Origin of the sequence: Aquimarina sp. EL_43 (genome assembly GCF_943422735.1) — a bacterium.
In the GTDB taxonomy this organism is placed as follows: domain Bacteria; phylum Bacteroidota; class Bacteroidia; order Flavobacteriales; family Flavobacteriaceae; genus Aquimarina; species Aquimarina megaterium.
On the sequence record NZ_CALSBR010000001.1, the window covers coordinates 6,055,503 to 6,113,173 of the forward strand.

The 57,671-nt window shown below is 34.0% G+C and carries 45 protein-coding genes and 1 pseudogene (2 of these 46 cut by a window edge); 32 read left to right on the forward strand and 14 right to left on the reverse strand.

Annotation, left to right across the window (positions count from 1 at the left end):
• On the reverse strand, positions 1-449 hold the 5' portion of the coding sequence (locus NNL09_RS25840) for a SusC/RagA family TonB-linked outer membrane protein (RefSeq protein WP_196911973.1). The gene continues 2,761 nt to the left of window position 1, outside the view; 449 of the gene's 3,210 nt are visible here — the first part of the coding sequence; the start codon lies at positions 447-449; its stop codon lies off the left edge, out of view.
• 974 nt (positions 450-1,423) lie between these two features.
• On the opposite strand from NNL09_RS25840, the gene NNL09_RS25845 reads away from it, so the two are divergent.
• The 3 genes from NNL09_RS25845 to NNL09_RS25855 are packed head-to-tail and all read left to right on the forward strand — an operon-like array spanning position 1,424 to position 4,500.
• Complete coding sequence (locus tag NNL09_RS25845) at positions 1,424-2,776, forward strand: basic secretory protein-like protein (RefSeq protein WP_254514282.1); 1,353 nt, start codon at positions 1,424-1,426, stop codon at positions 2,774-2,776.
• Positions 2,730-4,157 carry a basic secretory protein-like protein gene (locus NNL09_RS25850; RefSeq protein ID WP_254514284.1) on the forward strand — a complete coding sequence of 476 codons (1,428 nt, stop codon included), beginning with the start codon at positions 2,730-2,732 and terminating at the stop codon, positions 4,155-4,157. The genes NNL09_RS25845 and NNL09_RS25850 overlap by 47 nt, the downstream gene beginning before the upstream one ends.
• Positions 4,132-4,500, forward strand: a complete 369-nt coding sequence (locus tag NNL09_RS25855) for a T9SS type A sorting domain-containing protein (RefSeq protein WP_254514285.1) — start codon at positions 4,132-4,134, stop codon at positions 4,498-4,500. The genes NNL09_RS25850 and NNL09_RS25855 overlap by 26 nt, the downstream gene beginning before the upstream one ends.
• Before the next feature lie 71 nt (positions 4,501-4,571).
• Here NNL09_RS25855 and NNL09_RS25860 read toward each other — a convergent pair whose 3' ends face one another.
• Positions 4,572-5,027 carry an Lrp/AsnC family transcriptional regulator gene (locus tag NNL09_RS25860; protein ID WP_231389287.1) on the reverse strand — a complete coding sequence of 152 codons (456 nt, stop codon included), beginning with the start codon at positions 5,025-5,027 and terminating at the stop codon, positions 4,572-4,574.
• Between the two features lie 489 nt (positions 5,028-5,516).
• Between NNL09_RS25860 and NNL09_RS25865 the strand changes: the two genes are divergently transcribed.
• The 7 genes from NNL09_RS25865 (at position 5,517) to NNL09_RS25895 (ending at position 19,593) form a co-directional block, all read left to right on the forward strand.
• Entirely contained in the window at positions 5,517-8,672 is a 3,156-nt protein-coding gene (locus tag NNL09_RS25865; RefSeq protein ID WP_196911975.1) for a TonB-dependent receptor, read from the forward strand.
• Between the two features lie 108 nt (positions 8,673-8,780).
• Positions 8,781-10,457 (forward strand): RagB/SusD family nutrient uptake outer membrane protein, encoded by a 1,677-nt coding sequence (locus tag NNL09_RS25870; RefSeq protein ID WP_196911976.1) that lies wholly within the window; start codon positions 8,781-8,783, stop codon positions 10,455-10,457.
• 162 nt (positions 10,458-10,619) lie between these two features.
• On the forward strand, positions 10,620-13,619 hold the full coding sequence (locus tag NNL09_RS25875; protein WP_196911977.1) for a GH92 family glycosyl hydrolase: 3,000 nt from the start codon (positions 10,620-10,622) through the stop codon (positions 13,617-13,619).
• A 77-nt stretch (positions 13,620-13,696) separates the two neighbouring features.
• Positions 13,697-14,605: an ROK family protein gene (locus tag NNL09_RS25880; protein WP_196911978.1), complete on the forward strand. Its 909-nt coding sequence runs from the start codon at positions 13,697-13,699 to the stop codon at positions 14,603-14,605.
• Between the two features lie 94 nt (positions 14,606-14,699).
• The gene (locus NNL09_RS25885; protein ID WP_196911979.1) at positions 14,700-15,998 is read left to right on the forward strand and encodes a sugar MFS transporter; all 1,299 of its coding nucleotides are present in this window, start codon (positions 14,700-14,702) and stop codon (positions 15,996-15,998) included.
• A gap of 70 nt (positions 15,999-16,068) precedes the next feature.
• Positions 16,069-18,411, forward strand: coding sequence for a GH92 family glycosyl hydrolase (locus tag NNL09_RS25890; protein WP_196911980.1), 2,343 nt, complete (start codon positions 16,069-16,071; stop codon positions 18,409-18,411).
• A gap of 270 nt (positions 18,412-18,681) precedes the next feature.
• Complete coding sequence (locus NNL09_RS25895) at positions 18,682-19,593, forward strand: ROK family protein (RefSeq protein ID WP_025667897.1); 912 nt, start codon at positions 18,682-18,684, stop codon at positions 19,591-19,593.
• A gap of 49 nt (positions 19,594-19,642) precedes the next feature.
• On the opposite strand, the gene NNL09_RS25900 is transcribed toward NNL09_RS25895, so the two are convergent.
• The 4 genes from NNL09_RS25900 to NNL09_RS25915 form a co-directional block, all read right to left on the reverse strand.
• The gene (locus NNL09_RS25900; RefSeq protein ID WP_196911981.1) at positions 19,643-20,038 is read right to left on the reverse strand and encodes a rhodanese-like domain-containing protein; all 396 of its coding nucleotides are present in this window, start codon (positions 20,036-20,038) and stop codon (positions 19,643-19,645) included.
• 11 nt (positions 20,039-20,049) lie between these two features.
• On the reverse strand, positions 20,050-20,367 hold the full coding sequence (locus NNL09_RS25905; RefSeq protein ID WP_025667895.1) for a rhodanese-like domain-containing protein: 318 nt from the start codon (positions 20,365-20,367) through the stop codon (positions 20,050-20,052).
• A 118-nt stretch (positions 20,368-20,485) separates the two neighbouring features.
• Positions 20,486-21,112: a thioredoxin family protein gene (locus NNL09_RS25910; protein WP_196911982.1), complete on the reverse strand. Its 627-nt coding sequence runs from the start codon at positions 21,110-21,112 to the stop codon at positions 20,486-20,488.
• Positions 21,113-21,151: 39 nt separating this feature from the next.
• On the reverse strand, positions 21,152-21,676 hold the full coding sequence (locus NNL09_RS25915; RefSeq protein WP_196911983.1) for a TlpA disulfide reductase family protein: 525 nt from the start codon (positions 21,674-21,676) through the stop codon (positions 21,152-21,154).
• 330 nt (positions 21,677-22,006) lie between these two features.
• Here NNL09_RS25915 and NNL09_RS25920 point away from each other — a divergent pair, with 330 nt between their 5' ends.
• The 11 genes from NNL09_RS25920 (at position 22,007) to NNL09_RS25970 (ending at position 31,365) form a co-directional block, all read left to right on the forward strand.
• Positions 22,007-22,378: a MarR family transcriptional regulator gene (locus tag NNL09_RS25920; protein WP_316930215.1), complete on the forward strand. Its 372-nt coding sequence runs from the start codon at positions 22,007-22,009 to the stop codon at positions 22,376-22,378.
• Positions 22,379-22,402: 24 nt separating this feature from the next.
• Positions 22,403-22,969 carry a YceI family protein gene (locus NNL09_RS25925; RefSeq protein WP_025667891.1) on the forward strand — a complete coding sequence of 189 codons (567 nt, stop codon included), beginning with the start codon at positions 22,403-22,405 and terminating at the stop codon, positions 22,967-22,969.
• Positions 22,970-23,192: 223 nt separating this feature from the next.
• Positions 23,193-24,590, forward strand: a complete 1,398-nt coding sequence (locus tag NNL09_RS25930; protein ID WP_025667890.1) for an anthranilate synthase component I family protein — start codon at positions 23,193-23,195, stop codon at positions 24,588-24,590.
• Positions 24,591-24,706: 116 nt separating this feature from the next.
• On the forward strand, positions 24,707-25,279 hold the full coding sequence (locus tag NNL09_RS25935; protein ID WP_025667889.1) for an aminodeoxychorismate/anthranilate synthase component II: 573 nt from the start codon (positions 24,707-24,709) through the stop codon (positions 25,277-25,279).
• A gap of 88 nt (positions 25,280-25,367) precedes the next feature.
• Positions 25,368-26,363, forward strand: a complete 996-nt coding sequence (gene trpD, locus NNL09_RS25940) for an anthranilate phosphoribosyltransferase (protein ID WP_025667888.1) — start codon at positions 25,368-25,370, stop codon at positions 26,361-26,363.
• A gap of 84 nt (positions 26,364-26,447) precedes the next feature.
• A complete protein-coding gene (gene trpC / locus NNL09_RS25945; RefSeq protein WP_196911984.1) occupies positions 26,448-27,248 on the forward strand; it encodes an indole-3-glycerol phosphate synthase TrpC in 801 nt (266 codons plus the stop codon).
• Positions 27,249-27,293: 45 nt separating this feature from the next.
• A complete protein-coding gene (locus NNL09_RS25950; RefSeq protein WP_231389288.1) occupies positions 27,294-27,959 on the forward strand; it encodes a phosphoribosylanthranilate isomerase in 666 nt (221 codons plus the stop codon).
• Between the two features lie 28 nt (positions 27,960-27,987).
• Positions 27,988-29,169, forward strand: a complete 1,182-nt coding sequence (trpB, locus tag NNL09_RS25955; protein WP_025667885.1) for a tryptophan synthase subunit beta — start codon at positions 27,988-27,990, stop codon at positions 29,167-29,169.
• An 80-nt stretch (positions 29,170-29,249) separates the two neighbouring features.
• Positions 29,250-30,011: a tryptophan synthase subunit alpha gene (trpA, locus tag NNL09_RS25960; RefSeq protein WP_196911985.1), complete on the forward strand. Its 762-nt coding sequence runs from the start codon at positions 29,250-29,252 to the stop codon at positions 30,009-30,011.
• Between the two features lie 105 nt (positions 30,012-30,116).
• Complete coding sequence (locus NNL09_RS25965) at positions 30,117-30,722, forward strand: hypothetical protein (RefSeq protein WP_196911986.1); 606 nt, start codon at positions 30,117-30,119, stop codon at positions 30,720-30,722.
• Positions 30,723-30,774: 52 nt separating this feature from the next.
• Positions 30,775-31,365 (forward strand): DUF1287 domain-containing protein, encoded by a 591-nt coding sequence (locus tag NNL09_RS25970; RefSeq protein WP_196911987.1) that lies wholly within the window; start codon positions 30,775-30,777, stop codon positions 31,363-31,365.
• Positions 31,366-31,372: 7 nt separating this feature from the next.
• On the opposite strand, the gene NNL09_RS25975 is transcribed toward NNL09_RS25970, so the two are convergent.
• From NNL09_RS25975 to NNL09_RS25990, 4 genes are all read right to left on the reverse strand, one after another.
• On the reverse strand, positions 31,373-32,797 hold the full coding sequence (locus tag NNL09_RS25975) for a flotillin family protein (protein WP_025667881.1): 1,425 nt from the start codon (positions 32,795-32,797) through the stop codon (positions 31,373-31,375).
• Between the two features lie 20 nt (positions 32,798-32,817).
• Positions 32,818-33,396 carry a hypothetical protein gene (locus NNL09_RS25980; protein WP_196911988.1) on the reverse strand — a complete coding sequence of 193 codons (579 nt, stop codon included), beginning with the start codon at positions 33,394-33,396 and terminating at the stop codon, positions 32,818-32,820.
• Positions 33,397-33,615: 219 nt separating this feature from the next.
• Positions 33,616-34,275 carry an endonuclease/exonuclease/phosphatase family protein gene (locus tag NNL09_RS25985; protein ID WP_196911989.1) on the reverse strand — a complete coding sequence of 220 codons (660 nt, stop codon included), beginning with the start codon at positions 34,273-34,275 and terminating at the stop codon, positions 33,616-33,618.
• 445 nt (positions 34,276-34,720) lie between these two features.
• Complete coding sequence (locus tag NNL09_RS25990) at positions 34,721-35,707, reverse strand: IS110 family transposase (protein ID WP_196912087.1); 987 nt, start codon at positions 35,705-35,707, stop codon at positions 34,721-34,723.
• Positions 35,708-36,118: 411 nt separating this feature from the next.
• Here NNL09_RS25990 and NNL09_RS26245 point away from each other — a divergent pair, with 411 nt between their 5' ends.
• Positions 36,119-36,382, forward strand: a complete 264-nt coding sequence (locus tag NNL09_RS26245; protein ID WP_025667878.1) for a 30S ribosomal protein THX — start codon at positions 36,119-36,121, stop codon at positions 36,380-36,382.
• A 14-nt stretch (positions 36,383-36,396) separates the two neighbouring features.
• Here the strand turns inward: NNL09_RS26245 and NNL09_RS26000 are convergent.
• A pseudogene (locus tag NNL09_RS26000) lies at positions 36,397-37,051 on the reverse strand (uracil-DNA glycosylase family protein).
• 1,118 nt (positions 37,052-38,169) lie between these two features.
• On the opposite strand from NNL09_RS26000, the gene NNL09_RS26005 reads away from it, so the two are divergent.
• Positions 38,170-39,156 (forward strand): IS110 family transposase, encoded by a 987-nt coding sequence (locus tag NNL09_RS26005; RefSeq protein ID WP_196912087.1) that lies wholly within the window; start codon positions 38,170-38,172, stop codon positions 39,154-39,156.
• Positions 39,157-39,266: 110 nt separating this feature from the next.
• On the opposite strand, the gene NNL09_RS26010 is transcribed toward NNL09_RS26005, so the two are convergent.
• Positions 39,267-39,737, reverse strand: a complete 471-nt coding sequence (locus NNL09_RS26010) for a hypothetical protein (RefSeq protein WP_196912055.1) — start codon at positions 39,735-39,737, stop codon at positions 39,267-39,269.
• 420 nt (positions 39,738-40,157) lie between these two features.
• Here NNL09_RS26010 and NNL09_RS26015 point away from each other — a divergent pair, with 420 nt between their 5' ends.
• Genes NNL09_RS26015 through NNL09_RS26025 form a run of 3 tightly spaced genes read left to right on the forward strand, consistent with a single transcriptional unit; the run spans position 40,158 to position 48,904 of the window.
• A complete protein-coding gene (locus NNL09_RS26015; protein WP_196912054.1) occupies positions 40,158-44,519 on the forward strand; it encodes a PKD domain-containing protein in 4,362 nt (1,453 codons plus the stop codon).
• 21 nt (positions 44,520-44,540) lie between these two features.
• Complete coding sequence (locus tag NNL09_RS26020; protein ID WP_254514286.1) at positions 44,541-48,254, forward strand: DUF6443 domain-containing protein; 3,714 nt, start codon at positions 44,541-44,543, stop codon at positions 48,252-48,254.
• Positions 48,254-48,904 carry a hypothetical protein gene (locus tag NNL09_RS26025; RefSeq protein WP_196912057.1) on the forward strand — a complete coding sequence of 217 codons (651 nt, stop codon included), beginning with the start codon at positions 48,254-48,256 and terminating at the stop codon, positions 48,902-48,904. Before NNL09_RS26020 ends, NNL09_RS26025 begins: the two co-directional genes overlap by 1 nt.
• Before the next feature lie 92 nt (positions 48,905-48,996).
• Here NNL09_RS26025 and NNL09_RS26030 read toward each other — a convergent pair whose 3' ends face one another.
• On the reverse strand, positions 48,997-49,326 hold the full coding sequence (locus NNL09_RS26030) for a helix-turn-helix domain-containing protein (RefSeq protein ID WP_196912058.1): 330 nt from the start codon (positions 49,324-49,326) through the stop codon (positions 48,997-48,999).
• A gap of 141 nt (positions 49,327-49,467) precedes the next feature.
• On the opposite strand from NNL09_RS26030, the gene NNL09_RS26035 reads away from it, so the two are divergent.
• The 5 genes from NNL09_RS26035 to NNL09_RS26055 all read left to right on the forward strand — a co-directional run bounded on the left by NNL09_RS26035 (position 49,468) and on the right by NNL09_RS26055 (position 55,183).
• Positions 49,468-51,066 carry a hypothetical protein gene (locus tag NNL09_RS26035; protein ID WP_196912059.1) on the forward strand — a complete coding sequence of 533 codons (1,599 nt, stop codon included), beginning with the start codon at positions 49,468-49,470 and terminating at the stop codon, positions 51,064-51,066.
• A gap of 48 nt (positions 51,067-51,114) precedes the next feature.
• Positions 51,115-52,035, forward strand: coding sequence for a tyrosine-type recombinase/integrase (locus NNL09_RS26040; RefSeq protein ID WP_196912060.1), 921 nt, complete (start codon positions 51,115-51,117; stop codon positions 52,033-52,035).
• Complete coding sequence (locus tag NNL09_RS26045) at positions 52,035-52,928, forward strand: site-specific integrase (RefSeq protein WP_196912061.1); 894 nt, start codon at positions 52,035-52,037, stop codon at positions 52,926-52,928. The genes NNL09_RS26040 and NNL09_RS26045 overlap by 1 nt, the downstream gene beginning before the upstream one ends.
• 19 nt (positions 52,929-52,947) lie before the next feature.
• Positions 52,948-53,100, forward strand: a complete 153-nt coding sequence (locus NNL09_RS26050) for a hypothetical protein (RefSeq protein WP_196912062.1) — start codon at positions 52,948-52,950, stop codon at positions 53,098-53,100.
• Between the two features lie 1,102 nt (positions 53,101-54,202).
• Positions 54,203-55,183, forward strand: a complete 981-nt coding sequence (locus tag NNL09_RS26055; protein ID WP_256525639.1) for an RHS repeat domain-containing protein — start codon at positions 54,203-54,205, stop codon at positions 55,181-55,183.
• 752 nt (positions 55,184-55,935) lie between these two features.
• On the opposite strand, the gene NNL09_RS26060 is transcribed toward NNL09_RS26055, so the two are convergent.
• On the reverse strand, positions 55,936-56,265 hold the full coding sequence (locus tag NNL09_RS26060) for a helix-turn-helix domain-containing protein (protein WP_196912058.1): 330 nt from the start codon (positions 56,263-56,265) through the stop codon (positions 55,936-55,938).
• A gap of 281 nt (positions 56,266-56,546) precedes the next feature.
• Between NNL09_RS26060 and NNL09_RS26065 the strand changes: the two genes are divergently transcribed.
• A protein-coding gene (locus tag NNL09_RS26065) for a hypothetical protein (RefSeq protein ID WP_254514287.1) crosses the window boundary here: on the forward strand, positions 56,547-57,671 show its 5' portion. Its footprint extends 333 nt past the window's final position; 1,125 of the gene's 1,458 nt are visible here — the first part of the coding sequence; its start codon is at positions 56,547-56,549; its stop codon lies beyond the right edge, outside the window.

Below are 57,671 nucleotides of genomic sequence, written 5' to 3' on the forward strand. Positions count from 1 at the left end.
GTAACCCCAGCAAGTTTACCAGACAATGAATTCACAAAGTTTACACCTTTAGCTTTGCTAATATCTTCTGATTCTATCTGTTGAGTTGCATATCCCAAAGATTTTTTAGACCTACTTATACCAAGAGCTGTTACTACAATTTCATCTAGTGAAGTAGCATCTTGATACATAATCATATTGATTGTAGCCTCATTTCCTACCAGTTTTTCTTCTGTTTTAAAACCCAGATAAGAAAAAATAAGTGTTTGACCTGCTTCTACCTGTAAAGAGTAATTACCATCAAAATCAGACAATGCGCCAATTGATGTTCCCTTGACTAGAATATTTACTCCAGGAAGAGGAATCCCAGAATCCTCTGTTATTTTACCGGATACTGTTTTTTCTTGTGCAAAACTTATTGTACAAAAAATCAGCATGAGTATAACCGAAAGATTAATTTTTGTGTTCATTAGTTTGTTTTATTAAATTTTAAAATTACTTGACGGATCTTCTGGCGTTTTCCCAAGTGCCTGATCCATAATTTTGTAGAAAGGTTTAAGGCTTAGAAATACTGTTATAATTAACTTTTAAAATGTTATTTCTACCTGCCTTTTCTTAGTAACCTCCTTTATAATGTCTTAGAAAGAAGGGTATGGGATTTTAGTTTTGTTTACGATTTTTGTAAAGTTTAGCTTCCAAGCTCTTATCGAAAAAAGCCTTGAGAACTGATTTGTGTCTACTTTTTTTTCCATATTATTTTAAGATTGATTATTTCGAAGCGAAATATATCTTAGAGTTATGGTATTACCATCATTTGGATTAATAAAGTATTATATATGGATATTTTAGTACTAATCTTTACATATTTTTCTTTGATTTTAACAAACTAATGAAGATTATACAATCACTAAAAACCCTAAAATTAGATGCAGATTCTTATGGATAGTACAAGAAGAAAATACTGTTCTAAATAAAATAAACGAATACGTTTCTGAAGAATGTTCTGCCATATTTAGGAGATAACAGATACTATATCATAACATATTATACGCATAGTATAATCAAGTGTTTATCTTCTATTTTGTTAAAAAACAACCCCGATTTACTTCTTGCATAAAGTAGCATGATGCAATTTTTAGATTGGCCAAAATTGTCTAAAAAAAACACCAATCCAAAAGCTATATGTATCGATAATCCTAAGAAAGTACTTTTATATTCTATACTTATCCTATAGAGATGTTATTTTTTTGGCATAAAAAACACTTCACAAAATGAACATATCTTCTTTTAAAAAGAAAAAAGACTAAAAAAAACTAAAAAAGAATAAAAATCACTGAAATTAAGCGTGAAAAATGAAAACATACCTCAATACTGTAATTTTATTGCAACTAACATTTATTAGTTTTTACAAAAAAAATACTAATAAAAAAACACAAACTTCACAATGAAAAATTACAAAAAACACATGCTTTGGATAGGCATGTTATCAACAATGGTATTTGTATTCAAAATGAGTGCACAACCTCTACATCAAACTGCAAATAATGAAAATAATACCTTTTCTTCTCAAAGTAAGCAAACCTGTATTTGGGGGAATGATTTTCTTACTCCAAGAGTAGAATTTAGAGATTTTGATGGATCAACTGTTGGATCACAAGTATTTAACCAGGTGATCCCTAATGCAGAGAATTACATGAAACAACGTTGCCTGGATGTAGCTAAAATCTTGTATCGTAATTCTGCTGATGCTCCCAAATTTAGGTTGTTAAAATTCAACTTGAAAAATGAAGATTTTGTAGCTCATAAATTTGGAGATGGTGATCAAATGACCATAGAAGTGAGCACACAACATCTGGCAAAAATCTATAGAGATTCGGGTAACAATTCACAGGTTATAAAAGATGAAATCGATGGAATTCTATTTCACGAAGTAACTCATGGCTACAATTACTCCCCTTCTACAGGAGGAACATATGATGGGTCTTCTCCTTTTTGGGCTTATACAGAAGGGATAGCAGATGGGGTAAGGATATATGCAGGGTTTCATCAAACCAGAACTCCAGATGTAAATAATTCCAGAAAATGGCTAGGTGGATATACTACAACAGGCTTTTTCCTACAGTATGTTACTCAAAAATATGACAAGAATTTTATCTATAAATTTAATAAAGCTGCAAAAGACTTAGGAAACTCATGGTCTTTTGATAATGCTTTTAAAGATATCCTTGGAAAAGGTGTAGAAACGGTATGGGATGAATACAAAAACTATATCAATAATGGTAATACTCTTGATTACGACGGTGATTACCCATGGAACCTGGATTGCGGTGGCAGTAATGGAGATCTAATCGACATTACTAATGATGGCGGAACAGTTTCTAGTCAATACAATGATTCCCCATCTAACGAAGGTATATCAAAACTAATCGACAATACTATCAATTCGAAATACCTAACCTTTAATGCATCTGCATGGGTACAGTATAAAGCCAGTACATCTTATATTTTGTCTTCTTACACTTTATCTTCTGCAAATGATGCTCCAGAGAGAGATCCAAAAAACTGGACTTTACAAGGATCTACAAATGGAAATTCCTGGCAAAATATCGATCAAAGATCTAATCAAGATTTTCCGAACAGACATCAAAAAAGAAGTTTTACAGTTAACACTTCTACCGCTTACAAATATTACCGATTATCGATGGCCAATAATAGCGGTACCATTTTACAGGTTGCAGAAGTCGAATTATTTGGAAAAGAAAAAAAACACACAACAACTTCCTATAGCCGATTTTAAGGCTAATAAAACCAACATAAAAGAAGAAGAAAGTATATCCTATACCAATTCTTCTACAGATGCTACTTCATATAATTGGACATTTGATGGAGGTAGCCCTTCTAGTAGTACACAAACTAATCCTGTAGTGACGTATAATAGAGCTGGAACCTATTCGGTAACCCTAAAAGTAATAAATAGAGATGGTTCGGATACTAAAATTAAATCTGAGTACATCACTGTATCTTCAAAAAATGATGGTGGAGAAATTATTGACATCACTAATGATGGGGGAACTATTTCTGATCAACATAATAATTCACCATCTTATGAGGATATATCTAAATTGATTGATAACAATCCTAATTCTAAGTTTTTAACTTTTAATGCTTCTGCATGGGTACAATATATAGCAACCAAAAATTATACATTATCTTCATACACAATAACTTCTGGAAACGATGCGCCAGAAAGAGATCCTAAGAGTTGGACTTTGCAAGGATCTACAAACGGAAGTTCCTGGCAAAATATTGATCAAAGATCTAATCAAAATTTCCCGAATAGAAATCAGAAAAGAACTTTTCAGGTAAGCACTACCTCTTCTTACAACTATTATCGATTATCTATGAGAAACAATAGCGGAACCATCCTACAAGCATCTGAAATCGAATTGTTTGGAAAAGGAGGTTCTACTGATGGAGGTTCTTGCTCATGGGGGAATGATTTTCTTACTCCAAGAGTAGAATTTAGAGATTTTGATGGATCAACTGTCGGATCACAAATATTTAACCAGGTGATCCCTAATGCAGAAAACTACATGAAACAACGTTGCCTGGATGTAGCTAAAATCTTGTATCGTAATTCTGCTGATGCTCCCAAATTTAGGTTGTTAAAATTCAACTTGAAAAATGAAGATTTTGTAGCTCATAAATTTGGAGATGGTGATCAAATGACCATAGAAGTGAGCACACAACATCTGGCAAAAATCTATAGAGATTCGGGTAACAATTCACAGGTTATAAAAGATGAAATCGATGGAATTCTATTTCACGAAGTAACTCATGGCTATAATTACTCCCCTACTACAGGAGGAACATATGATGGGTCTTCTCCTTTTTGGGCTTATACAGAAGGTATAGCAGATGGGGTAAGGATATATGCGGGGTTTCATCAAACCAGAAACCCAGATGTAAATAATTCCAGAAAATGGCTGGGTGGCTATACTACAACAGGCTTTTTCCTACAGTATGTTACTCAAAAATATGACAAGAATTTTATCTATAAATTTAATAAAGCTGCAAAAGACTTAGGAAACTCATGGTCTTTTGATAATGCTTTTAAAGATATCCTTGGAAAAGGTGTAGAAACGGTATGGAATGAATACAAAAAACTATATCAATAATGGTAACACTCTTGATTACGACGGTGATTACCCATGGAATCTGGATTGCGGTAGTAACAATCGAAGCAATCTTCAAACAGTAGAAAACAAAAATCCTGAAAGCGCATTCAATTTAAAGTCATATCCTAATCCAGTAAAAGATAAATTGCTTTTTGTAAAACCACAAAACTTAAAAAACACCTCTTTACTTTTTGAAATTTATGATACCCAAGGCGCTCTAATTTTTACAGAAAAAACTTCAGGCAACGAACTAAGCCTTGATCATTTAGAAAGCAAAATGTATTTTATAATTGTAAAACAATATGGAAAAACCATATATAGAAATAGATTTATAAAGCGCTAACACCGGTTTATACTATACCATAGTTAATTAGAATTGTAAAAACACCTGTACTTTACTGTGCAGGTGTTTTTTTATAAATAATATTCTGAAGTATGCTTAATCACCTTTAAAGAAAAAGTGGTATTCAGGACTCCGATATTATCAATTTTTGATAATTTAGAACGCATAAACTCATGATATTCTTCTAAGCTTGGCATATTTATTTTTAGCAAAAAGTCTACCTGTCCTGCCATATGAAAGCACTCTTGAACTTCTTTCAAATTTTTTATTTGATTTTCAAACTTATCAATAAATGATTCTCCATGAGATTGTAGAGACACCTGGCAAAATGCTGTAATGGGCAAACCAACCATATTTTTATTCACAATTGCAACATATTTTTCTATATACCCTTTACTTTCTAAACGTTTTATCCTCTCATATATAGGAGAAACAGTTAAGTTTAAAAGATTCGCTATTTCCTTCGCAGTTTTTTTAGAATCTCTTTGAAGGATACGCAAAATAGTTTTGTCTGTGTTATCTAACATTTCCATATTATTTATACAATTACACTATTCAGATAAAAATACTTTTATTTTATAATAATAAAGCTTTTTTTATTACAATAATACATTTATCCAATCTATTTAACCAAATATACTCATATTTAAGAAACAAATCATAAAATCTAATTATAAGTGAATTTTCTATCAAATTAACATTTTAAATACATTAAATCAACTTAAAAACACACATACACTTACTTTTATCAAAAAATGAGTAGAATTTTAACACGAAAAAAAACTTAATAGCGTAGTAATATATATTATAAAAAGATAAAAAAACTTCATAAATTAATTTTTACCATAAAAATCACTAATATTTATATCAAAATACAAATATTAGTCTTCATATTATAAATTTGAAAACAATAATCCTCTTAAACATAACGCATTGTTAATCTTTTAGAAACGCCAATTGATTAAGAGTTTATTAGAGAAATCAGCAGTCAAATTATTAACTAAACCAATTTTAATATGAAGAATAAATTAGGATATCTATTTTTTGTGCTTACCTTCATGTCATTTGCCAATATGGTTACCGCCCAGGAAATTACAATTACTGGAAAAGTAGCAGATAATACGGGAATGTTATTACCAGGGGTAAACATTATTATAAAAGACTCTTCTACAGGAACACAAACCGATTTTGACGGAAACTATTCATTAACAGCCTCATCAGGAGATACATTGTTATTTAGTTATCTGGGAATGGAAACTCAAAGTATTACGGTGTCAGATTCGGGAGTACACAACATCACTATGCAAGAGAGTTCTAATCAACTAGAAGAAATTGTAGTTACCGGGTATTCAAAACAATCGGTAAGAAATATAACTGGATCTGTTACCGTAATCAAAGCAGAAGATCTAGCCGCTACTACTCCTGTCGATATTGAGCAATCTTTGCAAGGATTAGCCTCAGGAGTTACTGTAGGTTCTGAAGGAGGCCCCGGAGGATCTGCAATGGTAAGAATACGAGGGTTTGGAACAATCAATAACAATGACCCTCTTTATGTAATTGATGGTACACCAACAACTACCGGAATTAACCAGCTAAATCCAGCAGATATTGAATCTATGCAAATACTAAAAGATGCATCCTCTTCTGCTATTTATGGATTTAGAGCTGCTAATGGGGTAATCCTTATCACCACCAAAGGAGGTAAGTATAATAGCAAGACTAAGTTTACATTTAATACAAGTCTAGGAGTTGACAACATTGCAAAATCTGCTTTTCCGGATTTATTATCTCCTCAGGAGACTGCAAATGTTATTTGGACCCGTTTTAATAACGATGGCTTTGCTCCTTCTCACCCTCAATATGGTAACGGAAGTACCCCTGTATTACCAAATTATCTAACCCCTGCTGGAGCAGATTCAGCAGATCTATCTACATATGATGCCCAAACTAATAAGATTACCAGAGCAAATAAACAAGGTACAGATTGGTTTGATGAATATTTTAATGATGCTTTTGTTCAAAATTATAATCTGGGATTATCCGGAGGGTCTGAAAATGCAAAATTTCATGTCGGAATGGGTGCACTAAAACAAGAAGGTGTAGCCTTACATACTTTCTACAACAGATATGTATTAAGAGCAAATTCAGAATTTAAAATAACTGATAATTTCAGAATAGGAGAATCGTTTAACCTTTCTTATTCTGACCGAGTTGGTTCTGTTGGAAATCAATCTACCGGAGGGGATATTTCTTTCTTATATAGAGCACAACCTATCATTCCTGTATACGATATTGCAGGTAATTATGCCGGCCCTCAAAGTCCGGGATTAGGTAATGGCATTAACCCTGTAGCCAGTGCAACCCGAAACAAAAACAACCTGCAAAGAAGCTACAGAACAATTGGTAATGCATATGCAGAGCTAGACTTTTTAAACGATTTTACTTTTAAAACTAACATAGGACTGGATTACAACAATAACAACAGCTCGTTTTATGTTTTTCTTAATCCAGAAGTTGCAGAGCCAAATTCTGTTAATCGATTAATAGAAAGTAACGATTATACCATCTCTTCTACATGGTATAACACACTTAGTTATTCTAAAAATATAGGAAACCATTCTATTAATGCAATGTTAGGAACAGAATCTAATAAAACACAAAGAAAATTCCTGAGTGCTTCAAGAACTGATTTCTTTACCGACGAACTAGATTATAGATATTTGGATAGAGGAACCGGTTCTAGAGATAATAATGGTAGCGGGATTAAAAGTGGATACTTCTCTAGCTTCGGAAAAGTAGATTACAGCTACAACGATAAGTATTTATTATCATTTTCTCTACGAAGAGATGCTACTTCAAAATTTGCTCAAAACAAAAGATCAGATTATTTCCCTTCATATAGTGCCGCATGGAGAATATCTAGCGAAAATTTCATGAAGAGTCTATCATTTATCAATGATCTTAAAATAAAAGCTGGATACGGAGAACTAGGAAACGAAAGCATTCCTCAAGGTAGAATATTTAGTCAATATATTAATAATGATAACAGTAATTATGATATAGGAGGAAACAATTCTAATGTCACACCCGGATATAGTTTATTCATATTTGGAAACCCAGATTTGGAGTGGGAAACAACAACAACAAAGAATATCGGAATTGATGGCGCTTTATTTGATCGAAAATTAACATTCAGCTTTGAATACTACAATGCATTAACAAAAAAATTATTAGTTCAGGATCAAGCCAATGTAACTCTCATAGGTCTTGCCCAGGCTAAATACATCAATGCAGGATCTGTAGAAAACAAAGGATTTGATTTTTCACTGGGATATAGTGATCAGATTAATGAAAATCTAAAGTACTACGCTTCAATAAATGTTTCTACTTATAAAAACACAGTAAAAGAATTAGGAAACAATCCAAATTATTTCTTAGAAGGAAATTTAGCACGAGAAACCAGACCTTCTAGAACACAAGCTGACCATCCAATTGCTTCATTTCATGGTTTTATTATTGATGGTATTATCCAAAACGACGCAGAACTTGCAGCTACTGGTGATTACCTGGGAAAAGAGATAGGAACATTTAAGTATAGAGATGTTAATAATGACGGAGTGATTAATGATGATGATAGAGATTTTATAGGAAATCCTCATCCTGATTTTACCTATAGTTTTAATTTGGGGGCAGAATACAAAAATATTGACTTTGGAATATTCTTTCAGGGAAGCCAAGGAAACGATATTTATAATTTCACTAAATTCTTTACAGATTACAACAGTTTTCCTGGAGCAAAAAGTAGAAATTATCTAAATTCCTGGAGCCCCTCTAATACAGGTGCTACTTTACCTAGACTTTCTAATAACCCTGCAGAACACTATTCTAGTGCTAGTAATTATTATATAGAGGATGGATCATACCTTCGTCTTAAAAATATTCAATTAGGATACAGCTTACCAGAACGATTAACATCTAAACTAAAGATTTCGAAATTAAGGTTTTTTGTACAAGCCAAAAACCTATACACCTGGACAAAATACTCTGGATTAGATCCTGAAATCAACTTACAACAATATGGCGGCGATTCTGTAAATCTGGATATCGGTATTGATAGAGGTGCATACCCTGTAGCGAGAACCTTTATACTAGGTGTTAATCTTGCTTTATAAATAAAAAACGAGGTAAAATTGAGCATAGGCAAACAAATGAAGATGAAACCAATGATGATCTCTTATTGCTCATTCTACACAATAATCAAAAAAATCAAATATAAACAGATGAAAAAAATAATCTTATTTGTATTCGTTACGTTACTAGTGATTTCTTGCGAGAAAGAACTAGACATTGAACCACAAGGATCTCTCGTTGAAGGAGTAATAGAATTTAATAAAGAATGGGTCGACCAACAACTTATCAGCGCCTACGCTATTTTGGATGGGAATCCTGGTTATTTCTGGGCACCAGCATCTAACTGGGCTCTTGGAGATGTAGCCTCTGATGATTTTCATAAAGGTTCGTCTATAGATGATCAGCCTCAATTGAATGATGTTGAGCGTTTCTCTTCGGGAACAACAAACATTTATCTATCCAGAAAATGGGAATCTTTATTTGAAGGTATTTCCAGAACAAATCAAACGATAGAATCAATTACCAAAGCTATAGAAAAAGGCACTCTAGAAGAAGATTTAACAGTTCTGGGTGCAGAAGCACGTTTCCTAAGAGCACATTATCATATGGATGCAAAAAAAATATGGAACAATATACCTTTTATGAAAGAAGGACTAACCACTACTCCATCTAATGATACCGATATCTGGCCACAAATAGAAGAAGATTTAACATATGCAATAAATAATCTTCCCGAAAGCCAGGATGATGCTGGTAGAGCCACCTCATGGATAGCTAAAGCATATCTGGCAAAAGCACATATGTTTCAAAATGATTATGCCGCAGCAAGGCCAATTTTAGATAATATTATTAATGAAGGACCGTTTCAATTGGTTCCTAATTATCATGATAATTTTAATGCTGAAAAAGACAATAATTCAGAATCTGTATTTGCTGTTCAAAACTCTGTAAATGACGGAGGAGATGGGTTTATTAATGGTAATAGGGGTAATAGATTAAACCACCCATATGCTCCTGATGCTCCTGGCGGAGGATGTTGCGGTTTTTTTCAACCTAGCCAAAATTTAGTGAATGCATTTAAAACCGATGCTAATGGATTACCATTATTAGATGCTTTTAATGACTCTGATATCACCAATGATCAAGGAATCACATCTGATCAACCTTTTACACCATATACTGGTAACCTAGATCCAAGATTAGACTGGACAGTAGGTAGAAGAGGTATAGAATATTTAGGTTGGGGGATTATGCCCGGATCGAGATGGACACGTGATCAATCTAACGGAGGGCCGTATGTTGGTAAGAAACATGAAATATTAAAATCTCAAGAAGGCTCAATGTCTGCTGCTGGATTGCCGCAATACAATGCGATTAACACACCATTAATAAGATATTCTGATGTATTATTATGGAGAGCAGAAGTATATGCTCAGGATGGTCAATTAACAGATGCCATGAATCTTGTAAACAGAATAAGAGCTAGAGCTGCAAATCCCGATGGATTTGTTAAAAACCCCGACGGAACACCAGCTGCAAACTATGTAATTAATGAATACACATCGTTTCCTGATCAGGAATATGCCATTAAAGCGGTTCGTTTTGAAAGAAGATTAGAATTAGCCTCAGAAGGACATCGATTTTTTGACCTGGTACGTTGGGGGGTAGCTCCGCAGGTATTAAACAAATATATTAGTGAAGAATCTTCAAAACGTGTTTACCTTAACGGAGCAAGTTTTACCCAGGGAAAAAGCGAATACTATCCCATTCCTCTCGATGCAATAAACTCTTCTGGAGGAGCTTTAAAACAAAATTCCGGATATTAATTATAAACCAAGTTCTACTAATAGATTTGTTTCATTAGTTATTTTTTGTTTTAGATTGTAAAGACAGAATCATTCATACAGATTCTGTCTTTCACATGTTAATTCATCATACATTTTTAACACCCAATGTAATTCAACCACGAAGTTCAAAATAAATGAATTATGAAATTGTTTATGCTTAGAAGAATACTCCTAACCCTTATGATTGCAGGATTAGGGATCCATTGTACAAATAAAGAAGAAGTAAGAAATCCGGCAGATTATGTAGATGTTTTTATCGGAACAAAATCACCCGGACATACATTTCCTGGCCCTATGCTTCCTTTCGGGATGGTACAATTAAGCCCTGATACCAGAAATGATCACACCAGCTGGCCGGCCTGTGCAGGATATGATTATACAGACACTTCTATTATAGGGTTTACCCATACGCACTTATCAGGAACAGGAGTTCCCGATTTAGGTGATATTTTACTCATGCCTACAACCGGAGAAGTACAATTTCAAGCAGGTACTCCAGAAAATCCTGATACCGGATATCGTTCTAGATATACTCACCAAAATGAGTTTGCCGAACCTGGATATTACTCTGTTATTCTGGATGATTATAATATAAAGACAGAATTAACAACCACAAAACGGGTCGGAGTACATCGATACACATATCCAGAAGCAGAAAAAACAAGTATCATTGTCGACCTAGAACATCGTGATCCGGTAATAGAAGCAACATTCGAGATCATAAGCAAAACAGAAATTGCTGGATATCGAAGATCAAAGGCATGGGCCGGTAACCAACGCCAGTATTTTGTGGCACAATTTTCTAAACCTATCGCGTCCTATCAAATTCTTACTGGAGAAAAAACAGCAACTACAGGTACCAAATTTAACAACAAGAAAATAATAGCAGCTCTTAATTTTGACAGTGCAGGAGATCAGGTTATCGCGAAAGTAGCATTATCTGCGGTAAGTATTGATGGTGCCAGGAAAAACCTAAAAAAAGAATTACCACATTGGAACTTTGATAAGATTAGAAAAGAAGCAAAAAAAACCTGGAATACTTCGCTAAGTAAAATAGCAATATCCGATAGTAACGAAGATAAAAAAGAAATATTCTACACCGCTTTATACCATAGTCTTTTGACCCCTAATTTGTATAATGATATTGATGGTCAATACCGAGGAATGGATGACAACATACATACCGCAAAAGGGTTTAATAATTATACGGTTTTCTCTCTTTGGGACACATTTAGAGGTCTGCACCCATTATTAACAATTATAGAGCCAGATGTAACCCGAGATATCGTTGTTACTCTACAAAAAAAACACGAACAATACGGTGAAATCCCCATGTGGGAATTGGCAGCAAATGATACAAGGTGTATGATAGGATATCACGGAGTTTCGGTTATGGCAGATGCATACTTAAAAGGAATAACAGATGTGAATGCCGAAAAAGTATTAACTGCCATGATAGAAAGTTCTAATGTAAAAAAAAGAGGCATTAACTACTATACCGAATTAGGTTTTGTACCCTCAAACAAAAGCAGTCAATCCGTTTCTAAAACGTTAGAATATGCATATGATGATTGGTGTATTGCACAAATGGCCAAAGCGTTAAACAAAACAGATATCTATAATGAATACTCTCGAAGAGCTCAATTTTTTGTTAATCTATATGATCAGCAAACGGGATTCATGAGACCTCGATATTCTAATAGAAAGTGGTATGAAGATTTTAATCCTACATCTGTCGAAAAAACGTATAATTTTAATTTCACCGAAGGAAATTCATATCAATACAGCCTGTTTGTTCCTCATGATATAGCAAGCGTAATTGATTTAGTTGGAGGTGACACTAATTTTAATCAATGGCTAGACAACCTTTTCTCTAAAAATTTTGATGAAGAAATTAGCGAAGATTCTGATGTTTCTGGATTGCTAGGTCAATATTCTCATGGAAACGAACCCAGCCATCACCTCGCTTACTTATATAACTATGCCGGTAAGCCCTGGAAATCACAGCAAACTATTCACAAAATATTAAACGAAATGTATACTTCTGAACCTGATGGGCTCTGCGGAAATGATGATTGCGGACAAATGTCTGCATGGTATGTATTAAGCAGTTTAGGGTTTTACTCTGTTACACCGGGGGCTTCAGAATATGTTATTGGAAGCCCATCTTTTGAAAAGGCCGAAATTCACCTCGATAACGGAAAAACTTTTACAATAAGAGCTCATAATGCCAGTGAAAAAAACATCCATTTTTCATCCTTGAAACTTAATGGCAAAGAATATCCTAACACATATCTAAAACACGAAGATATTCTAAAAGGAGGGGAATTAGTTTTTGAAATGACAGATATTCCCAATAAAGATTGGGGTATTGATCCATCAAACAGACCACTATCAGATACAAAAAAAACAGTGCATATACCCTATCTAAAATCTGATCATACCACATTTTTAGACACCAAAACAATCGTTTTAGGTTGTGATACAGAAAATGCTAATATATATTATACAGTTGACGGTAGTGAACCCACAGAAAATAGTATACCCTACAACTCTCCTTTCGAGGTGAAAAAATCTACAGAACTAAAAATCAAAGCTTTCAAAAATGATTTAATATCTAGTTATACAACAACATTATTTTTAGAGAAACTAGAGAGTATAGATCCAAAGAAATTAAAGACCAAACTTAAAAACGGGCTTTCATATAAATATTATGAAGGTATTTTTCGATCTGTTTACGATTTTCTACAAGAAGATCCCATACAAAAAGGAGAAGTATCAACTATCAATATAGAACCCCGTTTACGAGATGAATGGATAGGTTTTGAATTTGATGGATTTATCAATATTCCTAAAAATGGCGTATATAATTTTGAAATTGCTGCAAATGATGGTGCCCAACTATTAATTGACGGCAAAGAATTGTTTGAAAGTGATGGAAGAAAATCATTTAGTTTTATTCAAAAAAACGATATAATTTTATCTAAGGGACTGCATAAATTTACTATACGATATTTTCAATGTTCAGATAATATCGGTCTAAAAACATTATGGAGTGGTCCTGATTTTGAGAAAATAGAAATTAACACTTCTCATCTTTATCATATCGTTGATCAAAATAAAAACAAATCTAATCCATAACTTTCGAAAAGATACTAAAAGTAGACTAACCATCGACAGCATACGTAACAACTAACAAACAAAACATAGAATAAAAAATGATATTAGGAGTAGATATAGGAGGTAGCCATATTACTGTAGCCCGCATTGACACCAAAAACCACAAAATACCAGATTCTAATTTAATTTCAATAAAAGTAGACAGCACCGCTCAAGCAAGTGAAATTATTGATCAATGGATTTATGCTTTACAAAAAAGCATAGATGCTCTTAACAACGAACCTCTTGAGGGAATATGCATTGCAATACCAGGTCCTTTTGATTATCATCAAGGAGTTTTTGCCTATAAAATGAAGAATAAATTCACCTCTCTCTTTGGTATAGATATTAAAGAAATAATTAGTAAACGATTAACATTATCAGACACTACGCCATTACGATTTTATAATGACGCTGCCTGTTTTGGTATAGGAGAATTCTGGAAAGGAAAACTTAAGTCTACAGAAAAAGCACTAGCCATAACTTTAGGTACCGGTTTTGGAGCTACCTTTTTATTGCAAGGACTCCCTATACTTTCTGGAGATGGTGTTCCCGAAAATGGTGAACTATACAATATTCCTTTTAAAAATGGAATAGCAGATGAGTATTTCTCTACCCGTTGGTTTATTAAAAAATATAAGGAAGCAACAGGGATTACCATACGTGGAGTAAAAGATCTAATTACCGATTCTAACTCCAATCCGTATACAGATCAAATATTTACTGAATTTTCTAGAAATTTAGCCACCTTCCTGTCTCCCTGGTTAAAAGAATATAATGCAGATGCTGTTGTAATTGGAGGAAATATATCTAAAGCATGGAATTCTTTTGCAGAGCACCTGAATACAGAACTAAAAAATCAGGGATGTACTACCAAAATATATCAAAGTGAATTAAAAGAAAAGGCTATTTTACTAGGTGGGGCGCGTCTGGTTAACAACATATTTTATGAGAGTCTCTGTTTTTAGAGTTATATAAACCGAGCATATTAGCAAAAGATTAAATTATAGTAACCAACAATATTAAAAGATAAAACAAATTATAATCTAAAAAAACACTATTTTGAAAAACAGTACAACATATAAAAGTGCTTTTATATTTTTAACTTCCTTATTCTTTTTATGGGGGTTTATAACAGTACTCGTCGATTCTCTAATCCCGAGACTTCGGGAAGTTTTTACTTTAAATTACTTTCAAGCTGGATTAGTTCAATTTGCGTTTTTTGGAGCCTATTTTTTATTATCAATCCCTTCTGGCTTTATTCTATCTAAGATTGGATATAAAAAAGGGATTATATTAGGCTTGTTAACTCTGGCAACAGGATGTTTATTATTTTATCCTGCTGCATCGTATCGCGAATTTAGTATTTTTATGTTAGCGTATTTTGTTGTGGCAAGTGGAATTACCATTCTACAAGTTGCTGCTAATCCATATGTAGCTGTATTAGGTTCTGAAGAAGGTGCTTCGAGCAGACTTAATCTGTCTCAGGCCTTTAATTCTTTAGGTACTACTATTGCTCCGGCTATTGGAGCTATGTTTATTTTAAGTGATAAAGTTAAAAACCCTCAGGAAATTGCTGCTTTAAATACCATAGACAAAGAGAGCTATTATATTTCTGAGGCCGCTGCAGTTCAATCTCCTTTCATAGGAATCGCCATATTTGTCGCCATCCTAGCCTTTATATTTATATTTATCAAACTTCCTAAGCTAATAAAAAGCAGCCCAAAAGGTGGGTATATAAAAGTTTTACAAAGTAGATCTTTGATGATGGGAGCTATTGGAATATTTGTATATGTTGGTGCCGAAGTTGCTATAGGTAGTTATCTAATCAATTATTTTTTGGATATGAATCTTGCTTCTCGAATCAAGGAGAGCACATTTATGAGGAGTATCTCTGAAGGGATTTTGGGATCAGATAGCCAAACACTAGACAATAAAGCAATAGTAGGTGCTTTTGTTACTTTTTATTGGAGTGGTGCTATGATTGGTCGGTTTATAGGAGCACATCTAACCAAAATTATAAAACCTGCAAAGGTTTTAAGTTTCTTTGCCATTGGAGCCATTTTACTGATTCTAATATCTATGTCAACATCTGGTTTTATAGCAATGTGGAGTATCCTGGCAGTAGGACTATTTAACTCTATTATGTTCCCAACTATATTTTCTTTATCTATAGAAGGATTAGATGACCTAAAACCACAAGCATCTGGTGTTTTATGCACTATGATCGTTGGTGGCGCAATAATCCCTCCCCTATTTGGATTACTTTCTGATCAAACAGGGTTTAAGACCGCGCTGACCCTTGTGTTAATCTGCTATATTTATATAGTCTTCTACGGTAGAAGAAAAGCTAATATTTAACATGTAAAAAATAAACCCTCATCACTCTATATACTAAAAACTTAAAAGTGAAAATAAAAATCATATCGTAATGAAATATCTATCAATTATAATAGCAGCGATACTTTGCTTTTCTTCATGCAAGAAAGATTCTACAAGTCCTGTAGTCGAGGATTCTGTACCAAAAACTATCAAAAAGACAGGTTTTACAAAATATGTCAATCCATTTATTGGTACCAGCAAAATGGGGCATACATATCCAGGAGCAACAGCACCATTCGGGATGGTACAGCTAAGTCCTCAAACGAATTTTGAAGTAATGTTTAATGAAGATGGTAGTTATAACAGAGAAACTTATGAATATTGTGCCGGATATCAACATAGAGACTCTACCATACTAGGTTTTTCTCACACCAATTTAAGTGGTACGGGGCACTCTGATCTAGGAGATTTTTTGGTAATGCCAACAACAGGGAATTTAGTACTCGATCCCATAAAAACAACCGATGGCTCTAAAGGATTTTATTCTACGTTCTCTCATGATCAAGAATATGCTTCGCCAGGGTATTATAGAGTAGAACTAAAGGATTATAATATTATGGCAGAACTTACCGCTACAGAACGTGTAGGGTTTCATCAATATACGTTCCCAGAAACAAAAGACGCACATATTATTTTGGATTTAGTTTATAATGTTTATCATCATGATGATAAAAACGTATGGACATTCTTACGAGTAGAAAATGATTCTTTAGTAACCGGGTATCGTCAAACCAAAGGTTGGGCAAGAACCAAAAAAGTATTTTTTGCTATGCAGTTCTCTAAGCCTTTTAGTAGTTATGGGCACAAAAAATACGATACTGTAAAATACGATGGATTCTATCGTCGTTTTGAACAGCAGGAAAATTTTCCTGAAATGGCAGGGAAAGACATTCGAGCATATTTTAATTTTGACACCAAAACCAACGAAAAAATCAATATCAAATTTGCATTATCCTCTGTTAGCACTAACGGAGCATTAAAAAATCTACAGTCTGAATTGCCTGGTTGGGATTTTGAGAAAACAAAACAGAAAACCGAGAATAAATGGAATAATGAATTATCAAAAATAGAAGTAAAAACAATTACCGAAGCAGACAAAACTACTTTTTATAGTGCCTTATACCACACTATGCTTAGTCCTATTATTTATGAAGATGTAGATGGTAGTTATCTTGGATTGGATCAAAACATACATACTTCCGAAAATTTTACAAACTACTCGATTTTCTCGTTATGGGATACGTATAGAGCCTTGCATCCATTGTTTAATATTACGCAACCCAGTCGTAATAATGACATGATCAAATCAATGCTTGCTCATCAAGAACAAAGTGTGCATCATATGTTACCAATCTGGAGTCATTATGCTAATGAAAACTGGTGCATGATAGGCTATCACGCAACTTCGGTAATAGCTGATGCTATCGCCAAAAATGTTGGAGATTTTGACAAAAACAAAGCTCTTTCTGCATCAGTGAGCACTGCCAACGTACCATATTTTGATGGTTTAGGAGATTATATCAAATATAAATATGTCCCCGATGACAAAAGCCACTCTTCGGTTTCTAAAACATTAGAATTAGCTTATAATGATTGGTGTATTGCACAGATTGCAAATAGTACTGGAGATAAGAAAACTACAGATCAATTTCTAAATAGATCAGAGTATTATAACAATGTATATGATCCCAAAATTGGATACATGCGTCCTAAATTATCTAATGGTGAATTTAGGAAAGAATTTGATCCTTTAGATACACACGGGCAAGGGTTTATTGAAGGAAACGCATGGAATTATGGTTTATATGTACCTCATCAACTGGAAAAAATGGTAAAAATGATGGGAGGAAACGAACGATTTAGTCAACATCTGGATTCTTTGTTTACTATGAAATTAGAAGACAAGTATATAGAAAAACACGAAGACATAACTCGAGACGGAATTATAGGTAATTATGTACATGGTAATGAACCAGGTCATCATATCCCTTATTTATATAACTGGACAGGGAAACCATATAAAACCCAAGAGCGCGTTCGTATGATTATGGATACTATGTATGGTCCTACGGTAGATGGATTGTGTGGTAATGATGATGCTGGGCAAATGAGTGCATGGTACATATTTAGTAGTTTAGGATTTTACCCGGTTACACCAGGATCCCCCAATTACGCAATAGGGAGTCCTCTGGTTAAAGAAGCGGTATTACATCTAGAAAATGGAAAAGATCTAACAATCATAGTAAAAAATCAAAGTAAAGATAATATCTACGTAAATCAGGTTACGGTAAATGGTAGAGTAATCAATAACACTACTCTTTCGCATAATGATATTATAAATGGTGGAGAAATTATTTTTGAAATGCAAAGCACTCCAAAGACTATACAATAATATTTATCATTATTTTTTTCATAGTATTAAATTTACATAATGTATAAGGTATTTTGTCAAATTTTATATAAGAATTAAGAAGGCAAGGTGGATACTATACTTTAGTAAAAAAATAAAAGAGACCCCAAGGCTTTGACTTGGGGTTTGCTATACAATACAATTTACAGAAAGAATAATTAATAATAATCAAAGCAAAAACTATTTTAAATTGTAATTTTAACGACTAGCTATTTTTTAGTTAGTATTACTTAAATAGACTATATATAACAAATGATATTAGGAGTAGATATTGGAGGTAATTATATTACTGTAGCCGGAATAGACACCAAAACAAACAAATTATCAGAAGCTAATCTAGTTTCTATTACTGTAGATAATACCGCTGAAGCTAATGAAATATTAGAACGATGGTTATTTGCAATACAGAAAGTTATAGATACTCTTGCAGATGACCCTCTAGAAGGAATTGGTATTGCTATACCCGGGCCATTTGATTATTATAATGGAATTTTTGCTTTTAAAATGAAACAAAAATACGCGTCTCTTTTTTGCACAAATATTAAAGAAATACTGAAGAAAAAATTGCAACTATCTGATGATATCCCTATACGATTTTATAATGATGCTGCTTGTTTTGGTATTGGTGAGGTATGGAAAGGAAAGCTTAAATCAATTCGAAGAGGATTAGGGATAATATTGGGGGCTGGTTTTGGAGCTTCTTTTCTGTTTCATGGACTTCCGATTCTTTCTGGCGATGGAATTCCTAAAGATGGAGAGCTGTACCACATCCCATATAAAGACGGGATTGCAGATGATTATTTTTCTACTCGATGGTTTATCAAAAGATATAAAGAGATTACAGACACAACAATTGATAATGTTAAAGAACTTACAGAAGCTTCCTTAGAAAATGATGTTGCTGTACAACAAGTTTTTAATGAGTTTTCAGAAAATCTAGCTGAATTTTTAAGTCCCTGGTTAAAATCTTACAATGCAGAAGCTATAGTTATCGGTGGCAACATTGCTAAAGCATGGCCCTTTTTTGCTAATGAGTTAGAGAAAAAAATAAATGCTCAAGATTGTCTTGTGAAAATACATAAAAGCGAACTTCAGGAAAAAGCTATATTATTAGGTAGTGCAAGATTGGTTAATGACACTTTCTATAAAGGGCTCGCTTTTTAATACAACACCTCGAATGTATAACTTTTAGATCAGTATAAAAGAATGGATTTTATTTGATTACTTTTTTCTTTTTAAACTTCCATTCGGTAATACCACCATCGAGATCATAGATTTTAGTAAATCCAGCTTTTTTCATATAGTTAGAGCATTTATTACTCCTTCCTCCACGGGCACAATATACAATTACAGGTTTTGTTTTATCGACTTTAGAAATTAGATCTTCAAAATTTTCATCTCTAAAATCAATATTTACAGCTCCTTCAATATACCCCTGGGCATACTCACCCGGCGTTCTTACATCGATAAGTTGTACTTTACCCATTTCTAATAGTTCATCCATTTCTTCAACAGTGATTACTTCTACTACAGCATCATCTTCGACCTGTTTACAATTAAGCAATACAGAAGCAATACAAATGACTATTAAAAATGATTTGATTTTCATAAAGTTGTATACTAATCTTCTACGATTTCGCCTTCCCAATTCATAAAACCACCTACCAAATTATATGTAGTCTCGAATCCCATTTGATTCATTAACATACATGCCTGGGCGCTACGTGCTCCAGAACGGCAGTATACATAGTAATTTTTAGTCTTATCCAGTTTTCCTAATTCATCAAGAAAACCTTGCCCCTGACGAATATCTACATTAAGCATATTAGGTATGTAACCGTCCTCTACTTCTTCTTCTGTTCGTACATCTAAAATTACTGCATTATTGTCATTAGCAATTTGCTCTTGCCATTCTTCTTGAGTGATATCTTCTGCCATTATAAAATGTGTTCTACTAAAATTGGACTTTTGTTTTTTTACTCCTTACAAATATAAAAAGTAGTTCATTAATTGTAGTAAAACTACACCTTCAATTTATTAAAAAATTAGAAAAATATTATGCTTTAATGCTACAACCTATAGCTTTTGTAACTTCTACAGGAACCTTTTCTCCTTTTAACAGGGCATTTACAGCATCTTCGACATATTTTTGATCGGCTGCCGATGCATCTTTATAATTATTATCAATAGCCCCTATATATCGAACAATATTACCCTGAGGTGTTTTCTCCAGAACATAGACATGAGGAGTCTTTGTAGCTCCATACTGAGGATATATTTTTTGTCCATCATCACACAAATACGGGAAAGTAAACCCTTTATCTTTTGCTCTTATTTGCATATTATCAAAACTATCATCTGGATAAGCCTTTGGGTTATTAGGGTTTATAGCCACAACGGGATATCCCTTTGTTTTAAAAGTAGCATCCAGCGCTATAATTCTATCTTCGTAAGCCACCGAGTACGGACAATGATTACATGTAAAAACCACAATAAATCCTTTGGCATCTTTATAGTCTTCTAAGGACACTAATGAATTGTCTACATTTTTAAGTTTAAAATCTGTAGCAACATCTCCAATCGAATATCCTTTATCAATTTTAGCACCAGATACTTTATCTAATGCAAATGCACTTATTGCTATTACAAAAGCTACTCCAACCAGAATCTTTAAAGTTTTCATTGGTTTATTTTTTTATTACTCTTTGATTTATATAGATGCTTACAGCATTTTTTTAAGCTCTTTTTCTAATTCATTATAGGTAAAAGATCTTTCATAAAAATTACTATTTCCATCTTTATATATTACTGTTGCCGGAATAGAACCCGACCATTCAGTATTAACTTCTGGAATCCAACTATTTGCATCTGGATCATCTAGTAAGATAACTTTACTTCCTATTTTTTGTTTTTTAACAAATGGAATTAACTTAGCTTCTACTTGACTGGGTAAATCCAGACTCACCAAAATAACCTCTACTTTATCCTTAGGATACCTACTGTTGATTAACTCAAAATAAGGTAACTCGGCCACACATGGTTTACACCAGGTAGCCCAGAAATTAATCACTCTTACTTTTCCGTCATTAATATTTAATAATGGCTTAAAACTTTCAAAATCATATACAGGTATTTCTATACCTTTACTTTCGAAAACATCTGTTGCATCAAGAGCCACAGTCTGTTGCTCCCCTTTGCAGTTAGCAAAAAGCACAATAAATACGGTATATAAAATTAATCTCGACATCATACTAATGTATCAAAACCATTAATTCTGTAAAAGAAAATTAACAAGGTTTCTATATTTTATCTAAATATTTTCAGAATTTTTCACAATTGTTTAACTCAATAATGATACTTTTCTAAATCACAATAATACTATTAAACCTGATCTCAAAACTTGAATTTAACAAAGAATTAATAACATTTTACAATTTTTGAAATAAAAATTAACATACATTTGTATAGACAAATATTGTAGATACAATTGAACATAGAAAAGATTATAAAAACAGAAATTGAACTTCCGCTACCTAAAAAAGTCGTAATAAATTTATTATATACGGAAAACTGGATAATGGACAAAATCAATATCGAATTAAAAGCGTTTGATATTTCTCTTCAACAATTTAATGTACTACGAATCTTAAAAGGACAAAAAGAAAAACCTGCTAACCTTTCTACCATACAAGAAAGAATGGTTACCAAAATGAGTAATACAACTCGATTGGTAGATAAGCTCATTAACAAAGGTTATGTACAACGTGTAATCTGCGAATCTAATCGAAGAAAAGTTGAAATTACCATTACAGAGCAAGGAAAAAAATTTTTGGATAAAGTAAGTCCCATAATGGATGAATTTGAAAATAGAGTTACTTCAAATTTCTCTACAGGAGATTTGATCCAATTAAATGAATTATTAAATAAACTTCGAAATTCTAACTCATAAATAACTATTAATTTTTTAACAATCATGAAAACTAGACTTAAATCATTATTCTTAGCAATTGCAGTAGTTGCAACAACATCTACTTTTGCTCAAAAAAAAGAAATCAAAACTTCAGAAAGTACAATTAACTGGACAGGTAAAAAAGTTACAGGATCGCATACAGGAACACTAAAATTATCAAAAGGGTTTTTGGTATTTGATGGCGATAACATTACAGGAGGTGAATTTGTAGTAGATATGACCTCACTTGCTGTTACTGATCTTGAAGCTGGAAAAGGAAAAGAAAAACTCGAAGGACACTTAAGTTCTGATGACTTCTTTGGAATAGCAAATCATAAAAATGCAAAATTAGTGGTTACAAAAACCAAAAAAACAGATAAAGGTCATATAGTAGCCGGAGATCTTACCATTAAAGGAAAAACAAATCCAATCAAATTTATTCTAGCCTTAAATGACGGTACTGCATCAACCACACTTAAAATTGACAGAACAAAGTATGACATCAAATATGGATCAGGAAGTTTCTTTGATAATTTAGGTGATAAAGCGATCAGCGATGAATTCGAATTAGCTGTAAGTTTAAAAATGTAATTTTTTATTGTTCTGAATTATAATTAATTTATATATTTGACCCAATAAATAAAAAATGAAAACAATCTTAACAAATAATTGGTGGTGGTCATCTCAAAACGAAAACGTCGTGAGATAGCTCCTATCATTGTGTTAAGTAAACATATCAAAGGCTTGTCGAATCACGACAAGCCTTTTTTTTGTTCCCTAAACAGAGATTGTATTTAAAAATTAAAAACGCAAAATGACTTATAAATTAACCACACATTTCAAACAAATTCTGGCAGACACCTTTACTCCAGTAAGTGTTTATCTAAAAATTAGAGATCGTTTTCCTAATAGCTTATTATTAGAAAACAATGATTACAGAGGTAGTGAAAATAGCTTTTCTTACATCTGCTGTAATCCAATCGCCAATATCAAGGTAGAAAACGAAACTATTTATCAGTCTTTTCCCGATAAGAGTATCGAGGAAACACCTATTACTGATTCTACTAATATTGCTGAAGTTGTTGAGCAATTCGGTAAAAAATTTATAACCTCAAAAAGCAAATTCAAATTTATTAACAATGGCCTTTTTGGTTATATCTCTTATGATGCGGTTCGATATTTTGAGGATATCTCTATTTCTAAAAAAGAAGATGGTTTACATATACCCGACATACAATACACAGTATATCAAAACATTATTGCTATTAGTAATTTTACTAATGAAGCCTATATTTTTGCGCACTGCTATGAATCAGAAAGTAATATTGCCGAAATAGAATCTCTACTTAAAGTCAAAAATTTTGCCTCCTATAATTTCACTACAGTTGGTGATACAACCTCTAATCTTAACGACGAACAATATAAAGAACATGTTTCCCTTGCCAAAAAACATTGCCATCGCGGTGATGTATTTCAATTAGTACTATCGAAGCGTTTTTCACAAAAATTTAAAGGAGACGAATTTAATGTCTACAGAGCATTACGTAGCGTTAATCCTTCACCCTACCTGTTTTACTTTGATTATGGTGATTTTAAAATATTTGGTAGTTCTCCCGAGGCACAACTAGTCGTAAAAGATGATACTGCAGAGATTCACCCCATTGCAGGAACTTTTAAACGTACAGGTAATGATGAGCAAGATGCAGAATTAGCAAAAAAACTATCTGTAGATGAAAAAGAAAATGCAGAACACGTGATGTTAGTAGACCTAGCACGTAATGACTTAAGTAGAAACGGAAACCATGTTACTGTAGAGACCTATAGAGAAGTTCAATTTTATTCTCATGTGATCCATTTGGTTAGTAAGGTTACCAGTAAAAAACACAAAGACACCACCACTATGCAAATTGTAGGAGATACTTTCCCAGCAGGTACACTAAGTGGTGCACCAAAACACATGGCCATGCAACTTATCGAGAAATATGAAAACGTAAATCGTGATTTCTATGGGGGAGCAATTGGTTTTATGGATTTTTCAGGAAACTTTAATCATGCGATCATGATCCGTACATTTCTAAGTAAAAATCACAAATTACACTGGCAAGCAGGAGCCGGATTGGTTAACGAATCAAATGAAGAAAACGAATTACAAGAAGTATATAATAAACTAGGCGCATTAACAAAAGCATTAAAAATAGCAGAAGAAATATAAGGGTGTTTCCCCAATTACTTGGGGTCGGGCTATTCGCGCTACAAGGTAGCCAGCTGCTATCCCTAACACAAAAAAGCAATAAAGTAATAAAGTGTAAAAGCTCTGAAAAAAAAACAATGAATACAAAAATATTAGTAATAGACAATTACGACTCATTCGTATACAATTTGGTTCATTACCTAGAAGATCTTGGTTGTGAAGTTGTCGTAAAACGTAATGATCAATTACGATTAGAAGATGTAGATGCATTTCAAAAAATCTTATTATCTCCAGGTCCGGGAATCCCAGATGAAGCAGGGTTACTAAAAGACATTATCCGCAAATATGCAGACACCAAAAGTATTTTTGGAGTTTGCCTGGGGCAACAAGCGATAGGAGAAGTTTTTGGTGGTAGTCTGATCAACCTCAATGAGGTTTATCATGGTGTGGCAACCAATGTAACATTATCGGTCACAGATGAATCTCTTTTTAAAGGACTTGACACCAGTTTTGATGTAGGGAGATATCACTCCTGGGTAGTAGCAGATAAAGATTTACCCGATTGCCTGCAAGTGACATCATATGATGAAAACGGACAAATCATGTCCCTGCGTCATAAAGAATTAGATGTTCGAGGGGTACAATTTCATCCAGAATCTGTATTAACTCCCGATGGAAAAAAGATATTAGAAAATTGGGTTAATAATTAACACTTAAAGATAAAATATACTAACTTAAATACTACTCTATACAAGCTTGCTTTCCTGTTTAGAAAGCAAATGCCAGAGTGCAAGGCTTATGAAAAACTTACTCAACCGATTAATCAATCACGAAACCATCTCTAAAGAAGAAGCCAAAAGTGTTTTGGTTAACATCTCTAAGGGAGAATATAATCAAAGTCAGATTGCTTCATTTCTTACCGTATATATGATGCGTAGCATTACTATCGAAGAATTAGAAGGGTTTAGAGATGCCTTACTAGAGCTTTGTATCGCAATAGACCTTAGCGAGTATAACCCCGTAGATCTTTGTGGCACAGGAGGTGACGGCAAAGATACCTTTAACATATCAACACTTTCTTCTTTTGTCTCGGCAGGAGCCGGGATTAAAGTCACTAAACATGGTAACTACGGCGTTTCTTCGACATGTGGTAGTTCTAATGTAATGGAGCATTTGGGAATTAAGTTTAGTAATGATAAAGACTTTTTAAAACGTAGTATCGATGAAGCAGGGATTTGTGTATTGCATGCCCCATTATTTCATCCTGCAATGAAAAATGTTGCTCCGATACGTAGAGAATTAGGAGTAAAAACGTTTTTCAATATGCTTGGACCAATGGTAAATCCAGCATTTCCAAAAAATCAAATCGTAGGAGTTTTTAATCTGGAATTAGCAAGGATGTATGGATATTTGTATCAAAATACAGATAAAAAATTCACCATTATCCATGCGCTGGATGGATACGACGAGATTTCACTAACCGGAAACACAAAAACAATTTCTAATACTACCGAAGGAATGCTTTCTCCATTAGATTTTGGAGTACCATTATTGAAACAAGAAGATATTTACGGAGGAGATTCTATCGAAGCATCTGCTGCTATATTTATGAATATCCTGAGCGGAAAAGGAACCGAAGCACAAAATAACGTAGTCTGTGCCAATGCAGGAATGGCTATCGCCACAGTAGAAGGTCTCGAACCAAAACAAGGATTCGAAAAAGCAAAAGAATCATTACACTCTGGAAAAGGGTTAATGGCACTAAAAAAAGTTCAGGAACTAAGTAAAAATTAAAATAATTTGTCATTCCAGCGTAGGCTGGAATCCAAAATTGAAATTATAATTAAAAAAGACTAACCGACACTTAGGTGATAAAACATGAATATCCTAGACAAAATAATAGCCGATAAGCATAAAGAAGTTGCCCTTAAAAAAAGTATAATCCCTATCAAACAATTAGAGAACTCTGTATTATTTGATCGCGAAACAAACTCATTGGCCAAGGCTTTACAAAACAGCGATACAGGCATCATAGCAGAACATAAACGCAGATCTCCCTCTAAATCTGTAATCAATCAAAAAGTAAGTGTACAAGATGTAGCCGATGGATATCAAAATGCCGGAGCTTGTGGGATGTCGGTACTATCCGACGGTAAGTATTTCGGAGGATCTCTAGAAGATCTTTTACTCGCCAGAGCCACAGTACAAATGCCCTTGCTACGTAAAGAATTTATCATCGACGAATATCAATTAGTAGAAGCCAAAGCTCACGGAGCCGATGTAATCTTATTAATTGCAGCCGTTTTATCCCGTGATGAGATAAAATCTTTATCCCAGTTTGCCAAAAGCTTATCTCTCGATGTATTATTAGAAGTTCATAACCAGGACGAATTACAAAAATCTATCATGCCATCTTTGGATATGCTGGGCGTAAATAATCGAAATCTAAAAACATTCGAGGTAAGTACAGATATTAGTAAAACACTAAGTACTCAAATCCCAGATGATTTTGTAAAAGTTTCAGAAAGTGGCATTAGTACTATAGAAGCTATAAAAGACCTAAAACAATATGGATACAAAGGTTTTCTTATCGGTGAAAACTTTATGAAAACCGAAAACCCCGGAGCCAGTGCAGTAGAATTTATACAAAAACTAAATACAGACCTCACAGGTCTTTGATACCTGTAAGGTCTAACTTAGTAAAAGCTAAAAAAACAATAAACGATGAAGTTGAAAATTTGCGGAATGAAATACCAGGAAAACATAGAAGCCGTTGCAGCTCTCAAACCAGATTACCTTGGCTTTATTTTCTATGAAAACTCTCCCAGAAATTTTGAAGGAGAAATTCCAAAATTACCTTCTACAATAAAAAAAGTAGGGGTTTTTGTAGACGCCTCTGTAGATTTTATTGTAGAAAAAGTAAAGCAATATGACTTCAAAGCTATTCAATTGCACGGAAATGAAACTCCTCTGTTCTGCCAGGAGTTAAATTATAGTCTAAATAAACTTCACAAGTCTTCGAGACTTGTGAGGTCTAACCAAATCAAGCTCTGGAAAGTATTCTCTATCAAAGATCAATTTGATTTTGACCGTTTACAACCCTATGAAGGTATTGTAGATTATTTTCTCTTTGATACCAAAGGAAAAGAAAAAGGAGGTAATGGATATACTTTTGATTGGAGTGTCTTAAAAGGCTACCCCTCTTCTACCCCATTCATTTTAAGTGGTGGTATCGGACTTAATGAAACCGAAGCTATTTTATCTTTTCAGAAGAGTCCCGAATCTAAATATTTACATGCTATTGATGTAAACAGCAAATTCGAAAGTGAACCCGGAGTAAAAAAAACAGAAAATCTCGAAAAATTTATAAAGCTTGTCATTACGACATAAACGTAATGACAACCAAAAACAATAAAAAATGAATTATCAAGTAAACGAAAAAGGATATTACGGAGATTTTGGAGGAGCATATATACCCGAAATGCTTTATCCTAATGTCGAAGAATTACGAACTACCTATCTCGATATTATGAACGAACCTTCTTTCAAAAAAGAGTTTGATCAATTATTAAGAGACTACGTGGGGAGACCTTCTCCTTTGTATTTTGCTAAACGTCTTTCAGAAAAACACAATACCAAAGTATACCTTAAACGCGAAGATCTAAACCATACTGGTGCACATAAAGTAAATAATACGATTGGGCAAATTCTTGTAGCAAAACGATTAGGTAAAAACAGAATCATTGCAGAAACAGGTGCAGGACAACACGGGGTAGCTACAGCAACAGTATGTGCCCTTATGGGGATTAAATGTATTGTCTATATGGGTGAGATTGATATCAAACGACAAGCACCCAATGTAGCCCGAATGAAAATGCTTGGTGCAGAGGTAAGACCAGCCAAATCAGGAAGTAAGACCCTTAAAGATGCTACCAATGAAGCAATACGAGATTGGATCAATAACCCTGTAGACACACATTATATTATTGGTTCTGCAATAGGACCTCATCCTTACCCAGATATGGTAACACGATTTCAATCTATAATTTCAGAAGAAATCAAGTGGCAGCTAAAGGAAAAAGAAGGTAGAGAGCATCCTGATTATGTAGTAGCATGTATTGGTGGTGGTAGTAATGCTGCGGGTACATATTATCATTTTTTAGAAGAACCCAGTGTTGGAATTATTGCAGTAGAAGCTGCCGGAAAAGGAGTACATAGTGGCGAAAGTGCAGCTACCTCGCAATTAGGAAAAGAAGGAATTATTCACGGGTGCAAAACCTTGCTAATGCAAACTCAAGATGGGCAAATTACAGAGCCTTATTCTATTTCTGCAGGGCTGGATTATCCTGGTGTTGGACCATTACATTCTCATATATATAAAACCGCACGCGGAGAGTTTTATTCTGTAACCGATGATGATGCCATGGCTGCCGGATTAGAACTATCACAATTAGAAGGAATTATTCCTGCAATAGAATCCTCACATGCCCTGGCAATTTTTAATGATAAAAAATTTAGACCCGAAGATATTGTTGTCATAAGCCTTTCTGGTCGTGGTGACAAAGATCTTGACACCTACATAGACTATTTTAAATTATAACAATTCAGTAGTAAGTATATTGTAATGGGCACTAATTATTCGCTGCTCAACACTAAATACTCAATACTAAATACTAAAAAATGAACAGAATAAACACAGCACTAGAGCAAGATAAAAAATTACTATCTATATATTTTACAGCTGGATATCCATCACTAAATGATACCACAAAAATCATACAAGATCTAGAACATCATGGAGTAGATATGATCGAAATCGGATTACCTTTTAGTGATCCTTTGGCAGATGGGCCAACGATACAAGAGAGTTCGACTGCAGCTCTTAAGAATGGGATGACCACTAATATTCTTTTTGAACAACTAAAAGACATTCGTAAATCGGTTAACATTCCTTTAATCATTATGGGATATTTTAACCCTATGATGCAGTATGGCATAGAAGCTTTTTGTGCTAAATGCCAGGAGATTGGTATAGACGGATTGATTATTCCCGACCTACCAGTTAATGAATACCACGAACATTATCAGGAAACTTTTGAGAAATATGGCTTGATCAATGTGTTTCTAATTACTCCGCAAACTTCGGATGAGCGTATTCGATTTATAGATGATGTATCTAATGGGTTTATCTATATGGTAAGTTCTGCAAGTACAACTGGAGCCAAAAGTACATTTGGTGATACACAACAACAGTATTTTGAACGTATCGAAGCTTTGAATCTTAAAAACCCGCAAATCGTTGGTTTTGGAATCAGTAACAATGAAACATTTATGCAAGCAACCAAAACAGCCAAAGGTGCTATCATTGGCTCTGCTTTTATAAAACATTTAACTCATAACAGAACAGATAACATCGGTGACTTTGTAAAAAGCATTCGGTGATTTTGTATCTTTCTAATCAAAAGATTAAAGTTCTAAGTGCAAACATAGCAGTACATGGGATTATCTCTATGTTGTAAATAATCAAATAAACCTATAGATACTAGGATGTTAAAACGAGGGTTTAAAATATTACTTGCATTAATAGTAATTATCGCAATTGGAGGAGGGTACCTTTATTTTCGTTTACACAATACTATAGAGAACGTTCTTGAAGCACAAAACAATTGGCGTAGTGAAGTTCTGGAGTTTCCATTAATATTTGCTGGAGATATAGAATATGAAGGTGAAGAACATATTCGATTTGCACCGGGGTGGGGTGAAAAAGATAGTGAGGATTATTTTTCATATGTTTTTTTGTGGATGATTAATGAAAATCCGAGTTTAACCGCCTCGGATTTGGAAAATATAGTGAATATATACTTCGATGGGCTTATGAATACTGGAGCAATCACTAATTTTAATTTCTTTAAAAAAATTCCTAAAACTCAATCTTCCTTTCATCAGACTGATAAAAACACATTTGAAGGTTCAGTAGAATTGTATGATGAATTTTTTAAAAAAGGAATAATTGTTCTGAATGCTAAAATTAAAAGTGAATACTGTCCAGTACAAGAGAAATATTTAATTTGGTTTTATTTATCTCCCAAAGAAAAGAATCATCAGATTTGGGATCAATTCACAAAAGTACATTTAAATATTAAGTGCCGTTAAATTAGAACTATTTATATAACCTATGTGATATACAACTTATAAGAGCTAATCTATGATTACAAAACATCGTATACTTTCTTTAGGCCTTCTCCTATTTTTGGTTCAATTTAATTTTGGGCAAACCGATTTTAAAGATCAATTGTCTAATGCTGCCTTAGCATTAACTAAAAACAAAGTTACATACGACCCTGCTTATTTCTCTATCGACTATCCAAATGGTGATGTCCCAAGTGACAAAGGAGTATGTACAGATGTAGTTATCAGAGCCTACAGAACACTCGATATTGATTTACAGAAAGAAGTACATGAAGATATGCGTGTTAATTTTGGGCTATATCCCAAAAACTGGGGATTATCTAAGACCGATAAAAATATTGATCACAGAAGGGTTCCTAATCTAATGAAGTTTTTTTCAAGATTCGGAAAAACAAAACCAATATCTAATAACCCAAAAGATTATGCTCCCGGTGATATTGTATGTTGGAGCCTGGGAGGAGGGCTAACCCATATTGGCTTGGTAGTCAATAAAAAATCTAGTGATCAACAGCGTTATTTAATCGTTCATAACATTGGTGGCGGACAAGTAGTAGCAGATTGTCTATTTGATTATAAGATTATTGGGCATTATCAGTATGAGAAATGAAACATCTTTATTCCTTGTCCTTGCTATGAGGATCTTTTTTTATTTCAGAATCTAGGTTTTCTTTCTCTTCGCCTTTTAAGTAATTAGGCAATTGCATCCCTGCCATATTAAACATTTCTTGTAAAGGTGGTACTGCTTTATACATCCCTGAAATAAAATTGGAGGTCGAAGTTTTGCCATCTTCTCCATTACCATTTTCCCAGACCGTAATTTTATCTATTTTAATATTTTTAATTGCTTCTGCTTGTGTTTTAACTAACTCAGGTAATTTATCCGCTATCAATAATAACACTGCTTCTTTAGGGTCATTTCCTGCAGCTTTTACAATACGATCTAACCCTTCTGCTTGTTTAGTTAAAATTTCATACATCCCTTTTGCTTCAGCTTCTTTTTTCATAAAAATTGCATCTGCTTCTCCTTTTGCAATTCGTCTAATTTGTTCTGCTTCCGCCTCTGCATCAATTTCAATTTTTTTCTTATCAATTTGTGCAGGGACAATAATATCTGCGCCTTGCTCTGCTTCTTTACGTTTTGCTCTAGCATCTTCAGCTATTTTCTCAGCTGCATAGGCTTCTTCTAATGCTTTTGCAGATTGTACTTTTTCTGAAGCATTAGCTATTCTCTCTGCCTCTGCTTCACGAGCTCTCCTATCTGCATCAGAATTAGCAACCTGAATCTTTGCTGTATTTTCACCTTCAACCGCTTTTGCATTTGCTGCAGCAACTTGAACTCTTTGATCTTGAAGAGCTTCTGCTTGCCCTATTGCCCCATCTCTATCTTTTTGAGCTACAGAAATAATAGCATCATTAATAGCTTTTGCTGCGGCTTCTTTTCCTAAAGCTTCGATATATCCAGACTCGTCATGTATATCTGTAATATTTACATTAATTAGTTTTAAACCTACTTTCTTTAATTCGGCTTCAACACTATGAGTAATATGTGATAAGAATTTATCTCTATCTGTATTAATTTCTTCAATATCCATTGATGCAACAACCAATCGTAGCTGACCAAAAATAATTTCTTGCGCTAATTCTTGAACAGCATCTAAGCTTAGTCCTAATAAACGTTCTGCTGCATTTTGCATTATAGTAGGTTCTGTAGAAATACCTATAGTAAATCTAGAAGGTACATTTACACGGATATTTTGTTTACTCAATGCATTAATCAGATTTACTTCTATCGAAATCGGAGTTAAATCCAAGAACGAATAATCCTGAATTATAGGCCATATAAATGCTGCTCCTCCATGAATACACTTAGAAGAACTCTCCCCGCCAGTTTTTCCATAAACCACCAACACTTTATCAGAAGGACAACGCTTGTACCTTCTGAACATAGAGAACATAAAAACAACAAAAATTAATATAACTGCTGCCACCAAATATATTCCAGTAACTCCAGTTCCAGCAAATAATGAAAATATATTCATTCGTATTTTATTTAAAATTTTTAGTTAGATAATTTTTCGACCAATAGTAATTCTGAGCCTATAATTTCAACAACTTTTACTATAGTAGAAGTGCTCAAAATTTCTTCAGAATCTGTTACTGCTTCTAGTTCTCGTAAACTACCTTGTACTTTAATCTGAATTTTTCCTATACTCGATCGATTTGCTCCAATTGGTAAATATACTTCGCCAATTGCTCCAATAGCATTTTTAATTTTCAATGTACCAGATTCAGCCATTTTATGTATCCAGAAAAACAAAAGAGAGGTTAATATCATCATTAGTAATCCTGCAAAAGAAGAAATAAAGATTGTAACAATAGTAGATAATTCGTTATCAATACATAAAATACCTGTCCAACCAAAAATGGTAAAAAAAGCAATTACATTTTTAAATGTGAAAAATTGAAAACCTACACCTCCATCATCTGCATCAACATCAGAAATATCTGCTTCCATATCCACATCACTAGCTCCAATAAAGGTTAAAGCAAAAATAATCAGGAATATAATAGAACCTAATATGGCTATAATCCAATATGCTTGCTCGAAGGTTGACATACCTTCAAAAAATTCGTTCATAGATTTCAGAATTAACAGGCATAAATCTACTAAAAAAAATCAAGATTTAGTTATGATAAAAATATTGGGGATGTTAATTTATGAATCCAATCTGTATAAACAAATAAGAAGACTAAAAAACGAAGTAATGTTAGGTTTCAAACTTCTCTACAGTTAAATTAGATAACGATATAATACATAAAAAGCATACGCTTCATTTTTCATTTCTAAATCAGTCTATCATTTATATTCATATACTCCTATTAAGAGCGCATGATCTGATATTTTGTAATGTTCTTTTTTCAGAAAAATCGGTCTAATCGCTTTGGCGCCCCATATTTGATCTATTTCGAATAAAGGAATACCATATGGCCAGGTTGCTGTGAATCCTTTCGACATCTTATGAAAACTATTCAGGTTATTTTTAAAATCACCAAAATGTACACTTTCATAAGGTGTATTAAAGTCTCCTATAATAAAAGACGGATTATTTTTTACAGAGAATTCATAGATCGTATGTAATGCCGATTTTCTATTCGTAAAAGGTACTGCATTAACATCTGCAACCAGTATTGATGTTTTATGATTTGCAAGAGTAACAGTAATATAATTAAACTTAAAACTCTCATCTTTGCAGTGATACCGGATATCATCTATCTCTCCTTTTATTGCCAGTACCATCCCACCTTTCAGTTTTTGTATACTGTATGATGGAAATGTCTCTTTAAATCGCATTATATCCTTATCGGTCAATTCCTCTGCTTCGACCAATCCTATAAAAGACGGTTTTTGTTCCTTTGTTTTTTTGATAATAATATCCATCGATCGCTTTCCTTTTCTTGCGATATTCCAAAACAATATGCTATTGCTTTTATCAGAAAGTTCTGGTGGGGATTGCATCCTATAGTAGCCCATATACCAATACAACGATACACACAAAAAACACCCGATTAAGGAATACAATATCTTTTTCTCTTTAAAAAACAATATACATAGCACTAAATTTCCGATCAGTAGAAATAACACCGGGAATGCATAGTAAATTATATTGATAGGATATATAGTATCCCTAAGAACGAAATGAATAAAAATAAGTATACCATAAAGTATAAGAAGAAACTTTCTTTTCGAAATACGATACTGGTGTTTTACTGTTTTTCGAAATGAACTCATCCTTACTTTTTTGATTCGCTCGAAAATAGTTTTTTTTATTGAAGTAGTTTCAAGATGCAATAGATTTTCTAATGTATGATCCTGCTTAAACCACTTCACTCAAAAAAATATTATTTTTCATAGCTGTTGTGCATTTAGGAAAATTATTACGAAAAAAGCGTCAATTCGATTTCTATGACGTAACCAAACGATTTTGATAAAAAGTTTGATTTTTGATTAATGCAAAAATGATGTGTATTATTTTGTTTCTTACAGCATTTAATACACTCATTTTGTTTTTTCCTTCATCTACTTTTCTATGGTAATATATGCTTAGATCATTCTCTAATCTAATTGCACTCATAGCTCCTAGATGTAGTAATCTTTTTAGTTCTTTATCTGCAAAATTAGATACTTTCGGTTTTCTAAAGATAGATGTTCCTGACGTATTTTCAAAAGGAGCTACTCCGGCATAACAAGCAAGTTTTCTAGGCTTGGTTATGGTTTTAAACTCATTGGTTTTTACTAACAAGTTCCAAGCTAAAATTTTTCCAACACCTGGAGTAGATACAAGCTGTTTATGTAAAGTTAATAGTTTTTGATCTTGCTTTACAATTTCTTGTATTGATAGCTCAAAATCTTTAATCTGTTTATCCAATTCTTTGATTAACCTATTATTCTTTGTTGTTAATTGCTTACTCATTTTTTTATTAGTTAAGCACAGATATTCCTTGTTCTTTATAACTAATGCTTTTCTTTGTTTAATTCTGTGCTTTCTCTCTGTTAGAAGCACTTGAAGGTCTTTTATTTTTAACCTTTGCGCAGTAAAGGGGGCTACTTCTGCATAATTGCTTTTAATGAATTTAGCAATTCTCAAAGCATCTATCTTATCATTTTTACCTCTAACTAATCCCATACTTTTCTTTAAATGCAGTGGATTAATAACATAAAACAAACACTCTAATTCTGATAATAATTCCATTAAGCTCCAACCATACTTTCCTGTATTTTCCATACAAACATAATTTACAGATTTGCTAGATAAATGTTTACTGAAAAAGCAACGAATGGATTTTGGCGTATTATCTATTTTAAAAGACTCTTGATGCTCTGATAAAACACAGATGTCTAAAGTAGATTTACTCACATCAATTCCAATAAATTTTAAATTGGTTTTCATAACTTTGATTTTAATGAATTATGTTATAACTCAACTCCTTAATAATGGGCTCTAATCCCTAATTTCTATTTGAGTTTATAACTGAACGGAAAAGGTCTGAATCAAATTATAAGCTTTAAAACTTAGAGTGAATAGATAGTGTACCTTTTCCGTTCTTTAAATTATAAAATATCTCAATGCTAATCTAAAGGAGTGAATTTTATGATTAGAATGAGTAAAATTTGTATCGAGAATAGGTTTTTTAAGCTAAAATCCTATTCTCGATACACTTCTCCTAAAGTCGAATCACTCGAATTGACGGATTATAGTTAAAAAAACATCTAAATGCACAACAGGTTTTTTCATTTCTATTTCTAAATCCTTACATTAGTAATTCACACTTAATCAATTATTTAATCTAAAATTTAATATATGGGCAAAGGAGATAAAAAAACACGTCGTGGTAAAATCGTTATGGGAACGTATGGAAGATTAAGACGTCGTAAAAAATCAACTGCTATAACAGCAGCGGCAAAACCTAAATCACCCCCAAAACCTAAAACAGAAGCTAAAACCGAACCCGCGCCAAAAGCTGAGGTAAAAACAAAAACCGAGACAAAAACCGAGGCAACACCAAAAGCCAAACCAGCAGCAAAGAAAACTACAAAGAAGAAAACCGAGGAAGAATCTGAATAAGTTTTAAACCCGGATTAAAAATATTTTTGATATTGCATCACCCTAAAATCAATAGTATTGAATTTAGGGTTTGCTTTTTTTAATGCCTTATATTCTTGTAAACTTCCTATAGATCGATTAGCAGCTCCCGATGGTGCAGTAAGAGATACTGTATTGATGATTCTATCTTCTAAACTAAATCGATGTATTCTTGGGATATCGTTTGATACCAATTCTAATTTGAGATCATATCCTTTTAGGTGTCTTCTAAAAAAATATTCGGGGCCATTTTTACTATTGCCGCCTGTAAAAAGCAATGTATCTATTTGTGGATATTGTTTTAAATATGATATGATATCCCTAAGTGTACTATTTTGCATTCCTAAATCTGATGCATCGATCTTTTCTCGCTCACAACTATGCACAATATCACAAACTCCTATTCCTCTAGAGATTAAGAAATCTTTTCTTTGATCTATTGCTTTTTGGGTGGTCTCAAACTTTAAACCCAAATCAAATATGTTATCCAAAACAGGCCATAACAAACCACTTATACTACCATAACAGAAATTAACATCTCCTTTTTTTAATTGTCCCGTAGTAAACCTTGGTGGCGGTAATGTTCCTATAATTAGTTTGGTAGCTCCTTTAGGAAAAAAACGGTTCGTATGGGTGCGTATGTAGAAACAAATGAATTACGAATTAATGAATCACGAAGGTAGTAGTATTATTTAAAAAAGTAAAAGAAGAAGTTGATCTGGCCATATACCCCAAAAGATAGGGAGTTAGGCCCATCCTGAAGTGGTTCGAAGGATGACAAAAGTATTTCGAGCAATGATTTTAATAGGTATCTACCTTTATTATAATGGTCCTAAAGCCTTTTGCAAAGCTTCATTGCCCATTTTGCAAGCCCTTTACCCCTATCCAAGGGGGGCTCGAACCCTTAAAATACACCTTCGAAGTAGTATAGTAACGTTTCGAAATACTTCAGTAATCCCTCTAAGGAGTTTACTAAGGGGTAAGCGTAGTTTCCAGAACGGGAAGAAGGACTATACACTTCCTTATCTTGCTTCCTGGTATGCATAATTACCGTTTATACAAGAGTTACAAAACATAGAAAACATTTGATGGTTAGTATGAGCCCTTCGATAAACTCTGGACAAGCATTGTCATAACCTGAGTTCGATTAATCTGAAATGTGTCAGTTTGAGACATCCAATAAAATTTTACCCAGTGTCTAAGTTGACGTTCCAAAGCAGGGCTTTGAAATCTTTTTTCACCAGTATAAGATTTGTTTTGCGTTTGCAACATCTATGAAGCCTTGGAAAGATTTTAGCATAATAAATCTGGTTTTCAATGAAATTGAAAAATACCTTGAAAAAAGTGCCTTTTCTTTTGGTTCGTTTTCTTTGGGCAAGCAAAGAAAATGAACAGAAAGCCAAATCAAAGGAAATTAGATGAAATTTATGAGTATATAAATTTTTGAAAAACAAATCATTATGAAATACATCAATGGTAGTGAAATTCTGTTAAGAATTTTGTATCGAAAACAAGCATTTCAATGCTAAAAACCTATTCTCGATACAAATTTTACTCATTCTAATCATAAAATTCACTCCTTTAGATTAGCATTGAGATATTTTATAATTTAAAGAACGGAAAAGGTACACTATCTATTCACTCTAAGTTTTAAAGCTTATAATTTGATTCAGACCTTTTCCGTTCAGTTATAAACTCAAATAGAAATTAGGGATTAGAGCCCATTATTAAGGAGTTGAGTTATAACATAATTCATTAAAATCAAAGTTATGAAAACCAATTTAAAATTTATTGGAATTGATGTGAGTAAATCTACTTTAGACATCTGTGTTTTATCAGAGCATCAAGAGTCTTTTAAAATAGATAATACGCCAAAATCCATTCGTTGCTTTTTCAGTAAACATTTATCTAGCAAATCTGTAAATTATGTTTGTATGGAAAATACAGGAAAGTATGGTTGGAGCTTAATGGAATTATTATCAGAATTAGAGTGTTTGTTTTATGTTATTAATCCACTGCATTTAAAGAAAAGTATGGGATTAGTTAGAGGTAAAAATGATAAGATAGATGCTTTGAGAATTGCTAAATTCATTAAAAGCAATTATGCAGAAGTAGCCCCCTTTACTGCGCAAAGGTTAAAAATAAAAGACCTTCAAGTGCTTCTAACAGAGAGAAAGCACAGAATTAAACAAAGAAAAGCATTAGTTATAAAGAACAAGGAATATCTGTGCTTAACTAATAAAAAAATGAGTAAGCAATTAACAACAAAGAATAATAGGTTAATCAAAGAATTGGATAAACAGATTAAAGATTTTGAGCTATCAATACAAGAAATTGTAAAGCAAGATCAAAAACTATTAACTTTACATAAACAGCTTGTATCTACTCCAGGTGTTGGAAAAATTTTAGCTTGGAACTTGTTAGTAAAAACCAATGAGTTTAAAACCATAACCAAGCCTAGAAAACTTGCTTGTTATGCCGGAGTAGCTCCTTTTGAAAATACGTCAGGAACATCTATCTTTAGAAAACCGAAAGTATCTAATTTTGCAGATAAAGAACTAAAAAGATTACTACATCTAGGAGCTATGAGTGCAATTAGATTAGAGAATGATCTAAGCATATATTACCATAGAAAAGTAGATGAAGGAAAAAACAAAATGAGTGTATTAAATGCTGTAAGAAACAAAATAATACACATCATTTTTGCATTAATCAAAAATCAAACTTTTTATCAAAATCGTTTGGTTACGTCATAGAAATCGAATTGACGGTTTTTACCACCCTTGAAATATTAATCGAACTCAGGTTCATAGAGACATACTCTTCAAATAAACAGATCAATAATCGTTGCTACAACCTATCTATTCTATTCATTTATTACTGCGCTGGATTTATGAAACAATACCTTCATATCCTCGTATACCGATTTCGAACCGGGTTCGTTTTCGCCTGCCAGGTAACGTACCATTCGATAAAAACTTAGAGCATTATTATAATTGTCATGATCTAATAACGTTTTGGTATCGATAAGTTGTTGTGACAAATTCTCTAATTGTTGCACCCGATTTTCTATTTGAGTACGAGCCTGATAGTCCTTATCAAATTCTTCTTTATCTACAAATCTGGGTATCCAATCAGGATGTTGTTCCATATAATTTTTTGATTTGTCTACAATGAGTTTATTTTGATTAGCAATTCGACCGTATTGTTGCCTTTGATCTGCAGTAAGGTTTACGGTCTTACCTGCAAGTACTTTTTTGATACCATCAATATGGTGATCTAATGTTTCTAATTCTTTTTCTGTAAAGCTTATGCTAATTAAATTTTCTAAAGCCATTGATATACGTTTTAAAAGTTAAAGTTATATGATAATTTGCATCACCTATACCCTCGCGATTGTCTGCTAATCGATAGGCTTACCACAATATGGTCTACTCATAGCAATCTTATGCCAGATCTAAGCGATGTATAATTTTGACAAGGTGAATACATACTGTCTACAGGGGTGTTGTTGCAAACAGATATAAGTTACTGTTTCTTATAGGGTTGAAAACGTAGTGACATGTTTTTTATTGCTAATTCAAAATATTTTTTCCTTTAATTTCTAGAGTCCAATCTACAGTTTTTACTCTCCTTATTTTTTTTGAAAAAAACTTTCATTTTTTTTTTCTCAGTTCCGAAAAATGAAACTGGCGCACTTTAATATTGCATTGGGAATATGATTAAAAAACAAAATCAGTCATTAAATATTTTACCTATGAACAAAGCAACAATATTACTACTCTTCCTGTTTTGCTACGGGCTCTGTGCTCAGGCTCAAACTCAAGAAGAATTTAAACCCGATTATCTCACGTATCATTCTAAGTATGTACCAGAGACGCCTAATGCATCTACATTTACGATTTATGGTAATACTCCGGTAAATCATGCCACAGGGATTCCACAGATAGAAATCCCTATATTCACTATACAAGAAGATGGAAACTCGATTCCTATTTCACTATCCTATCATGCTTCTGGGGTTAAGGTCGACGATCTGGCCAGTGTAGTTGGACTGAAATGGACATTGAATGCCGGTGGGGGAATCTTTAGACAAGTAAATGACAAGATCGACGAAGAAGGGTGGTTAGTTCCTAATTCAAGAGGGATTGTAACTCCCGATTGGTTAGCCTCACAAGGGCAAATCAATACTCAAGCTGTTCAACGGCAAATAGGAAGTTCTGATTATTATCACGATTATTATCCCGATGATTTTAGCTATAGTTTCTTAAATCACTCAGGAGCTTTTATTTTTAATCAAGATGGGACTACAGCGCAAGAAAAGCAATCTTCTATGTTAATTGAGAAAGTTGCAGGAGCAGGAAACTCAGTTTATTTTAAAGCTTTGGATGAAATGGGGAATACGTATTATTTTGATAATGATACCGCGAGAGAGTTAAATGCCAAACAAGTAGTTACTGCTACCAACGAAGGAAATGTAAGTACGAATTCAGAATCTTATCCTACGGGTTGGATGATGAATAAATTGGTTACTAAAAACAATAAAGAAATCAATTTCACCTACACTCCTTATGATCTGGATTATACCATCAATAATGCTTCTCACTCTATAGATATTGCCCCGGGATGTATTGAATTTACCCCTGCGTGCGGATGTTCTGGACAAGGAACAAGTAATAACACTTCGGTTTCTACCACAACTATCGGGTATTCTACCAGAAATCAACTTATTAGCACTATTGAATCTACTACTATTAAAGTAACTTTTAATTACGAACAGGATGCTACACTTTCTACCTGGCAAAAGAAGTTAAACTCTATTACCATTTTAGATAAAATAGCTAATAAAACGAAGTCTTACACTTTTACTTACGGTAAATTCTCTGGAGATTCGCGCTTACGATTAGATCAAATCCAGGAAGTTGGTTTTGATGGGAGTACCAAACCGCCATATAAGTTTTATTATCAAGGAGGTAATCTTCCTTCAAAAGGAAGTATGGCAAAAGATTATCATGGGTATTATAATGGAAAAAACAATAGCACCCTAGTCCCCTACTCTCTCAATGCATATAACAACATAGCTTCAAACTATCGTAGTAGCCTTGCAGATCGTAGAGAAGATTTTAATTTTCTTAAAAGAGGTGTTTTAAATAAAGTTGAATACCCTACAGGAGGCTCGACTACTTTTACGTATGAGGCCAATGCCGTTCCTTCTACAACCAATAATGATCCGAGATATGTACCTAACGGAGTTTCAATACATGGTTCTGGTGACTATTTTACATCGGGAGGATATAGAGTGTTTAGAACTCCTTTTTCTTTGATCGACGATTTGCAGGGTAATTTAGGAACTCCCGTTACCTACGGGTCTTCTTCGACAATTTGTAGTAATGATCCTAATAACCCCAATATAGATTGCTCACGGTTTAACATCTATCCAAAACAAAGTGATGGTAGCCTGGGAACGCCTAAGTTTTCTCCCTTTAAAGTGATTGGAGCAGAAGGGAGTATAAATCTTTTAAAAGGGGATTATGTTTTAGAACTTCAAGTAAAAGAATCAGAACTTATAGCTAATCCTACTGCACTAATATCAGTAAATCTAAGCTGGAGCGAAAAAGAAACGTCTAGTACCCAAACTACACGTTATGCAGGAGGGCTTAGAGTAAAATCTATAGTAGACAAAGATACTAATGACAATGTTACCGGGGAGACCCAATATGCTTATGATGGACTCACTGGATATAGCTTAAATATCAACAATACCATTAAAAGTTATGGAGAAAGAACAGCATTTTCTGCAGAAAATATCGCTTTAAATCCAGCTTTAATCAAATCAGGATATTTTTATGAACAGGTTACTATTAATAAAATAGGAACAAATGAATTGATTAAAACAATAGAAAAGTACACCGATGTTTTTAAAAATAAATCTTATGAATCTCAATTATTAGAACAAGAGCTGTATAACAAAAATGATAAGGTAAAAAAGATCATCTATGCTTATGATAATGCTATTATAAAGACAACACAATTTTGGACACTTAGCGATAAGACACTTTGTTTTACTCCTCTTGGTAGTAGTAAACCTAGTCTTGGATATACCAATCCTAATTCGACTAATTATTATCATCGTAAAAATGTACTTTCTCAGAAAACAGAGGTCGATTACCTTTATAAAACCGGAGAACCCTTTAAAGCTTCGGTCGCCAGATACAAGTATGAATATAATAATGATATCCTGGTTACCAAACAAGAATTAGAGGGTAGATTGCATGCAGAAAGTGAACAAGCTATTTTAGATAATAACTATAGTACAGTACCCGATGGCAAGCATGTAGAAATTAGATATACCTACCCTGTAGATCATCAATCAGAAAATACTACTATTGCTACCTTATATAATAACCACCAAACCGGCTTACCGATAAGCAAAAAAGTATATGTGAATAGTGATTTTATCCAGGGGCAATACATGGATTATGATCCTAAGGGTAATGTGATTGCTACCTATAGACATCATAAAGGATTGTCTACTCATCAATCTGCTGCTGGGCATATCCCATCGAATTATGAACTATACCAGGAGTTTAAACTTGAAGCAGGAAAACCTATTGAAGTACAACGCAAAAACGGGGTTTCTACTGCTATCTTATGGGATACCACACATAATTATGTTTTGGCACAACTCATAGGAGTAACCAAAACCGAATTAGAGGGAGTGACTGGGGCTGTTAATCTAAAAACAACTACCGATAGTCAACTCAATACGTTGTATAGTAATTTACGAAACTCTTTTACCAATGCACAGATCACTACTTTTGTTTATGATCCCTTAAAAGGCGTTGTAGCAGCAACCGATGCAAGAGGATATACCACCCAATACGATTATGATGGTCTAAGCCGATTGACTTTGGTAAAAGATAATGATGATAAAGTAATCGAAAGAATTAACTATAATTATAGAGGGCAACATCCTGATCCTTATGATGGAATTATATTTAGTATCACCAGTTCGGGTGCTGTTAGTCCCGGGAAACCTATTACATTTACGGCTGGTGATATTCAGAATCCTGGGGATTACTTATACACCTGGTTTGTAAATGGTAATCAAGAACAGTGCGATAGTGCTACATCTTTTATCAAAACCTTTACTAATGAAGGGAGCTATAGCATTACGTTAGTAGCATATAACACCAAGACCAAAAGGTTATTAAAAAGTAAACCAACACCTGTTGTTATACGGTATTCTCCCCTTGTTACTCCTATAATTAGTGCAAACCATACCAATATTGTAAAAGGAACTGTAACCACCTTTACCGCTTCGAGTGTAGGAGGCGGTACAGAAGATCTAAGATACGAATGGTATGTAAACAATGCAAAACAGGCCAGTACAGCAACCACATTTGCATATACTCCTGGTACCGCAGGAACCTATAATGTGTATTTTAAAGTTATCGATAATGTAAGCGGGAGATCTGTAGATAGTGCTGTAAGAAAGCTATATGCATATAATCCGTTAACCGCAGCGAATGTAAGTGCTTCAAACGAACATATCGTACGAGGAACCACCACAACATTTTTTGCTTCTGGTATAGGAGGTGGTACAGGTTCATATGGATTTGAATGGTTTATTAATGATGTACAACAACCTGCTACAGGAACCACACTTTCATATAACTTCCCTTCTGCAGGAACCTATACCATTAAGTTTAGATTAGTAGATCGGGGATTAGAAAACGGATATTACCAATGGGGCGGCAATACCAGGGTTGTAAAATCTTATGACCCTATGAGTGTTACTGTTAATCCGGGTTCTGCTCATCTTAATAATGTAAATCCTAGTGAAACTTTTAGCATCACCGGAGTAAACGGTGGTTCTGGGCACTATACCAGAACACAATGGAAACTATGGAGAATGAACAATCCCACATGGACACGTAACGTAGGGAGTGGATCAAGTTTTACAGCAGGAATGAATGAAAGCGGAGATTATGAATTAAGTGTAACATATACCGATTCCCGAACAGGACAAGTTGTACTAAAAACCATGCCAATCACAGTACGTAAATCTTCTGGTGGCGATGGCGGTGGCGGTGACCCTATTGGAATACAACATTAATCCCATAAACAATATAACAAGATGAAAAAACAAATTATATACAGTATTATAGTACTGCTTATGGGACTCAATCTTCAGGCCCAGGTAGTATTATCAGACAAGAACTATGTACATGTAGTAGCTCCTCAAACACCAATGACGATTACAGAGTTAGAAAATGTAAATTGTTCTACTATTAATGATCTGGATAGAGCTATAGAGGGTATAACCTACTATGATGGATTAGGCAGGCCTATACAAGAAAGAGCTATTCAGGCCTCACCTGGTGGTAATGATATTGTAACTCATATCACCTATGATGCCTATGGCAGACAAGCAAAGCAATACTTGCCTTTTGAATCTGATAAAACCATAGGAAGCTATCAGAATGTGGATATCAACATGGATATCAACCAGTATTATAACAGCACTTACGCCAATGATTTTATAGGGATTGATGCAAATCATAACGATTTTAATGCCTACTCAGAAAGTGTATATGAAGCTTCTCCTCTTAATCGGGTGTTAGAACAGGGAGCACCAGGAAAAGCCTGGAAAGCTGATCGTACCAGTGATACAGATCATACTATTAAATTTGATTGGGATACTAATGTAGCGAATGAAGTAGTGTATTTTAAAGTTAATTTTGCAACACCAACTAATACCGAAAATCCTGGTTTGGTAAAAGATGGGTATTATGCTGCTGGTCAGTTATACGTAACTATTACCAAAGATGAGAACTGGACTCCGGCAAGTGGAAATCTGCATACTACCAAAGAATACAAGGATAAACAAGGTAGAGTGGTCTTAAAAAGAACCTTTGCTTCGACAAGCTCAGCAACCGGTTCGACAGGCTCAGCAACCCCAGAGGCGCATGACACCTATTATGTATATGATAAATATGGTAATCTTACTTATGTGATCCCACCCAAGGTAACCACTAGTGATGGGGTAAGCCAGAGTGAGCTTGCCGAACTCTGTTATCAATATCGTTATGATTACCGTAATAGATTGATCGAGAAAAAGATCCCTGGTAAGGGCTGGGAGTATATTATATACAACCAGTTAGATCAACCGATTATGACTCAAGACGCCAATTTAAAAGCAGATAATGCGTGGCTATACACCAAATACGATACTTTTGGTCGGGTGGCTTATACAGGTAAGATTACCGACGCCAGAGATCGGGCTACCATACAAACCGAAGCTACAGCCTATAGTGATGTATTATGGGTAGCCCGTATCGCTCCTGTATTGGTCGATGGAGTGCAACTGTACTATAACGATGGGGGATATCCCAAAGTAAATAATGCCACATTATTAACGATCAATTATTATGATGACTATACTTTTGATATTGTAGGATTAGCCAACCCGGGAACGGTATATAACGAAGCTATCACCAATCAAACCAAAACACTAGCTACAGGAAGCAAAGTACGGGTGTTAGATACTTATGATTGGATCACTACCGTTACCTATTATGATAAAAAAGCAAGGCCCATATATGTAGCCAGTAAAAATGAGTATCTTAATACTACCGATATCGTAGCAACCCAACTGGATTTTGTAGGTAAGGTAAAAGAGACTAAAACCACTCATACTAAAGGTAGCAATGCTGCCATTATAACCATAGATCGTTTTACCTATGATCATATGGGCAGGATGCTCACCCAGCGACAATGTATAGAAGACACTTCTGGGGTAAATTGTAATGGTAATACAGGGGTTATACCAGCAGTAACCTTATCACAACCGATCACCCAAACCACAACTACTGTAGCTGGTAATACTATTACCTTATCTAATGGGTTTCATTTTGCAGCTACGGCTAGTACTTCTTTCTTTGCTAAGATCCAGAACGAGGAATTCCCGGGAGAATTAATAGTAACTAATACTTATGATAAGTTAGGGCAATTAATTTCTAAAGAAGTTGGTGGTGGGTTACAGGATGTAAATTACAAATATAATGTACGAGGATGGTTAAAAAGCATCAATCAAGACAGTTATGATGATAATGACCTCTTTGCTTTTACGATCAATTACAATACACCACAACATGGAGCTACTGCACTGTTTAATGGTAATATCTCTGAAACAGCTTGGAAAACTGCCAATGATAATGTAGAACGACATTATAAATACGGCTATGATGCATTAAACCGAATCACAGAAGGAATCAGTAGCGATGGTAACTATAATCTAAGTGGTGTTACTTACGACAAAACAGGAAATATCCTCTCCTTAAACCGAAAAGGAAACCTTAATGAAGCAGCTACTTCTTTTGGGGATATGGATATGCTAGCATACACCTATGATAGCGGTAATAAACTCTTAAGAGTGACTGATACTGGGAATACGACTTTTGGTTTTAAAGATGGTAGTAATACCAATGATGATTATACTTATGATGCCAATGGTAATATGACTATAGATCAAAACAAAGGGATTACTGGCATTACCTATAATCATTTAAATCTCCCTAAAACAGTAACGGTAAATAATGCTTCTCATACCGGAAATATTACCTATATTTACGATGCCACTGGAGTAAAACTAAAAAAGATTACAACAGAAGGAAGTTCTTTAACTACTGAGTATGCCGGTAATTATGTGTATAAGAATGGTACACTAGAATTCTTTAACCATACAGAAGGTATTGTAGAACATGAAGCTGATGGGTATAAGTACGTATATCAGTACAAAGATCACTTAGGAAATATCAGACTCTCCTATAAAGATGCCGATAAAGACGGTACAATCACTACTTCTGAGATTGTACAAGAGAAAAATTATTACCCCTTTGGATTGCAACATGAAGGGTATAATTTTGACGTGAATGGTGCTAAAAATGACCACCATACGTATAATGGAAAGGAACACTCCAAAGACTTAGGATTGAATATTATTGAAATGGATTGGAGACATTATAATCCAACCATTGGTAGGTTTCCTTCCATTGATCCATTAGCAGATCATCCTTTTCAACTAGATTTAACTCCTTACAACTTTGCTTGGAACAACCCTATCATGTATAATGACCCTTCGGGATTATGTCCAGAGTGTCCAAATGCTAGTGATTTTAATGTTGGTGACACCCATGATATTAATGGAGTTACTTATGTAGTAGATAATGATGGGCAATGGGCAAGAGAAGGTGGATCATTAGGAGAAGTTATAATAAATTCTGGAGATAACACAGAATCTACAAGAAATAGAATTGATCTAAATGCACCCTATGGAGGAAAAATTTCTCGTTCTATAGGAGAATTAAGCGGTTGGGATAAGTTTTCTGCGGAAGCGCAAGAAAATATGCCTTGGCTTTTTGGTAGAAGGAAATCCGATGATGGCAGGTTTTTTGTTGATCCTAGTGGTAATAGTATAGGTATAACTCCTATGGGTGCACCCATTAATTTACCTTTTGGACCAGGGAGTGGCAAAAAAGCAAGTAGTTTAGTAGTTAAGTTTACTAATGAACAAAAAATGGCATGGTGGACTACTTCTAGTAAACCTGGAATTTCAGCAGCAAAAGCAGCTGAGAAAATGGGAGGTGCATTAGTGAAAAAATTTAAAAATTCAGTAGATACAGGTGCTAGAAGTGGTGAACATGGAAGAGCATTTATAAAAGCAGGTCAAGAGTTAATTAGACAAGCTAATAATAAGAACGCAGGTCATTTACCCGATATGGTAAAAGCTTTAAAAACTGCTGGGCAAAGATTAATTGAAAAAGGTAAAAGTATAAATCATAAAATGTGATGACAATTAATAAAGAGTTAAATGATATGATTATCAATTTATCACTAATAGATAATGATCAATTAAAAGAGCTTGAAATTCTAAAAATATTAAAAATTTTGGATTCTTATGAATTAGACGATTTTTATAAATATTACTTGAAGGGATACCTATGGTATAATATGCCTTTTGAAAATACAAATAGAGATAAGGAAGTTGAACATAACTTAAAAGAATCAATAAGTAAAAAACCTGAATATCTATTTTCTAAAGCTTATTTAGCTTACTATTATTATGATAATAAATATTATAAAAAAGTAATAGATCTCTTGAATTTTTTAGATTTTTCTTTTTTTGAAGAAAGGAATCAATTATGGCAAAGTTTAAAACTTCAGGAGTTATTAGCTATGTCTAAATTACAATTATCGGAATCTGTTAGTAAAGATATGTCAGACGATATAGTAGGATTGATTTATTCATATTTACATGTGCCAGAGGAAGAAGTTGCAGTGCCTAGAGAATTAGTAAATGTAATTATTGAGAATAAATCTAAAAAGGGCATTTTGAGTATAAAAACAACAACATTATTATTGATTAACTCTAAGGCTTACAAAGATTATTTTGATAATGATGTTAGATTAGAATTAACTTCCTCACTACGCGAAGAGTGATTAAACAAAAACCCTCGCTGCGCAAAGTCTCCTGACTTAGCGGGATGAGTTATAAATGATAGAAACCAGTTACAGAAATGTAGCTGGTTTTTTTATTGCAGTACGTTTTGTAATTTGGTTTGTTTTATGAATGCATCAAGCATAGCAAAGACATGTTCCTTGTCTTTTGGTTTCATCTTGGTAACTTCTTGTATGCGCTCAATCATTTTTTTATCGAGTTCCAAATCGGTATGCCCAACAAGCCAGTCAAGAGAGACATTTAAAAGTTCAGCCATTTTAGCAGCAGCTTCGATAGAGGGCTTCATCTCATCACGTTCATAACGGCCAATAGCTGGCCCTTTTGTACCCAACTCTTTAGCCAGTTCTTCTTGGCTTATTCCTTTGTTCTTGCGTGCTTGTAATAATCGTGAACCGAAACTCATACTATCTAAATAAATCGTTTTTTACTACTTATTCACAAAGTTACAGAACGTAAACGTTCAATACAAATCAAAATAATTTTGTTAATTAAATCGTATCCGTTACCTTTGAAACGTATTTGTTCTATAAAACTTTTTTAGGCTATGTTAGACACGACCAACCCACATAACTATCATTATATCACCAAACACTTACAAATCCACATCTTAGGCGGTATTAAGCTCAATAATCTAGATCGTATGCGAGTTACTATGAGTATTTGTAAACCAAAAAGTCACAATATCTTGCGTCATAGTATCGATCTGTATAATGATAATATGGTAGAGAAATTTGTACGAAAGATTGCAGAACGTATCGAGATAGGTACAAGTATCGCCCGTAAAACCCTGCAAGAATTAACATCCGCCTTAGAACAATATAGAATCGATGAACTTGCAGCAGCCAACCAAACCGATGAAATACTGGTAAAAGAACTCACAGCAGATGAAGAAAAAGCTGCTATCAAGTTCTTAAAGTCTAAAGATTTATTAAGTAAAACCAATGATCTAATTGGTCAATCTGGTGTAATAGGAGAAGAAACCAACCGCTTATTAATGTACCTGATCTTTACCAGTAGAAAAACTAACAATCCTCTACATTGCATAAGTTTAGGAAGTTCGGGAGTTGGTAAAACACACCTACAATCTAAAGTTGCAGAACTTATACCCGACGAAGATAAAGTAGAAATTACGGTACTCTCTGCCAATGCTTTTTACTACTTTAACCGTACAGAACTACGTAACAAACTAATCTTAATAGAGGATTTAGATGGTGCAGAATCTGTACTCTACCCTTTACGGGAACTACAATCTAAAAAACGGATTACCAAAACGGTGGTCCATAAAGACAAAAAAGGAACTACCAAAACCATACACCTAACCGTAGAAGGCCCTATATCTGTTGCAGGTTGTACTACGCAAGAAAGTGTTTATGAAGATAACAGTAACCGAAGCTTCTTACTCTATATCGATGAATCGGAGGAACAGGATAAAAAGATTATGCAGTACCAACGTTTACTATCGGCAGGTAAAGTAAATAATGATGATGAATTTATAGCAGCCAGATTTTTACGTGATGTACAACGAATGCTTAAACCTATAAAAGTTATTAACCCTTTTGCAGAATACTTAGAGTTACCACAATCCGTTTTTAAACCACGTAGAACAAACGCTCACTATCTACAGTTTATAGAAGCTGTTACCTTTTACTGCCAGTGGCAACGACCCAAAAAGTATGATGAGCAAACAGGAGAAGAATATATAGAAACCACCATCGAAGATATTAAAGCTGCTAACCAATTAATCATAGAGGTTCTCTTGCGTAAAAGCGATGAAATCACAGGGGCTTGCCGTAATTACTTAGAGGAACTCAAGAAATATTTACACACTAATAATCAAACTACTTTTACAGCCTTAGAAATCCGTAGGCGTTTAAAAGTAAAGAAAACGACCCAATGGCGGTATCATAAACAACTGATCGAGAGTTACTACATCAAAAAGCAGAAAAAGAAAAAAGGTGAAACTGTGATACGTTACCAAATCACTAACCCTAATGAATATAAAGAACTGGAACAACAGATTACCAAAGCATTACAAGAATGCGTATTAAAAATAAATAGTCTCTCGGACTCCGACCGTTCCGGTGTTCCAGAGTGTTCCACTCCTAAAATGGAACAGGTAACTAAAACAAAGAGAGCAAGTTAAACTGCTTTTTACAGCTCGTTCCGCAAAATCCTAAAAAACACATACCGTATGAAAAAAAGTAAGCTACAAAATGCTAGCTATAGCACCCTATTGACCAATTTTAGCGACTGGTTAGATATCTTGGGCTATAGTGATGCGATGCAAAAAAACTATCCTGCACAGCTCTGTGAGTTCTTCTACTGGTTAGAAGGGCAAGAGATTACCCATATCAATTATATCAAGGATCATCACATTAGAAACTACTATAATCATTTAAAACAACGCCCCAATAAAACCAGAGGTGGTGCATTAAGCAATACCTATCTCAATAACCATTTACAATCCTTACACAAGTTTAGAGAATACTTAAAAAAACATAATGCAAAACCCTTTAATCTACCCATTAAAAGAGAAAAGGAAACTATAGTAGAAAAGCTAAATGTACTGTCACCAGAAGAAATCAAAGACTTATTTATGGCAACAGGATACAGTAATCCATTACCAAGGTTTAGAGCAAGACAAAAAGCATTATTAGTCTGTTTGTACAGTTGTGGTATGCGTAGAAATGAAGTGCTGAACTTAGAAATATCGGATATCCTTTTTGATAAAGAACGGATCTATGTTAGAAAAGGTAAAAACTATAAAGAACGCTTTATCCCAATTAATCTACACAACCTGCAAATACTGGAAGATTATATCTATGACACAAGAATGAACTTTAAAAAATCCAGTGAAAGTAACTATGTTTTTATTACCGAACATAGCAGCAAAATGAGCGGTGGTACATTAGAAACCGATCTAAAACAAATCATTAAAGCTACAGAAGATAGAAGCTTAATCGAAAGAAATATTACACCACACGCCTTACGTCACAGTATTGCCACCCACTTTTTACAAGCAGGTATGAAAATCGAGGATATACAACAGTTTTTAGGGCATAGTAGCTTAGAAAGTACACAAATCTATACACATATTTTAAAACACAACTAATGAATTATACCGAATATTTACACCACGAAAATTATAGTACTACTACTATAGTGCACTATACAAATAGAATTACAGAGTTTACAAAGTGGCTTAAAAAACATAAGGTTACAGCAAGTGAGATTGATTACAAAACCTGTATGAAATACATCAAATACCTACAGCAAAAAAAGATCAAACCCCAAACCATCAATAATCACCTGGTAGCCATTAGAAATTACTTTGACTACCTGATAGAGCGAGCAGAGCGAAGCGAAAACCCATTAGAAGATGTATCTGTAAAAGGTACAGTAAAAAAGATGTTGCACAATCTTTTAGAGCCAGACGAACTCGAAGATTTATACTACAGTTATGAAACCGAGAAGTTTAACAGGAACGCTAACGGCTTTGCTAGATATGCAGCAAAACGTAATAAAATTATTGTTGGGTTAATCGTATATCAAGGCTTAAACGCTACCCATCTAAAAAGCCTGAACTTAGAAGGTCTACAACTAAAAAAAGGTAAAATCTATGTTCCTGCAACCCGTAGGAGCAATGCCAGAGAAATAGAGTTAAAACCTTGGCAAATCATTGATTTTATCGAATACCTAGACCAAACCCGACCACAAATAGCCAAAAACAATGATCTGCACAATCAAGAATTATTAATCCCACAAAAGTGTTTTAATGATCTGCTACGAGTAGGGATTTTAAAAAGGTTAAAAAAGATCAATCATAAAGTCATTAATGTAAATCAGTTACGAGCCTCTGTGATCTGTAATTGGTTAGGTCAATACAATATCCGTAAAGTTCAATATCTGGCAGGACATAAACACATCGGTTCTACAGAATCTTATAAACAAAACAATCTTGAAAGTTTACACGAAGCTATTAACCAGTTCCATCCAATACATTAAACTACAAAAACCCATCCTTATGAAAATAGAACTTATCATCACCGACAAAGAAGAATTAAATTATTTACAAAGTTCCTTAGCCGCAGCAATACATCAACTGACCCTATCAGACAAAAGCCATGAAGATAGTATTTACTGGTTATCACAAATCTTACTTTTATCTTACAAGTAGTATAATAGCCAAGTGACTCCCTACGGTCGGCATATTATTATGGGCGCAGACAAAAAAGTCTTTGCCCATAAGCTGTTATAAGGTGTTCCTTCGTCACGCCGCAAGCTATTTTTTGTTATTCCACAAGTGCAGAAAAAAACACTTGTTCCATACCGTTACAACTTCCTCGCCTTCGGTCGTCAGTCTCCACTACAAACAAATAGCCTTGCTCTGTTCCTCTATCACCCGCAGCTCTCTTTTTGCTTAAAAACAATAAGGTACGCTAACGCTGAATAGTAAATTAAGCAAAACCGCTGCTTCATGGGCTACGCCGCTTGGTCGCAACCTAGCCGATTATTTATGTGGAAGTTTATATTTTGATAAATAAGAACACATAAAAATCGTCTGGCGCATCCCTTCGTTACACTCCCGGTCTACGTCGGTTGCTCCTCTCCGCTATGGCTACGCCTTTGTTTTTGCGTGCAACGCAGCTTCGTTCAATCGCCACTAGGCTATGATCAATCTTGAAGCTGAAGCACTACGCTTGCAGCCTTTGCGCACTCCAACTTCAAGATTAATCGATCTTACTCATACGGAAAAAGCGAGATGAAACACCTCGCTTTATTGTTGCGCAACGTGAGTAGGATTAAAAATCAAATCACGTATGACTGTAAATATAAGTAAACGCTTCTAAAGCGGAATAACAGCGAGGGCAAATGCTGCCGGGTTCTTCCGCTTTAGAAGTGGTAGGCATAGTGCCGATTGAACGACCGCGTAACCTTCCGTGCGCGGCTATTTTATATAAACCCTGTTATAGCCCCTGACGACAGGAAGTGAGGGTATAATAAGGATTATGTAAAGATAGCTTTGATTATGCGGCTGGCTTTAGAAGTTATATTGCACAAATACAGAATCCTGTAATGTGGGTATACTCTAAATTATTATTTTAGCATAGCAGAGAGATAGATGACCGATAGAACGTTCTTATTTTTTGCTTTTGAGCAGGTATCCATACAAAAAAAGGGTATACCGTTAATTTTTTTGCGTAAACCAAGACCATTTAGGAAATATCAGACTCTCCTATAAAGATGCCGATAAAGACGGTACAATCACTACTTCTGAGATTGTACAAGAGAAAAATTATTACCCCTTTGGATTGCAACATGAAGGGTATAATTTTGACGTGAATGGTGCTAAAAATGACCACCATACGTATAATGGAAAGGAACACTCCAAAGACTTAGGATTAAATCTATATGAAATGGAATGGAGACATTATAATCCAACCATTGGTAGGTTTCCTTCCATTGATCCATTAGCAGATCATCCTTTTCAACTAGATTTAACTCCTTACAACTTTGCTTGGAACAACCCTATCATGTATAATGACCCTTCGGGATTATGTCCAGAGTGTCCAAATGCTAGTGATTTTAATGTTGGTGACACCCATGATATTAATGGAGTTACTTATGTAGTAGATAATGATGGGCAATGGGCAAGAGAAGGTGGATCATTAGGAGAAGTTATAATAAATTCTGGAGATAACACAGAATCTACAAGAAATAGAATTGATCTAAATGCACCCTATGGAGGAAAAATTTCTCGTTCTATAGGAGAATTAAGCGGTTGGGATAAGTTTTCTGCGGAAGCGCAAGAAAATATGCCTTGGCTTTTTGGTAGAAGGAAATCCGATGATGGCAGGTTTTTTGTTGATCCTAGTGGTAATAGTATAGGTATAACTCCTATGGGTGCACCCATTAATTTACCTTTTGGACCAGGGAGTGGCAAAAAAGCAAGTAGTTTAGTAGTTAAGTTTACTAATGAACAAAAAATGGCATGGTGGACTACTTCTAGTAAACCTGGAATTTCAGCAGCAAAAGCAGCTGAGAAAATGGGAGGTGCATTAGTGAAAAAATTTAAAAATTCAGTAGATACAGGTGCTAGAAGTGGTGAACATGGAAGAGCATTTATAAAAGCAGGTCAAGAGTTAATTAGACAAGCTAATAATAAGAACGCAGGTCATTTACCCGATATGGTAAAAGCTTTAAAAACTGCTGGGCAAAGATTAATTGAAAAAGGTAAAAGTATAAATCATAAAATGTGATGACAATTAATAAAGAGTTAAATGATATGATTATCAATTTATCACTAATAGATAATGATCAATTTACAAAGAGCTTGAAATTCTAAAAATATTAAAAATTTTGGATTCTTATGAATTAGACGATTTTTTATAAATATTACTTGAAGGGATACCTATGGTATAATATGCCTTTTGAAAATACAAATAGAGATAAGGAAGTTGAACATAACTTAAAAGAATCAATAAGTAAAAAACCCTGAATATCTATTTTTCTAAAGCTTATTTAGCTTTACTATTATTATGATAATAAATATTATAAAAAAGTAATAGATCTCTTGAATTTTTTAGATTTTTTCTTTTTTTGAAGAAAGGAATCAATTATGGCAAAGTTTAAAACTTCAGGAGTTTATTAGCTATGTCTAAATTACAATTATCGGAATCTGTTAGTAAAGATATGTCAGACGATATAGTAGGATTGATTTATTCATATTTACAGTGTGCCAGAGGAAGAAGTTGCAGTGCCTAGAGAATTAGTAAATGTAATTATTGAGAATAAATCTAAAAAGGGCATTTTGAGTATAAAAAACAACAACATTATTATTGATTAACTCTAAGGCTTACAAAGATTATTTTGATAATGATGTTAGATTAGAATTAACTTCCTCACTACGCGAAGAGTGATTAAACAAAAACCCTCGCTGCGCAAAGTCTCCTGACTTAGCGGGATGAGTTATAAATGATAGAAACCAGTTACAGAAATGTAGCTGGTTTTTTTATTGCAGTACGTTTTGTAATTTGGTTTGTTTTATGAATGCATCAAGCATAGCAAAGACATGTTCCTTGTCTTTTGGTTTCATCTTGGTAACTTCTTGTATGCGCTCAATCATTTTTTTATCGAGTTCCAAATCGGTATGCCCAACAAGCCAGTCAAGAGAGACATTTAAAAGTTCAGCCATTTTAGCAGCAGCTTCGATAGAGGGCTTCATCTCATCACGTTCATAACGGCCAATAGCTGGCCCTTTTGTACCCAACTCTTTAGCCAGTTCTTCTTGGCTTATTCCTTTGTTCTTGCGTGCTTGTAATAATCGTGAACCGAAACTCATACTATCTAAATAAATCGTTTTTTACTACTTATTCACAAAGTTACAGAACGTAAACGTTCAATACAAATCAAAATAATTTTGTTAATTAAATCGTATCCGTTACCTTTGAAACGTATTTGTTCTATAAAACTTTTTTAGGCTATGTTAGACACGACCAACCACATAACTATCATTATATCACCAAACACTTACAAATCCACATCTTAGGCGGTATTAAGCTCAATAATCTAGATCGTATGCGAGTTACTATGAGTATTTGTAAACCAAAAAGTCACAATATCTTGCGTCATAGTATCGATCTGTATAATGATAATATGGTAGAGAAATTTGTACGAAAGATTGCAGAACGTATCGAGATAGGTACAAGTATCGCCCGTAAAACCCTGCAAGAATTAACATCCGCCTTAGAACAATATAGAATCGATGAACTTGCAGCAGCCAACCAAACCGATGAAATACTGGTAAAAGAACTCACAGCAGATGAAGAAAAAGCTGCTATCAAGTTCTTAAAGTCTAAAGATTTATTAAGTAAAACCAATGATCTAATTGGTCAATCTGGTGTAATAGGAGAAGAAACCAACCGCTTATTAATGTACCTGATCTTTACCAGTAGAAAAACTAACAATCCTCTACATTGCATAAGTTTAGGAAGTTCGGGAGTTGGTAAAACACACCTACAATCTAAAGTTGCAGAACTTATACCCGACGAAGATAAAGTAGAAATTACGGTACTCTCTGCCAATGCTTTTTACTACTTTAACCGTACAGAACTACGTAACAAACTAATCTTAATAGAGGATTTAGATGGTGCAGAATCTGTACTCTACCCTTTACGGGAACTACAATCTAAAAAACGGATTACCAAAACGGTGGTCCATAAAGACAAAAAAGGAACTACCAAAACCATACACCTAACCGTAGAAGGCCCTATATCTGTTGCAGGTTGTACTACGCAAGAAAGTGTTTATGAAGATAACAGTAACCGAAGCTTCTTACTCTATATCGATGAATCGGAGGAACAGGATAAAAAGATTATGCAGTACCAACGTTTACTATCGGCAGGTAAAGTAAATAATGATGATGAATTTATAGCAGCCAGATTTTTACGTGATGTACAACGAATGCTTAAACCTATAAAAGTTATTAACCCTTTTGCAGAATACTTAGAGTTACCACAATCCGTTTTTAAACCACGTAGAACAAACGCTCACTATCTACAGTTTATAGAAGCTGTTACCTTTTACTGCCAGTGGCAACGACCCAAAAAGTATGATGAGCAAACAGGAGAAGAATATATAGAAACCACCATCGAAGATATTAAAGCTGCTAACCAATTAATCATAGAGGTTCTCTTGCGTAAAAGCGATGAAATCACAGGGGCTTGCCGTAATTACTTAGAGGAACTC

What these genes read in the sequence shown, in the direction of transcription:
- NNL09_RS25980 (WP_196911988.1), bottom strand. Translation starts at nt 33,396, where the DNA reads ATGAACGAATTTTTTGAAGGTATGTCAACCTTCGAGCAAGCATATTGG.
- NNL09_RS26245 (WP_025667878.1), top strand. Translation starts at nt 36,119, where the DNA reads ATGGGCAAAGGAGATAAAAAAACACGTCGTGGTAAAATCGTTATGGGA.
- NNL09_RS25860 (WP_231389287.1), bottom strand. Translation starts at nt 5,027, where the DNA reads ATGTTAGATAACACAGACAAAACTATTTTGCGTATCCTTCAAAGAGAT.
- NNL09_RS26020 (WP_254514286.1), top strand. Translation starts at nt 44,541, where the DNA reads ATGAAAAAACAAATTATATACAGTATTATAGTACTGCTTATGGGACTC.
- NNL09_RS26040 (WP_196912060.1), top strand. Translation starts at nt 51,115, where the DNA reads ATGAAAAAAAGTAAGCTACAAAATGCTAGCTATAGCACCCTATTGACC.
- NNL09_RS25985 (WP_196911989.1), bottom strand. Translation starts at nt 34,275, where the DNA reads ATGCAATCCCCACCAGAACTTTCTGATAAAAGCAATAGCATATTGTTT.
- NNL09_RS26045 (WP_196912061.1), top strand. Translation starts at nt 52,035, where the DNA reads ATGAATTATACCGAATATTTACACCACGAAAATTATAGTACTACTACT.
- NNL09_RS25915 (WP_196911983.1), bottom strand. Translation starts at nt 21,676, where the DNA reads ATGTCGAGATTAATTTTATATACCGTATTTATTGTGCTTTTTGCTAAC.
- trpD (WP_025667888.1), top strand. Translation starts at nt 25,368, where the DNA reads ATGAAAAACTTACTCAACCGATTAATCAATCACGAAACCATCTCTAAA.
- NNL09_RS25950 (WP_231389288.1), top strand. Translation starts at nt 27,294, where the DNA reads ATGAAGTTGAAAATTTGCGGAATGAAATACCAGGAAAACATAGAAGCC.
- NNL09_RS25855 (WP_254514285.1), top strand. Translation starts at nt 4,132, where the DNA reads ATGAATACAAAAAACTATATCAATAATGGTAACACTCTTGATTACGAC.
- NNL09_RS25890 (WP_196911980.1), top strand. Translation starts at nt 16,069, where the DNA reads ATGAAATATCTATCAATTATAATAGCAGCGATACTTTGCTTTTCTTCA.
- NNL09_RS25865 (WP_196911975.1), top strand. Translation starts at nt 5,517, where the DNA reads ATGAAGAATAAATTAGGATATCTATTTTTTGTGCTTACCTTCATGTCA.
- trpC (WP_196911984.1), top strand. Translation starts at nt 26,448, where the DNA reads ATGAATATCCTAGACAAAATAATAGCCGATAAGCATAAAGAAGTTGCC.
- NNL09_RS25930 (WP_025667890.1), top strand. Translation starts at nt 23,193, where the DNA reads ATGACTTATAAATTAACCACACATTTCAAACAAATTCTGGCAGACACC.
- NNL09_RS26010 (WP_196912055.1), bottom strand. Translation starts at nt 39,737, where the DNA reads ATGGCTTTAGAAAATTTAATTAGCATAAGCTTTACAGAAAAAGAATTA.
- NNL09_RS26050 (WP_196912062.1), top strand. Translation starts at nt 52,948, where the DNA reads ATGAAAATAGAACTTATCATCACCGACAAAGAAGAATTAAATTATTTA.
- NNL09_RS25970 (WP_196911987.1), top strand. Translation starts at nt 30,775, where the DNA reads ATGATTACAAAACATCGTATACTTTCTTTAGGCCTTCTCCTATTTTTG.
- NNL09_RS26015 (WP_196912054.1), top strand. Translation starts at nt 40,158, where the DNA reads ATGAACAAAGCAACAATATTACTACTCTTCCTGTTTTGCTACGGGCTC.
- NNL09_RS25925 (WP_025667891.1), top strand. Translation starts at nt 22,403, where the DNA reads ATGAAAACTAGACTTAAATCATTATTCTTAGCAATTGCAGTAGTTGCA.
- NNL09_RS25900 (WP_196911981.1), bottom strand. Translation starts at nt 20,038, where the DNA reads ATGAAAATCAAATCATTTTTAATAGTCATTTGTATTGCTTCTGTATTG.
- NNL09_RS25920 (WP_316930215.1), top strand. Translation starts at nt 22,007, where the DNA reads ATGGACAAAATCAATATCGAATTAAAAGCGTTTGATATTTCTCTTCAA.
- NNL09_RS26005 (WP_196912087.1), top strand. Translation starts at nt 38,170, where the DNA reads ATGAAAACCAATTTAAAATTTATTGGAATTGATGTGAGTAAATCTACT.
- NNL09_RS26035 (WP_196912059.1), top strand. Translation starts at nt 49,468, where the DNA reads ATGTTAGACACGACCAACCCACATAACTATCATTATATCACCAAACAC.
- NNL09_RS25935 (WP_025667889.1), top strand. Translation starts at nt 24,707, where the DNA reads ATGAATACAAAAATATTAGTAATAGACAATTACGACTCATTCGTATAC.
- NNL09_RS26025 (WP_196912057.1), top strand. Translation starts at nt 48,254, where the DNA reads ATGACAATTAATAAAGAGTTAAATGATATGATTATCAATTTATCACTA.
- trpA (WP_196911985.1), top strand. Translation starts at nt 29,250, where the DNA reads ATGAACAGAATAAACACAGCACTAGAGCAAGATAAAAAATTACTATCT.
- NNL09_RS25990 (WP_196912087.1), bottom strand. Translation starts at nt 35,707, where the DNA reads ATGAAAACCAATTTAAAATTTATTGGAATTGATGTGAGTAAATCTACT.
- NNL09_RS25975 (WP_025667881.1), bottom strand. Translation starts at nt 32,797, where the DNA reads ATGAATATATTTTCATTATTTGCTGGAACTGGAGTTACTGGAATATAT.
- NNL09_RS26060 (WP_196912058.1), bottom strand. Translation starts at nt 56,265, where the DNA reads ATGAGTTTCGGTTCACGATTATTACAAGCACGCAAGAACAAAGGAATA.
- NNL09_RS25895 (WP_025667897.1), top strand. Translation starts at nt 18,682, where the DNA reads ATGATATTAGGAGTAGATATTGGAGGTAATTATATTACTGTAGCCGGA.
- NNL09_RS25880 (WP_196911978.1), top strand. Translation starts at nt 13,697, where the DNA reads ATGATATTAGGAGTAGATATAGGAGGTAGCCATATTACTGTAGCCCGC.
- NNL09_RS25905 (WP_025667895.1), bottom strand. Translation starts at nt 20,367, where the DNA reads ATGGCAGAAGATATCACTCAAGAAGAATGGCAAGAGCAAATTGCTAAT.
- NNL09_RS25875 (WP_196911977.1), top strand. Translation starts at nt 10,620, where the DNA reads ATGAAATTGTTTATGCTTAGAAGAATACTCCTAACCCTTATGATTGCA.
- NNL09_RS26030 (WP_196912058.1), bottom strand. Translation starts at nt 49,326, where the DNA reads ATGAGTTTCGGTTCACGATTATTACAAGCACGCAAGAACAAAGGAATA.
- NNL09_RS25910 (WP_196911982.1), bottom strand. Translation starts at nt 21,112, where the DNA reads ATGAAAACTTTAAAGATTCTGGTTGGAGTAGCTTTTGTAATAGCAATA.
- NNL09_RS25870 (WP_196911976.1), top strand. Translation starts at nt 8,781, where the DNA reads ATGAAAAAAATAATCTTATTTGTATTCGTTACGTTACTAGTGATTTCT.
- NNL09_RS25845 (WP_254514282.1), top strand. Translation starts at nt 1,424, where the DNA reads ATGAAAAATTACAAAAAACACATGCTTTGGATAGGCATGTTATCAACA.
- NNL09_RS25965 (WP_196911986.1), top strand. Translation starts at nt 30,117, where the DNA reads ATGTTAAAACGAGGGTTTAAAATATTACTTGCATTAATAGTAATTATC.
- trpB (WP_025667885.1), top strand. Translation starts at nt 27,988, where the DNA reads ATGAATTATCAAGTAAACGAAAAAGGATATTACGGAGATTTTGGAGGA.